At 59.4% G+C, this 56,090-nt stretch carries 59 protein-coding genes and 1 tRNA gene (1 of these 60 running past the window's edge); 53 read left to right on the forward strand and 7 right to left on the reverse strand.

Features of this window, described 5'->3' with window-relative positions:
• A partial coding sequence (locus EKM85_RS03950) for a transposase (RefSeq protein ID WP_164510651.1) occupies positions 1-1,100 on the forward strand: 1,100 nt, incomplete at its 5' end.
• A 57-nt stretch (positions 1,101-1,157) separates the two neighbouring features.
• Here the strand turns inward: EKM85_RS03950 and EKM85_RS03955 are convergent.
• Complete coding sequence (locus tag EKM85_RS03955) at positions 1,158-1,493, reverse strand: hypothetical protein (protein WP_164510652.1); 336 nt, start codon at positions 1,491-1,493, stop codon at positions 1,158-1,160.
• Between the two features lie 220 nt (positions 1,494-1,713).
• On the opposite strand from EKM85_RS03955, the gene rpsP reads away from it, so the two are divergent.
• From rpsP to EKM85_RS04025, 15 genes are all read left to right on the forward strand, one after another.
• On the forward strand, positions 1,714-1,989 hold the full coding sequence (rpsP, locus tag EKM85_RS03960; RefSeq protein ID WP_125584972.1) for a 30S ribosomal protein S16: 276 nt from the start codon (positions 1,714-1,716) through the stop codon (positions 1,987-1,989).
• Between the two features lie 10 nt (positions 1,990-1,999).
• Complete coding sequence (locus tag EKM85_RS03965) at positions 2,000-2,254, forward strand: KH domain-containing protein (protein ID WP_125584973.1); 255 nt, start codon at positions 2,000-2,002, stop codon at positions 2,252-2,254.
• Positions 2,255-2,424: 170 nt separating this feature from the next.
• Positions 2,425-2,943 carry a ribosome maturation factor RimM gene (gene rimM, locus EKM85_RS03970; RefSeq protein WP_125584974.1) on the forward strand — a complete coding sequence of 173 codons (519 nt, stop codon included), beginning with the start codon at positions 2,425-2,427 and terminating at the stop codon, positions 2,941-2,943.
• Entirely contained in the window at positions 2,933-3,688 is a 756-nt protein-coding gene (gene trmD / locus EKM85_RS03975) for a tRNA (guanosine(37)-N1)-methyltransferase TrmD (protein WP_125584975.1), read from the forward strand. Before rimM ends, trmD begins: the two co-directional genes overlap by 11 nt.
• A 425-nt stretch (positions 3,689-4,113) precedes the next feature.
• Entirely contained in the window at positions 4,114-4,641 is a 528-nt protein-coding gene (locus EKM85_RS03980; protein WP_164510653.1) for a sigma-70 family RNA polymerase sigma factor, read from the forward strand.
• On the forward strand, positions 4,634-5,635 hold the full coding sequence (locus EKM85_RS03985) for a DUF4179 domain-containing protein (RefSeq protein WP_125584977.1): 1,002 nt from the start codon (positions 4,634-4,636) through the stop codon (positions 5,633-5,635). The genes EKM85_RS03980 and EKM85_RS03985 overlap by 8 nt, the downstream gene beginning before the upstream one ends.
• Before the next feature lie 465 nt (positions 5,636-6,100).
• Complete coding sequence (gene rplS / locus EKM85_RS03990; RefSeq protein ID WP_125584978.1) at positions 6,101-6,448, forward strand: 50S ribosomal protein L19; 348 nt, start codon at positions 6,101-6,103, stop codon at positions 6,446-6,448.
• Positions 6,449-6,501: 53 nt separating this feature from the next.
• On the forward strand, positions 6,502-6,672 hold the full coding sequence (locus EKM85_RS11430; RefSeq protein WP_164510654.1) for a hypothetical protein: 171 nt from the start codon (positions 6,502-6,504) through the stop codon (positions 6,670-6,672).
• Between the two features lie 11 nt (positions 6,673-6,683).
• Entirely contained in the window at positions 6,684-6,929 is a 246-nt protein-coding gene (locus EKM85_RS03995; protein WP_125584979.1) for a DUF896 domain-containing protein, read from the forward strand.
• Between the two features lie 68 nt (positions 6,930-6,997).
• A complete protein-coding gene (locus tag EKM85_RS04000) occupies positions 6,998-7,219 on the forward strand; it encodes a YneF family protein (protein ID WP_164510655.1) in 222 nt (73 codons plus the stop codon).
• A gap of 157 nt (positions 7,220-7,376) precedes the next feature.
• On the forward strand, positions 7,377-9,143 hold the full coding sequence (locus EKM85_RS04005; protein WP_125584981.1) for an ABC transporter ATP-binding protein: 1,767 nt from the start codon (positions 7,377-7,379) through the stop codon (positions 9,141-9,143).
• Positions 9,136-10,923: an ABC transporter ATP-binding protein gene (locus EKM85_RS04010; RefSeq protein ID WP_225418930.1), complete on the forward strand. Its 1,788-nt coding sequence runs from the start codon at positions 9,136-9,138 to the stop codon at positions 10,921-10,923. Before EKM85_RS04005 ends, EKM85_RS04010 begins: the two co-directional genes overlap by 8 nt.
• A gap of 500 nt (positions 10,924-11,423) precedes the next feature.
• On the forward strand, positions 11,424-13,088 hold the full coding sequence (gene alsS / locus EKM85_RS04015; RefSeq protein ID WP_125584982.1) for an acetolactate synthase AlsS: 1,665 nt from the start codon (positions 11,424-11,426) through the stop codon (positions 13,086-13,088).
• Positions 13,089-13,101: 13 nt separating this feature from the next.
• Positions 13,102-13,806: an acetolactate decarboxylase gene (gene budA, locus EKM85_RS04020; protein ID WP_125584983.1), complete on the forward strand. Its 705-nt coding sequence runs from the start codon at positions 13,102-13,104 to the stop codon at positions 13,804-13,806.
• A gap of 105 nt (positions 13,807-13,911) precedes the next feature.
• Positions 13,912-14,361, forward strand: a complete 450-nt coding sequence (locus EKM85_RS04025; protein WP_125584984.1) for a GNAT family N-acetyltransferase — start codon at positions 13,912-13,914, stop codon at positions 14,359-14,361.
• A 114-nt stretch (positions 14,362-14,475) separates the two neighbouring features.
• Here EKM85_RS04025 and EKM85_RS04030 read toward each other — a convergent pair whose 3' ends face one another.
• Complete coding sequence (locus EKM85_RS04030) at positions 14,476-15,858, reverse strand: amino acid permease (RefSeq protein WP_125584985.1); 1,383 nt, start codon at positions 15,856-15,858, stop codon at positions 14,476-14,478.
• Complete coding sequence (locus tag EKM85_RS04035) at positions 15,855-16,508, reverse strand: lysophospholipid acyltransferase family protein (RefSeq protein WP_125584986.1); 654 nt, start codon at positions 16,506-16,508, stop codon at positions 15,855-15,857. The genes EKM85_RS04030 and EKM85_RS04035 overlap by 4 nt, the downstream gene beginning before the upstream one ends.
• A gap of 95 nt (positions 16,509-16,603) precedes the next feature.
• On the opposite strand from EKM85_RS04035, the gene EKM85_RS04040 reads away from it, so the two are divergent.
• The 28 genes from EKM85_RS04040 (at position 16,604) to lepA (ending at position 48,028) form a co-directional block, all read left to right on the forward strand.
• Positions 16,604-17,344, forward strand: coding sequence for a tRNA1(Val) (adenine(37)-N6)-methyltransferase (locus EKM85_RS04040; RefSeq protein WP_125584987.1), 741 nt, complete (start codon positions 16,604-16,606; stop codon positions 17,342-17,344).
• Positions 17,337-17,621, forward strand: a complete 285-nt coding sequence (locus EKM85_RS04045; protein WP_125584988.1) for a GIY-YIG nuclease family protein — start codon at positions 17,337-17,339, stop codon at positions 17,619-17,621. Before EKM85_RS04040 ends, EKM85_RS04045 begins: the two co-directional genes overlap by 8 nt.
• Positions 17,608-17,760 carry a hypothetical protein gene (locus EKM85_RS11435; protein WP_164510656.1) on the forward strand — a complete coding sequence of 51 codons (153 nt, stop codon included), beginning with the start codon at positions 17,608-17,610 and terminating at the stop codon, positions 17,758-17,760. Before EKM85_RS04045 ends, EKM85_RS11435 begins: the two co-directional genes overlap by 14 nt.
• Before the next feature lie 3 nt (positions 17,761-17,763).
• A complete protein-coding gene (locus tag EKM85_RS04050) occupies positions 17,764-18,087 on the forward strand; it encodes a GNAT family N-acetyltransferase (RefSeq protein ID WP_125584989.1) in 324 nt (107 codons plus the stop codon).
• Positions 18,088-18,275: 188 nt separating this feature from the next.
• Positions 18,276-19,076, forward strand: coding sequence for a 30S ribosomal protein S2 (rpsB, locus tag EKM85_RS04055; protein WP_125584990.1), 801 nt, complete (start codon positions 18,276-18,278; stop codon positions 19,074-19,076).
• A 91-nt stretch (positions 19,077-19,167) separates the two neighbouring features.
• Positions 19,168-20,043: a translation elongation factor Ts gene (gene tsf, locus EKM85_RS04060; RefSeq protein ID WP_125584991.1), complete on the forward strand. Its 876-nt coding sequence runs from the start codon at positions 19,168-19,170 to the stop codon at positions 20,041-20,043.
• A gap of 442 nt (positions 20,044-20,485) precedes the next feature.
• Complete coding sequence (gene pyrH / locus EKM85_RS04065) at positions 20,486-21,205, forward strand: UMP kinase (RefSeq protein WP_125584992.1); 720 nt, start codon at positions 20,486-20,488, stop codon at positions 21,203-21,205.
• A 2-nt stretch (positions 21,206-21,207) separates the two neighbouring features.
• Positions 21,208-21,765 carry a ribosome recycling factor gene (gene frr / locus EKM85_RS04070; RefSeq protein WP_125584993.1) on the forward strand — a complete coding sequence of 186 codons (558 nt, stop codon included), beginning with the start codon at positions 21,208-21,210 and terminating at the stop codon, positions 21,763-21,765.
• A 151-nt stretch (positions 21,766-21,916) separates the two neighbouring features.
• A complete protein-coding gene (locus EKM85_RS04075; protein ID WP_125584994.1) occupies positions 21,917-22,669 on the forward strand; it encodes an isoprenyl transferase in 753 nt (250 codons plus the stop codon).
• Positions 22,670-22,681: 12 nt separating this feature from the next.
• Positions 22,682-23,476, forward strand: a complete 795-nt coding sequence (locus EKM85_RS04080; RefSeq protein ID WP_125584995.1) for a phosphatidate cytidylyltransferase — start codon at positions 22,682-22,684, stop codon at positions 23,474-23,476.
• Positions 23,477-23,499: 23 nt separating this feature from the next.
• Positions 23,500-24,741, forward strand: a complete 1,242-nt coding sequence (gene rseP, locus EKM85_RS04085) for an RIP metalloprotease RseP (RefSeq protein ID WP_125584996.1) — start codon at positions 23,500-23,502, stop codon at positions 24,739-24,741.
• A 14-nt stretch (positions 24,742-24,755) separates the two neighbouring features.
• Positions 24,756-26,465 (forward strand): proline--tRNA ligase, encoded by a 1,710-nt coding sequence (locus EKM85_RS04090; RefSeq protein ID WP_125584997.1) that lies wholly within the window; start codon positions 24,756-24,758, stop codon positions 26,463-26,465.
• 152 nt (positions 26,466-26,617) lie between these two features.
• On the forward strand, positions 26,618-30,925 hold the full coding sequence (locus tag EKM85_RS04095; RefSeq protein ID WP_125585077.1) for a PolC-type DNA polymerase III: 4,308 nt from the start codon (positions 26,618-26,620) through the stop codon (positions 30,923-30,925).
• Between the two features lie 175 nt (positions 30,926-31,100).
• Complete coding sequence (gene rimP, locus EKM85_RS04100) at positions 31,101-31,574, forward strand: ribosome maturation factor RimP (protein WP_125584998.1); 474 nt, start codon at positions 31,101-31,103, stop codon at positions 31,572-31,574.
• A 31-nt stretch (positions 31,575-31,605) separates the two neighbouring features.
• Positions 31,606-32,796, forward strand: coding sequence for a transcription termination factor NusA (gene nusA, locus EKM85_RS04105; RefSeq protein WP_125584999.1), 1,191 nt, complete (start codon positions 31,606-31,608; stop codon positions 32,794-32,796).
• A gap of 9 nt (positions 32,797-32,805) precedes the next feature.
• A complete protein-coding gene (gene rnpM, locus EKM85_RS04110) occupies positions 32,806-33,105 on the forward strand; it encodes an RNase P modulator RnpM (RefSeq protein WP_125585000.1) in 300 nt (99 codons plus the stop codon).
• Positions 33,102-33,401, forward strand: coding sequence for a L7Ae/L30e/S12e/Gadd45 family ribosomal protein (locus EKM85_RS04115; protein WP_125585001.1), 300 nt, complete (start codon positions 33,102-33,104; stop codon positions 33,399-33,401). The genes rnpM and EKM85_RS04115 overlap by 4 nt, the downstream gene beginning before the upstream one ends.
• A gap of 22 nt (positions 33,402-33,423) precedes the next feature.
• Positions 33,424-36,243: a translation initiation factor IF-2 gene (gene infB / locus EKM85_RS04120; protein WP_125585002.1), complete on the forward strand. Its 2,820-nt coding sequence runs from the start codon at positions 33,424-33,426 to the stop codon at positions 36,241-36,243.
• Positions 36,244-36,268: 25 nt separating this feature from the next.
• Positions 36,269-36,622 carry a 30S ribosome-binding factor RbfA gene (rbfA, locus tag EKM85_RS04125; protein WP_125585003.1) on the forward strand — a complete coding sequence of 118 codons (354 nt, stop codon included), beginning with the start codon at positions 36,269-36,271 and terminating at the stop codon, positions 36,620-36,622.
• A gap of 616 nt (positions 36,623-37,238) precedes the next feature.
• Positions 37,239-37,991 carry a TerC family protein gene (locus EKM85_RS04130; RefSeq protein ID WP_225418932.1) on the forward strand — a complete coding sequence of 251 codons (753 nt, stop codon included), beginning with the start codon at positions 37,239-37,241 and terminating at the stop codon, positions 37,989-37,991.
• Positions 37,992-37,993: 2 nt separating this feature from the next.
• Positions 37,994-38,899 (forward strand): tRNA pseudouridine(55) synthase TruB, encoded by a 906-nt coding sequence (truB, locus tag EKM85_RS04135; RefSeq protein WP_125585004.1) that lies wholly within the window; start codon positions 37,994-37,996, stop codon positions 38,897-38,899.
• Between the two features lie 16 nt (positions 38,900-38,915).
• Entirely contained in the window at positions 38,916-39,863 is a 948-nt protein-coding gene (gene ribF / locus EKM85_RS04140) for a riboflavin biosynthesis protein RibF (protein WP_125585005.1), read from the forward strand.
• On the forward strand, positions 39,863-41,008 hold the full coding sequence (gene hemW, locus EKM85_RS04145) for a radical SAM family heme chaperone HemW (protein ID WP_125585006.1): 1,146 nt from the start codon (positions 39,863-39,865) through the stop codon (positions 41,006-41,008). The genes ribF and hemW overlap by 1 nt, the downstream gene beginning before the upstream one ends.
• 158 nt (positions 41,009-41,166) lie before the next feature.
• On the forward strand, positions 41,167-42,222 hold the full coding sequence (gene hrcA / locus EKM85_RS04150) for a heat-inducible transcriptional repressor HrcA (RefSeq protein ID WP_125585007.1): 1,056 nt from the start codon (positions 41,167-41,169) through the stop codon (positions 42,220-42,222).
• Between the two features lie 8 nt (positions 42,223-42,230).
• Positions 42,231-42,839, forward strand: coding sequence for a nucleotide exchange factor GrpE (grpE, locus tag EKM85_RS04155; RefSeq protein ID WP_125585008.1), 609 nt, complete (start codon positions 42,231-42,233; stop codon positions 42,837-42,839).
• A 32-nt stretch (positions 42,840-42,871) separates the two neighbouring features.
• Complete coding sequence (dnaK, locus tag EKM85_RS04160) at positions 42,872-44,734, forward strand: molecular chaperone DnaK (RefSeq protein ID WP_125585009.1); 1,863 nt, start codon at positions 42,872-42,874, stop codon at positions 44,732-44,734.
• A 136-nt stretch (positions 44,735-44,870) separates the two neighbouring features.
• On the forward strand, positions 44,871-46,031 hold the full coding sequence (gene dnaJ / locus EKM85_RS04165; RefSeq protein ID WP_125585010.1) for a molecular chaperone DnaJ: 1,161 nt from the start codon (positions 44,871-44,873) through the stop codon (positions 46,029-46,031).
• A 149-nt stretch (positions 46,032-46,180) separates the two neighbouring features.
• Positions 46,181-48,028: a translation elongation factor 4 gene (gene lepA, locus EKM85_RS04170; RefSeq protein ID WP_164510658.1), complete on the forward strand. Its 1,848-nt coding sequence runs from the start codon at positions 46,181-46,183 to the stop codon at positions 48,026-48,028.
• 120 nt (positions 48,029-48,148) lie between these two features.
• Here the strand turns inward: lepA and EKM85_RS04175 are convergent, their stop codons facing one another.
• Both EKM85_RS04175 and EKM85_RS04180 read right to left on the reverse strand, forming a co-directional pair.
• Complete coding sequence (locus tag EKM85_RS04175; protein ID WP_125585011.1) at positions 48,149-48,619, reverse strand: ASCH domain-containing protein; 471 nt, start codon at positions 48,617-48,619, stop codon at positions 48,149-48,151.
• 400 nt (positions 48,620-49,019) lie between these two features.
• Entirely contained in the window at positions 49,020-49,385 is a 366-nt protein-coding gene (locus tag EKM85_RS04180; protein WP_125585012.1) for a hypothetical protein, read from the reverse strand.
• A 159-nt stretch (positions 49,386-49,544) separates the two neighbouring features.
• On the opposite strand from EKM85_RS04180, the gene recJ reads away from it, so the two are divergent.
• The 4 genes from recJ (at position 49,545) to EKM85_RS04200 (ending at position 53,283) form a co-directional block, all read left to right on the forward strand.
• The gene (gene recJ, locus EKM85_RS04185) at positions 49,545-51,821 is read left to right on the forward strand and encodes a single-stranded-DNA-specific exonuclease RecJ (RefSeq protein WP_125585013.1); all 2,277 of its coding nucleotides are present in this window, start codon (positions 49,545-49,547) and stop codon (positions 51,819-51,821) included.
• 12 nt (positions 51,822-51,833) lie between these two features.
• Positions 51,834-52,361, forward strand: a complete 528-nt coding sequence (locus tag EKM85_RS04190) for an adenine phosphoribosyltransferase (protein ID WP_125585014.1) — start codon at positions 51,834-51,836, stop codon at positions 52,359-52,361.
• A gap of 92 nt (positions 52,362-52,453) precedes the next feature.
• A complete protein-coding gene (ybaK, locus tag EKM85_RS04195) occupies positions 52,454-52,966 on the forward strand; it encodes a Cys-tRNA(Pro) deacylase (RefSeq protein ID WP_125585015.1) in 513 nt (170 codons plus the stop codon).
• Positions 52,967-52,968: 2 nt separating this feature from the next.
• On the forward strand, positions 52,969-53,283 hold the full coding sequence (locus EKM85_RS04200) for a DUF960 domain-containing protein (RefSeq protein ID WP_125585016.1): 315 nt from the start codon (positions 52,969-52,971) through the stop codon (positions 53,281-53,283).
• Between the two features lie 60 nt (positions 53,284-53,343).
• Here EKM85_RS04200 and EKM85_RS04205 read toward each other — a convergent pair whose 3' ends face one another.
• Positions 53,344-53,754 carry a hypothetical protein gene (locus EKM85_RS04205; protein WP_125585017.1) on the reverse strand — a complete coding sequence of 137 codons (411 nt, stop codon included), beginning with the start codon at positions 53,752-53,754 and terminating at the stop codon, positions 53,344-53,346.
• A gap of 192 nt (positions 53,755-53,946) precedes the next feature.
• On the opposite strand from EKM85_RS04205, the gene EKM85_RS04210 reads away from it, so the two are divergent.
• Positions 53,947-54,174 (forward strand): hypothetical protein, encoded by a 228-nt coding sequence (locus EKM85_RS04210; RefSeq protein ID WP_125585018.1) that lies wholly within the window; start codon positions 53,947-53,949, stop codon positions 54,172-54,174.
• 198 nt (positions 54,175-54,372) lie between these two features.
• On the opposite strand, the gene EKM85_RS04215 is transcribed toward EKM85_RS04210, so the two are convergent.
• Positions 54,373-54,460: transfer RNA gene (locus EKM85_RS04215), tRNA-Ser, on the reverse strand.
• Positions 54,461-54,594: 134 nt separating this feature from the next.
• Here EKM85_RS04215 and EKM85_RS04220 point away from each other — a divergent pair.
• The 4 genes from EKM85_RS04220 to EKM85_RS04235 all read left to right on the forward strand — a co-directional run.
• Positions 54,595-54,969, forward strand: coding sequence for a hypothetical protein (locus EKM85_RS04220; RefSeq protein WP_125585019.1), 375 nt, complete (start codon positions 54,595-54,597; stop codon positions 54,967-54,969).
• 9 nt (positions 54,970-54,978) lie between these two features.
• The gene (locus EKM85_RS04225; protein ID WP_125585020.1) at positions 54,979-55,158 is read left to right on the forward strand and encodes a hypothetical protein; all 180 of its coding nucleotides are present in this window, start codon (positions 54,979-54,981) and stop codon (positions 55,156-55,158) included.
• Positions 55,158-55,544, forward strand: coding sequence for a DUF1093 domain-containing protein (locus EKM85_RS04230; RefSeq protein WP_125585021.1), 387 nt, complete (start codon positions 55,158-55,160; stop codon positions 55,542-55,544). The genes EKM85_RS04225 and EKM85_RS04230 overlap by 1 nt, the downstream gene beginning before the upstream one ends.
• Positions 55,545-55,639: 95 nt before the next feature.
• On the forward strand, positions 55,640-56,090 hold the 5' portion of the coding sequence (locus tag EKM85_RS04235; RefSeq protein ID WP_125585022.1) for a DNA-3-methyladenine glycosylase. The gene runs 158 nt beyond the window's last position; 451 of the gene's 609 nt are visible here — the first part of the coding sequence; it begins with the start codon at positions 55,640-55,642; its stop codon lies off the right edge, out of view.

Consider the following 56,090-nt stretch of genomic DNA (forward strand, 5'->3'; position numbering starts at 1 on the left):
TCGCTGAACAATTAGATGCCAAGATTGCTCGTTTGGATCAGATTATCGAGACTGAAAAGGTCACCGTAGGCGGATCGCAGAACAAGCAGCTACGTCGTAAACTTAAGAAGTATACTCATCTCTTACATAATGATCTGATCGCACGTAAAGCTCGCTATCAAGACTCGCGCGCACTCTTTGGTGATCGTAATAGCTTTTCGAAGACAGACCATGATGCGACCTTCATGATGATGAAGGAAGATCCCATGAATAATGGTCAGACCAAGCCGGGATATAACTTGCAGATTGCCACTCAGAACCAGTTTGTTCTGTACTATGACGTCAATCAGAGACCAATGGATCAACGCACCTTAATACCCTTTTTGAAACAACTTGACCGCCATTTTCGCTTCGTGGTTGCGGACGCCGGATATGGTAGCGAGCCAAACTACGACTATATTACAAGCCAATATCACGCTGTCCCTTTGATCCCGTACACGATGTATCTAAAAGAACTGTCCAGGCGATACCGTAAGGACCCTACAAAGAGACAAAATTGGCAATATGATAAAACGCTTGATTGCTATATTGATGCCGACGGTGTCCAGTTCCGACGGAACAAAGAATACGACAGAACCAACAAACAAACCGGTACAATCCGTCACTTCATCAGCTATGAAGCCGTAGCGGATGAAGATCCTGAATTGGCCAAATTAGCACTGACCGAGAAGGGAAACCTAAGGCAGATTGCTGTTAACCCACACTGGGAAGCGCAGAAAGAAAGCATTCGTGCTCATCTGACAGATGAAGATCAGGCCATTCTCTACGCAACCCGTAAGATTGAAGTGGAACCAGTCTTTGGGAATATGAAGCACAATCTGACCTTCACTCGTTCTTCAGTACGTGGACTTGAGCCCGTTCGCCAAGAGCTCGGATTAACTTTAATGGCAGGAAATCTTCAAAAGCTGGCAATTCTGATAGAGGTCCATCCAGATCTGTTAAAGGGCCTGCTGACGTGGGGGTCTATTTGTCGTACCCTAAAAGTGAAAATAGCTACAAAAGTCGAAAAAAGCTCACTAGAAACAAAAAAACGACCGAACTATCCAGAAATATTCTGGTAGAACGGTCGGCCTTTTTTTGCAGCTTCGATTTATGTCTCAGCCACTTGCGGGGGTGGCCTACTGCATTAGGTAAAGGGCGAGCACGATGGCGTTGGCCACGCCGGTGAGCGTCGGGCCCACCGTTTTAAACGTGCTGATCCGCCGCCCGATCACGCCGTCGAACAGCTGCACGAAGGTCATGGCAACGGCGAGTGCGGTGAGGTACTCGGGACTGTGAAAGACCAGCAGGCCCAGCGCCGCGATGGCTAAGGCGGCGCTGCGGGAAAGCGCGTAACGGGCGTTGGTGGCTGCGGCGGTTTGACTACTGCGGGTTTGCCAGTAGGCTTGGGCGGCAAAGCCCAAGCTGACGGCGGTACTGATGGCGGTGATGATGGCGCAGAGTTGATACAACATGGTAAGACTCCCATCCGGTGCGATTTTGAACCAGCTTAACACATGCGCCGTGCAGGCAAAAGCGGGCGGCACGTTCATTCGCTGGTGTCGAAACCGGGGGCACGGTGACCCGGCGGCCTTTTCTCACCGCTATTTTGAGGATGTAAAGAAAAAACTCTTTACACGTCTAACATTCTTTGCTATGATTTTGAAGTTGAGAAATTTACAGGAGGTGTACTTAATGGCAGTAAAAATTCGTTTGAAGCGGATGGGTTCAAAGCGTAAGCCGTTCTACCGCGTTGTCGTTGCGGACTCTCGGTCCCCTCGCGACGGTCGGTTTATCGAATCCGTTGGCTACTACAACCCACTTTCCGACCCAGTTGATCTGAAGCTGGACGACGATGAGATTCTGGCATGGTTGCAGAAGGGCGCTCAGCCTTCCGACACAGTGCGCACACTGCTTGCCAACCACGGCATCATGCAGAAGTATCACGAAGCACGTTTCACCAAAAAGTAGGCGTTAATCAGTGGACATTACAGCCCTGATCAAAGCTATCGTGACGCCATTAGTCACACATCCAGACGCTATTGAAATCACGTCGCACGAAACGGCGGAGTACATGGCGTTCGACTTGCGCGTGGCCCCGGACGATGTCGGCCGGGTCATCGGCAAGGGCGGCCGGGTCGCGCAGGCGATCCGCACCATTGTCTATGCGGTCAAGTCACCGTACACCAAACGGGTGCGGCTGAACATTCTGGATGCCTCGCATTCAGAAGCGTAAAAAAGACCGGCAGATGCCGGTCTTTTTTGATAAGGTGCGGCGGGGCGACGTTCTTAGCCCGACAGTCAGCCTAGGCCTTGGTTTTGGCGCCGTACTGTGACGGCGAAGCCAAGGGCGTAGCTGGATGCTCGGGCGTTGGCGACCCAAAGCCCGATTAGACAGGAGGAAATATGGCAGAGTTATACACGGTGGGTAAGATCGTCAACACCCACGGCATTCGCGGCGAACTGAAGGTGCTACCGGTCACCGACTTTCCCGAGCAGCGCTTCGCTGCCGGCAGTCAGCTTGTGATCGAAGGCAAGCAGCATACGCCGGTGACGGTGCAGGCGGCGCGCAAGCAGAAGAACCTGTACCTGCTGAAGCTCAAGGAATACGACAACATCAATGACGTCGAACGCTTCAAGGGCTTAGACCTGGGCGTGGCCGAGGCGGATGTGCAGGCGCTTGAGGCCGGGGAGTACTACTACCACGACATTATCGGCCTGACCGTGATCGACCAAACCGGGGCGACGCTGGGTCAGGTGAGCGAGATCCTCAGCCCTGGCGCCAACGACGTCTGGGTGATCCCGCGGCCGGGCAAGCCGGACGTGCTCTTGCCGTTTTTAAAAAGTGTGGTGCAAAGCATCGACTTGGCCGCGAAGGTGGCCCACGTCGAGGTGCCGGAGGGGTTGATCGACGATGCGGATTGATGTGCTGAGCATTTTCCCTGACATGTTTGCGCCGCTGACCCAAAGCATGATCGGCAAGGCGCTGGATAAGGACCTGCTGGACTTTTCCGTCACCGATTTTCGCCAGTACTCCCACGACAAGCACCACCACGTCGATGACACCCCTTACGGCGGCGGGGCGGGGATGCTGCTGAAGCCGGAGCCGATTTTTGAGGCGATGGACGCCATCGATGCCGCTCACCGCGGCCCCAAGCGGGTGATCCTGCTGGACCCCGCGGGCAAGACCTTCAACCAGACCGAGGCCAAAAAGCTGGCGCAGGAAGACCACCTGGTGTTCATTTGCGGCCACTACGAAGGCTATGATGAGCGCATCCGCAGTCTGGTGACCGACGAGTACAGCCTGGGCGACTTCATCCTGACCGGCGGCGAGCTGCCGGCCATGGTGATGATCGACGCGGTGGCCCGCCTGCTGCCAGGGGTGCTCGGCAACGCCGAAAGCGCGCCGACGGACAGCTTCGAGAACAATCTGCTGGAGTACCCGGAGTACACCCGCCCGGCGAGCTACCGCGGCATGGACGTTCCGTTTGTGCTGCAAAACGGGGACCACGGCAAAATTGCCGACTGGCGGCTGAAGGAGTCCCTCCGCCGCACCCTGCAGCGCCGGCCCGACCTGCTGGAGCAGGCGGTGCTGGACAAAAAGGGAACCAAGCTGCTGCGCGAGGTCAAACGCGAGGTGCAGACCCAGCAAACTGACGAGCCGGATTAGGCGGCTTTGCGTTGGGCGGCTTAGTGCGCTCGGCGCGCCAAGCGTATCAACCGGTAACTTAGATGATAAACTGAGCGGTGAGTCGAAGACTTACCGCGTTTTTTTGTGTCAAGGTGCGCCGGCGGATGCTTTTAGCGGGACAGCTAGCCAAGCTCCAGGCATTGTCGGCGCACTGTGCCGGCGAGGCCTGGAGCGTAGCTAGATGCTCCCGCGTTGGCCGCCGGCGCCCGATTAGTCAAGGTGCGCTGGCGGACGCTTTTGGCGGGACAGCTAGCCGCCACGCATGTCACCCTGTACGCCATAAATGGCTGCAGGCTGATCATATCCCGGGGCGTTACGAACTCGGCACCCAGTTAGCCGCCAGATAATCGGTGAAACTTTTTGCGTGCGAGACGCCACTAATGGGCGGAAAGGGGGCAGGTGAGATGGCATTAACAGAAACGGAACTGGCGCTTGCGCAAGCGGCCATCGCCGGTGACCGTCAGGCGCTGAGCCAGCTCTTGCAGCGCCGCGGCGACTACCTTTACCGCACCGCCTACTTGTACGTCGGCACGCAGGCGGACGCCTTGGACGTGATCCAAGAAGCGACCACCAAGGCAGTGTCCGCCGTACGGCACCTGCGCGAGCCGGGCTATTTTTACACCTGGTTCACCCGCATTCTGATTCGCCAGGCGCAGGCGGTGTACGCGCGCCGGCAGCGCGAGACCAGTGTGGCCGCGGTGCCGGAGCGGGTGGCGCCGGCGACCGACCCGGTGGTCGCGCTGGACCTGGGGCAGGCACTCGCCAAGCTGGGCGCGAATTACCGGCAGGTCCTGGACCTGTTTTATTACCAGGACCTGTCGATCACGGACATCAGTGGGGTATTGGGCATTCCGGAGGCGACGGTGAAGACTCGGCTGCGGCGCGGCCGGGCGGCACTGCGCGACGTGTTAGGAGGGGATTACAATGGATGAACGACAAACGCGGGCCAAGGTCCACGAGATGATCGACGAGATCCCAGTGCCGACGGCGGCCGTGAACGCGGCCATTGGGCGAGGCGTTGCGGCGGCCGGCAAAAAGCGCCACTGGGGCAAGCGGCTGGTGCTGGCCGCGGCGGTCTTGGTGATCGGGACGGCCGGGGCAGCGGCCGTCAATCCGGCAGTCGGCCAGGCCGTCAGCAATGCCGCCTGGCTGGGCGAGTTCTACCTGCTGCACGGCGGGCAGAACCCGGCGCGGGCGTTTCACGTCAACGGCACCGCCACGGCCCTGGCCGAGCAGGTGACCTCGCACGGGCTGACGGTCCGGTTGGTTGAGGCCTATTACTCCGGGAAAGAAATTGGCATCACCGGTGAGGTCACCGGGATGACGCATGCGCAAATCTATAAAAACGGCGAAGACGAGCTGGGCCTAGACAATCAAATTACGCCACTGCCAGGCGTGGAGGCCGACTCACTTGATTTTGCGCCGACCAAAACCGGTTACCGCTTCACTGAAACGTATCGCATCACCCGGGCGAAAGCGCCGACAAGCGTTCGCCTGCCCATAACGATCACTCATATTAATGGGGTCCGGGGTGATTGGCGCTTTAAGCTCAATTTTCGGCAGAAGCCGGCGGTCACTCACGAGTTAAGTGGCAACTATACGCTCAGGCCTGGTGTGACCTTGGCGCCGCTGCAAGCTGTGAAATATAGTCAAGGGGCGGAGTTGCGCTTCAGCTTGAAGTTCGATCAGGAACAGTATCTTGATGCCGCCATCACCGACATCAGAGGGGCCGATGGCCACTCCTTGCTTGACCTCAGCAATGGCTTCGACACGAAGAACGGCGTTAATTCTTTGCCGCTGAAGCAATTACCCAATGCGGGTCAATCGTATCGAGTCCGCCTTGATTATCAGCTGAAGACTCAGAAACGGGGACACACAGTGGTGCGCGAGATTGTGCTTGTGCCCAAGGCAACTGGGGGCAAATAAGGATAAGGCAGCGAAACCGGCCGCTTGCTGATAGCTGAGGGCGGGATGGTATGATACGCTGTCAGGGTCGGTTTCCAGTCGCCTTAAGTTGCCAAATTAGGATTGTTCTCTAGTCGCATCAAGTCTGTCATGCCCCCGCCGAGGAGGAAAGAACTGTAGTGGCCGGGTGAGCAGGGTGAGGGGCGGAGGCGGAAGTGGCTCAGCAGTGAAAAAATTGTTGGCGGTTTACCGCCTACAATTTGCTCCGACTGAGAGACCGCGGTCTTTGCGGGCTCGAAGCGGTAGCCACTGCGTTCCAGCCACTTCCGCCGGAGCCCCTCACCCCCCGCATATCCCCCCCGGTGTCAACTTTTCTTCTTTACAGCCGCGGGCAGCTATGCTAGAATTACAACTTGTGATAACTCACATAACAACGATGTTCCGCTGGGCGGGATGCTTAAGAATGTCGACAAAGGAGCAGTTCTGATGAACCCATTAATTGCAGAAATTACCAAGTCCCAGCTGCGCACCGATATCCCAGACTTCCGGCCTGGGGACACGGTCCGCGTTCACGCGAAGATCGTCGAAGGCGACCGCGAACGTGTTCAGCTGTTTGAAGGCGTTGTGATCAAGCGCCGCGGCGTTGGCGTCAGCGCAACGTACACCGTTCGTAAGGTTTCCAACGGGGTCGGCGTTGAGCGGACGTTCCCGCTTCACACCCCACGTGTCGAGAAGATCGACGTTGTCCGCCACGGCCAAGTCCGTCGGGCAAAGCTTTACTACCTGCGGGCACTCCGTGGGAAGGCTGCGCGTATCAAAGAGAAGCGCCGTTAATCCGAGAAGGCCGCAGGTGCGGCCTTTTTTTATGCGCTGTGGAGAGAGAGAGAATGGATAAACTGATCACAGTCGTTTATTACCAACATGGCGAGACGGTGAGACTGATCAAGGCGTTCTCATCGGCAAAGCGGGCGGGCGAGTACCTGCGCATGATGCAGGAGGCACCCTTCCCCGGTGAGGAATCAGCCGGCTACCAGCAGACCGTCTTGCACTTGAACTAAGGGGTGAGCACATGGGACAACAGCCAAAAGCGCGGCTTGACCGCATTAACGAACTGGCCCACAAGGCCAAATCAGTGGGCCTGACGGACGCCGAAAAGGCAGAGCGCAAGGCCCTGCGGGAAGCCTACATCAAAGATTTCCGGGCCGGCTTTGCCGCTCAACTGGAAACCACCCAGTTCTTTGACAAGCAGGGCCACGAAATCACGCCGCAGAAACTGCGGGAGATCCAAAGAAAACGCGGCCTGCGTCAAGATTAGGCTTTCAATCAATGCAAGCGTTTTGTACAATGAGAGAGTTGAATCTCACATGAAGGGGGGAATCAGTGATGATGTTTGCAATCGGACTTATCGTCGGCTTGCTGGCCGGCGGTGCCGCCGGGTTCTTTGGGGCCCGTGCGTATATGAAGAAGTACTTCCAAGATAATCCTCCTGTTAATGAGGAAATGCTGCAGACCATGATGATGTCGATGGGGCAAAAGCCGTCGCAAAAGAAGCTCAACCAAATGATGGCGCAGATGAAACAGGCACAGAAGCGGTCGGCGAAATAGCTGCCGGCAAGGTTAACTTGGAAACGGTCCAGTCAACTGACTGGGGCGTTTTCTTTTTGCGCGCAGGCCCGTTTTTCTCACGAATTCACTTGCAAACTCTTATTGATTAATCATATAATCTTCAGACAGTGCGTTTTTTGAGGAGGGGCTGCTTGTAATGGGTATTTTTAGAAAATTGGGTTGGTACTTTAAGGCGGAACGCCGCCGTTACCTATTCGGGGTGTTGTTCCTACTGCTGGTGGCGCTGGTCAACCTGATCCCGCCAAAGGTGATCGGGAGCCTGATCGACCTGATGGATGGTCATCAGCTGACCGCCGAGCGCTTGGCCATCATGCTGGGGCTGCTGCTGTTCGCCGGGGTCGGTCAGTACGTCTTCCGCTACGGCTGGCGCACCGCCATTTGGGGCGGCGCGGCCAAGCTGGAAAAGACGCTGCGTTCGCGGCTGTTTTGGCACTTCATGAAGATGGATGCCACGTTCTACCAGCGTCACCGCACCGGGGACCTGATGGCCCACGCGACCAACGACCTCAACGCGATCCAAAACGTCGCGGGGGCCGGGATCTTGACCCTGTTTGATTCGCTGATCACCGGCTCCACGACCATCGTGGCCATGATCTTGTTTGTGGACTGGCGCCTCACGCTGCTGGCGATTCTGCCGATGCCGCTGCTGGCGGTCATGGCGCGCAAGCTCGGCATGCGGCTGCACCGGGAGTTCTCCCAGTCGCAGGCGGCCTTTTCGCGGCTGAACGACAAGACCCAGGAATCGATTTCCGGGATCAAGGTCATCAAGACGTTCGGCCAGGAAAAAGAGGACACGGCGGACTTCAACCGCATCGTTGACCGCACGATCCGGATCAACAAGCGAGTCAACTTCATTGATTCGCTGTTTGACCCGACCACCAGCCTGATCATGGGGATCACCTACATCATCACGATCATTTACGGCGGCCACCTCGTCATGACGTCAGCCATCACCATTGGCCAGCTGGTTTCGTTTGTGTCGTACGTCTCGGCACTGGTCTGGCCGATGTTCGCCATCGGCCGCCTGTTCAACGTCCTGGAGCGCGGGAACGCATCCTACGACCGCGTGGCCAGCCTGCTGAACGAAAAAAGTGCCATTATTGAGGCGCCAGACGCCATCACGACGCCGGCCCACGGTGAGCTGCGCTTTAAGATCAACAAGTTTAGCTACCCGGATGACGATCATGCCACGTTGATCAACGTCCACTTCACGCTGCCGGAAGGGGAGACCCTGGGCATCGTCGGCCGCGTTGGCGCCGGCAAGAGCACGATCTTCAAGCTGCTGCTGCGGGAATTCGACAACTACGACGGCGAGATCGACTTCGGCGGGCGCAACATTAAGGACTACACGCTGGACGCGCTGCTGGATTCGATCGGCTACGTGCCGCAGGATAACTTCCTGTTTTCGACCACCGTTGCCGACAACATTCGCTTCTCCTCGTTTGAAAAGCAGCAGGGGGAAGTCGAAGAGGCGGCGCGGGAAAGTGCTGTTCACAACGATATTCTCGACTTCACTGAGGGCTACGGCACGCTGGTGGGCGAGCGCGGGGTCAGTCTGTCAGGCGGGCAAAAGCAGCGCCTGGCGATCGCGCGGGCGGTCATCACGACCCCGGAGCTGCTGATCCTTGACGATTCGCTGTCCGCGGTCGACGCCAAAACCGAGGCGGAGATCCTTCACAACCTGCGCGACGTGCGGGCTAACAAGACGACGATCATCGCCGCCCAGCGGTTGAGCTCCGTCATGCACGCCAACCAGATCATTGTGCTGGCAGACGGCCACGTGATCGAGCGCGGCACGCACGCCGAGCTGCTTAAAGCCGGCGGGTGGTACGCCGAAATGTGGGCGAAGCAGGAGCTGCAAGGCGAGATTGAGACCAAGATTGAAGGTGAGACCCTTGGCTAACTATCAAAGTGCATGGTCTAAAAGCATTCCGGTTCGCGAGCAGGCGCATATTTTTGCTCGCCTGATGGGCTACACCAAGAAGTACTGGAAACAATTCTCAGGGGCGCTGCTCGGGGCCGCGCTTTTGGCGGGGATGAACATTGCCCTGCCGTACGTGCTGCAAGTCTTCATGGACCGCTACCTCAGCACTAAAAGTGCCACGACCCAGATCATTTTGATCTTCGCGGTGGTTTACGCCTTTGGGACGATCATGAAGGGCTTGTTCCAGTTCATGCAGAACTTTGCCTTTCAAATGGGCGCCGAGCGCGGCCTGGAAGACGTGCGGCGCGCGCTGTTCAAGAAGCTGCACACGCTGGGCATGCGCTACTTCGATCAGGTGCCGGCGGGCTCCATCGTCAGCCGGGTCACCAATGACACCATGACGCTGGCGGATTTTTGGAACGTCATTTTGTCCGTGATCGTCGGCATGTTCTCCGTCGTTTCCAGCTTCATTGCGATGTGGACGCTCAGCCCTCGCATCGCGCTGTACGTGCTGGCCTTCATGCCGCTGCTGCTGTTTGCCATCTGGTATTACAGTCAGTACAGCTCCAAGGTCTACCGCCACATGCGCGAGAAGCTGTCCGAGCTGAACACGAAGCTGAACGAGTCGATCGAAGGGATCGGGATCATCCAGCAGTTCCGCCAAGAGCAACGGATCACCAAGGAGTTCGAACGCACCAACGACGACTACCTAGAGACGCGCAACGCGATGATCAAAACCAATTCGCTGCTGCTGTCGCCGATCATCAACCTGCTGTATTCCCTCGGGCTGATCGTCGTGCTCTGGGCATTCGGCGTCATGTCAATGAAGACAGTTGTGGCGGCCGGGGTCGTGTACGCGTTCACCCAGTACGTCGGCAATTTCTTCAACCCGATGACCAACATGATGGATTCCCTGTCTTCCCTGCAGGATGGGATTGTTGCCGGGAGCCGGATCTTCCGGATCCTGGACGAAACCGAGTACGCGCCGGCGCAGAACCCGAACGCCAGCGCCACCATTACCAATGGGAAAATTGAGTTCCGCCACGTGTCGTTCGCCTACGATGGCAAGCACGACATTTTGCACGACATCAGTTTCGTCGCCAATCCTGGGGAAACGGTCGCCTTAGTTGGGCACACCGGCTCTGGGAAGAGCTCGATCATCAACGTGATGATGCGGTTCTACGAGTTCGGGCGCGGGGAGATCCTGATCGACGACAAGGACATTCGCGAGTACCCAATGCCTGAGCTGCGGCAAAAGCTGGGCTTGGTGCTGCAGGATTCCTTCATGTTCTACGGCGATATTTCTTCGAACATTCGCCTGTTCAATGAGAACATTTCTGACGAGCAGGTCGAAGCGGCCGCGAAGTTCGTGCAGGCTGACTCGTTCATCGAGAAGCTGCCCAAGAAGTATCACGCCCGGGTGATTGAAGGCGGGGCCCAGTTCTCCAGCGGGGAGCGGCAGCTGTTGTCGTTTGCCCGCACGATCGTCACCGACCCGAAGATCTTGGTGCTCGATGAGGCCACGGCCAACATTGACACCGAAACCGAGGCACTGATTCAAGAAGGGCTCAGGCGCTTGCGCAAAGGGCGCACGTCCATCGCGATCGCGCACCGGCTGTCGACCATTCAGGACGCCAATTTGATCCTGGTGCTGGATGCCGGCCGCATCATCGAGCGCGGCACGCACGAGGAGCTGCTGGCCAAGAAGGGCCGGTATTATGATATGTACGAGCTACAAAACGGCACGGTCGTGGAGTAGCAATGATGCCTTGCGGACGTGTCTGCGGGGCATTTTTTGCAAGGTGCGCAGGGTCGCCGGTCTTAGCCCGACAGTCAGCCTAGCCCTTGGTTTTGCCGCCGTACTTTGGCAGCGAAGCCAAGGGCGTAGCTGGATGCTCGGGCGTTGGCGACCCGGAGCCCAGTTAAGGTGCCCAGAGTTCGCGGTTTTAGCGGGGCAGCTAGCCGCTACGCATGTCAGCCCGTACGCCATAAATGGCTACGGGCGGATCATATCTCAAGCCATTGCCGCCGTACTTTGCCGGCGAGGCCTGGAGCGTCGCTAGCTGCTCAGGCGTTGGCGACCCGGAGCCCGATTAAAAATGGCCTTTTACGATACAGTAGCTAGTACGATACAGTAGCTAGTTTGGTATGGTACAGTGCCAAGCCGTAAACAAAACATTAACGAACATATTTCTTTTCAAACCGATACAGATATGATATTGTTTGAAACAGTCATTGAACGGAAAGGAAGTCTTCGCTATGTCTAAACGTTATGGGGCCGACCTCGTTGTGGAAAGCCTGATCAACCATCATGTTCCTTTTGTCTTCGGGATCCCGGGGGCCAAGATCGACCGGGTCTTTGACCGCCTGGCCCACCCGGTGGCGGCAGGCACGCCGGCCTTGATCGTCACCCGCCACGAGCAAAACGCGGCCTTCATGGCGGCAGCGGTGGGCCGGATGACCGGCGAGCCCGGCGTGGTGCTGACGACCTCTGGGCCCGGCGCGGCGAACCTCGCCACGGGTCTGGTCACCGCCACTGCGGAAGGTGATCCCGTGCTGGCTTTGTCCGGGCAGGTCCAGCGCAAAGACCTCCTGCGCTCGGCGCACCAAAGCATGCGCAACGCCGAGATGTTCGCGCCGATCACCAAGTACTCGGCCGAGGTGCAGGACGTTGATAACATCTCTGAGCTGATGGCTAACGCCTGGCGAACCGCGGCCAGCGGCAAGCAGGGCGCCAGCTTTGTCTCCATTCCCCAGGACGTCACGGATGCCGAAACGACTAAGCCCGCGGTGGCGCCGGCACGCAAGCCCAAGCTGGGACCGGCCGCCCCGATGGACATGGTCGACCTGGCCCGCCGGATCAAAGCCGCGGAGCTGCCCGTACTGCTTTTGGGGATGCGGGCTTCGGCCCAGGACGTCACCGATGCGGTGCGCGACCTCCTCAAGACGGCCGCACTGCCGGTCGTCGAGACTTTCCAGGGCGCCGGGATCGTCTCCCGCGACCAAGAGGACCGCTTCTTCGGCCGGGTCGGCCTGTTTCGCAATCAGCCCGGCGACCAGCTGCTGCAGCGCAGCGACCTGGTGATCGCGATCGGCTACGATCCGGTCGAGTACGAACCGCGCAACTGGAACGCGGACGGAAAGGCCCAGATCGTGGTCATTGATTCCCAGGAAAGTGAGCTTGATCAGCACTTCCAGCCGGTGGAGGAGCTGATCGGCGACATTTCGCAGACGCTGGAGCTGCTGATCCCGCAGGTGCGCGGGTACCGCGTTTTGCCGACGGCCGCCAAGTATCTGGCGACCCTCCAGGCGCAGCTGAAGCAAAATGACGTCCCGCCTGCTGCCAAAGGTCAGCGGGTGCACCCGCTGAGCATCGTGGCGGCCCTGCAGGCACGCGTCACCGACCAGATGACGGTCGCCGTCGACGTGGGCTCGCATTACATCTGGATGGCGCGCCACTTCCGCAGCTACCAGCCGCGGCGGTTGCTGTTTTCCAACGGCATGCAGACGCTGGGCGTGGCGCTGCCGTGGGCGATCGCGGCGACACTGGTGCGGCCGGGTGAAAAAGCCGTGTCGGTGTCCGGCGACGGCGGCTTCCTGTTTTCTGCCATGGAGCTGGAAACGGCGGTGCGGCTGCAGGCCAATCTGGTCCACATCATCTGGAACGACGGCTACTACGACATGGTCAAGTTCCAGGAAGAAATGAAGTACGGCCAGGCCGCGGGCGTCTCGTTTGGCCCCGTGGATTTCGTCAAGTACGCCGAAAGCTTTGGCGCCAAGGGGCTGCGCGTTGAGCGGCCCGAGCAGCTGGGGGCCGTCTTGGACGAGGCGTTTAACACTGAAGGACCGGTGATCGTCGATATTCCGGTCGACTACAGCGATAACCCGAAGCTCGGCGAAGCGATGCTTGCCGATCAGTTCTAAGGAGGCGGCAGTCATGAATCCGAATCTCTTGTATCAACACGGCACGCTGGGGGCGCTGGTGCCCGGCCTGCTTAACGGCACGCAGCCGCTCGGCGAACTCTTGGCGCACGGCAATTTTGGCATCGGTACGCTGACGGGCCTGGATGGCGAGCTGATCATCCTGGCCGGGGTGGTGTATCAGGTCCAGGCCAGCGGCCAGGTGCGGGTCATTGAGACCGGCGCCGTGCCGTTTGCCAATGTTCATTGGGCGGCGTTTCAGGCTGCTCGCCCGGTTGCAGCGCCGGATGCGCCAGCGGCGGAGGCGGCCATACTGAAGCAAGTCGGCTCGCGGAATTTGTTCGCGGCGATCAGGTGGCACGGCCGCTTTGCGCAAGTGGTGACCCGCGCAGTCAAGAAGCAGACGCGGCCGTATCCCGGGCTTGCCCAAACGGCTGCAGATCAAGCGGTGTTCACGCGGGACGGCGCGGTCGGCACCCTAATGGGCTACTGGTCGCCCCAGCTTTACGCAGGGATGGCCTCGCCGGGGTTTCACCTGCATTTTCTCAGCGATGACCACAACTTCGGCGGCCACGTGCTGAGCTTTGCCGGGGTCGCCGGTGAGCTGGCCGTGCAGCGGTTCAGCGACGTGCAGTTGCACTTGCCGGCTAGCGATTCGGAGTTTTTGGCCGCCGACCTCGATGGCGACTTGTTGGGGGATATCACCAAAGCTGAGCACTAAAATCACTCCCGCTGGAACAAAGCGGGAGTTTTTAAGTCGCCAGGCTGGCATCTGCGGGCGGTTTTGGGTATAAGTGAGGTAATCAAAGTTCAGGAGGCGAAGCGGATGATTCGAAGTGCAACGCTGGCTGACCTGCCAGCAGTCGTGACGCTATTTCATGCCTACTACAAGACGAGCACGGTGCCGCACGAGTTTGACGACGCGGAGATGACGGCCTTTTTGAAGGGGCGCCTGACCACTGGGCAAGCCGGGCTGCTGCTTGCGGAAAATGCTGGGCAGCCAGTGGGGTTTGCGCTGCTTTACCTGACGCACAACACACGCGACTTGGCGCCGCAGCTGATCGTGGGCGACTTGTTCGTGCGGGCGGATTGCCGGCGCCACGGGCTGGCCCGCCAGCTGATGGCGGAGAGCTTCGCGTGGGGGCGGCAGCACGGGGCCAAGCACGTGAGCTGGCAGACGCGCGAGACCAACACCGCGGCCCAGCCGCTGTATGACCAAATCGGGGCCCGCGAAACCGGGTGGGTGCATTACGAGCATGACTTAGGCGCACAATAATCGGGCGGCGGACTCACGCCACCCGGGCGGCTCAAAGACCGTCGCCACTTAAAAAGCGCTCACCCGCCATGGGTGAGCGTTTTTAGCGGTGCCGGCAGTGTGACTGGCTACGGCTTATTTGCCGTGGCGAAAGCCGTAGCTGAAGTAGATGATCAGGCCGATGCCAAACCAGACCAGGCTCATCAGCCAGGTCTCTTGCGGCAGCTGACTCATCAGCAGCAGGCAGAACAGAAACGAGAGCAGCGGCACGACCGGGTAGCCGGGCACCTTGAACCCGGGGTTATTGATTTGCTCGTGCCGGCGAAGCGGCAGAATCCCTAGACTGACGATGGCAAAAGCGATCAGCGTGCCGATGTTGACCAAATTGACTAGCTGTGTCAACGGCACCAGCCCGCCCATGACGGCGATGATCGTCGTCACGGCAACCAAGGCGTGGCGCGGCAGCTGGCGTTGCACTTGGCCGAACCAGCCGGGCAGCAGGCCGTCGCGGCCGATCGCGTAAACGAGCCGGGAGCTGGAGTAGATCATGGTGACCATCATCGTGAACATCCCGGCCAAAGCACCAATGGCGATGATGCCGGCCAGCTGCGGCTGGTGGATGAAGATCAGGGCGAACGACACCGGATCAGCCACGTCCAGGTGGGTGAACTTCACCATCCCGGTTAGCACGATCGCCACCAGGACGTACAACACCGTGGCGATGATCAGCGTGCCGATGATCCCGCGCGGCAGCGTTTTTTGCGGGTGCTTGACCTCCGGCGCGCTGGCGGAAACGGCGTCAAAGCCGAGGTAGGCGAAGAAGACGAGCGACGCCCCGGCCAGCACGCCCTTGACGCCAAACGGCAGGAAGGGGTGCCAGTTGATCGGCTTGATGTAAAACGCGCCGACCACCACGAAGATCCCGATGATGAGCAGCTTGACGAGGACCATCGCCCGGTTGACCGCCATCGAGGTGGTCATGCCGCGCGTCAGCATGAAGCCGACCAGCAGCACAACCAGGACGGCGATCAGGTTGACGTAGGTGCCGTGAGCGGGGTCAAAGGCGCCGCTGAGCGCGCGGGGAATCCGCAGGCCAAAACCGCTGAGCAGGCTGGCAAAGTACGCAGAGAAGCTGGTCGACACGGCGGCGACGGCGAGCATGTACTCCAGAATCAGGGCCCAGCCGATGATCCAGCCGACCAGCTGGCCAAAGACGATGCTGCCATAAGCGTAGGCCGAGCCCGCCACGGGCAGGGCGGAGGCAAACTCGGCGTAGCACATCGCGGCCAGCGAGCAGACCACTGCCGCCAAAATAAAAGCCAGCGTGATGGCTGGCCCACTGGTGGTAGCGGCAACCGTGCCCGGCAGGATGAAGATGCCGGTGCCGATGACGGCGCCGATGCCCAAGGCGATGAGGTCGCGCGTGGTCAGGGTCCGCGCCAGCTGGTGATCCGCATTCAGCGTGGTTTGCACGTCAGGTTTGCGGGTGAGGCGCTGCCAAACTGTTGGCTGCTTCATTTGACCTTGCCTGCCTCCTTTTCCTTCAGGTACTTCTTTTGGTCGGGCACGTACTTGAACGTGGGGTCGATCGCCTTGTCGATGGCATCAAACGACCGCTGCATCTGCTCGCCGATCTGTGCGGTCAGCGCGTCGGTCACGCGCCCGGCCGGTACGGTGATCGGGTCGCCGAAGCGCACGGTGATGCGCTTGCGCAGAAAAATGTGGGAGAACTTGACCGGGCCTTGATAAACGGCCGGCACGATCGGCACCTTTGCCAGCTTGGCGATCAAAACGGCGCCGCCCTTAAGCTGCTCGGTGTAGCGGGAGCCGGACGGGAAAATCATGACGGCCAGCTTGCCTTCCTTGAGTGTCCGCACCGGGATCTTGATGGCGCTGGGGCCGGGATTGGCCCGATTGACCCCAAAGGCGTTGGCATGATCGAGGATCCAGCGTAAAATGGGATTCTTGAAGAGCTCTTCTTTCGCCATGAACGAGAACTTGCGGGGGCTGCCCGCCAGTGCGAAAAAGATGGGGTCCCACCAAGTGCGGTGCGGGCCGACCAGCACGTACGGGCCGTCAGGCAGCGCCTCTTTGTTCTCGTAGTGCGTGTTGCCGTTGATCAGCAGGACGAGCAGGCGCACGACCCAGCGGATGAATGAATAAAACATTGATTGTTTTCCTTTCATCAAATAGCCGCTCTCGGCTTGAAATATTGTTCGATAAATTATACCACAAACGCATACGGCGTTAAGCAGGAGGCCCCATGGCAGAAGTCGCATTACAACCAGATGAACGCATCGACGTCCTGCAGGGCGCAGGCATTCGGATCATCCAAAGCGCCAGCGTGTTCGCCTTCTCGCTGGACGCGGTGCTGCTGGCCGCGTTTGCCCAAGTCAAAAGGACCAGCCGGGTGGTGGACCTGGCGGCGGGCAACGGGGCCGTGGGGCTGTTTGTCGCGCGGCGGACGCAAAAGCCGGTGACCCTGATCGAGCTGCAGCCGCGGCTGGCCGACATGGCGGCGCGCAGTGTGCGCCTGAACGACTTGACCAACGTCGACGTCCACACCGCGGACTTGAAAAATGCCGCCGCGATCGTGCCGAAGGATTCAGTTGACGTGGTGACCTGCAACCCGCCGTACTTCAAGGTGACGCCAGCGTCTAAAACTAATCCCAACGACCACCTGGCGCTGGCCCGCCACGAGCTGACCACCAATTTTCAGACCGTGTGCGAGACGACGGCCGGCCTGCTCAAGTACCAGGGCAAGGCCTTCTTCGTTCACCGGCCGGACCGGCTGGCAGAGCTGCTCGCCACGATGGCGGAAGCCGACCTGGCGCCCAAACGCGTGCGCTTCATTCACCCCAAGGCGGACCGCGAGGCCAACATGGTGCTGCTGGAGGGCATCCGCTCGGGCAAGCCGGCGGGGATGCGGATCCTGCCGCCGCTGGTGGTGTACGGCGCAGACGGGCAGTACGGGGAAGAGGTGCAACACTTAATGTATGGCTAATTATTTCTTTTACGTGCTGCTGTGCGCCGACGGGACGTTTTACGGCGGCTACTCGACGGACGTGGCCGCCCGGGTCGCGACGCACAATGCCGGCAAGGGCGCCAAGTACACGAAAACGCGGCGGCCCGTGCGCCTGCTTTATGCCGAGGGGTTTGAAGAAGAGCACGATGCGCTTTCGGCCGAGTGGCACTTCAAGCACCAAAGCCGCGCGGCCAAGGAGGCGTTTTTAGCCGCACACGACGTTCAGTGGGAGGACGCAGACCATGGCCACACTTGAAATTGTGCCGGTGACTGCAGAAAATGCATCCGATGCGATCGCGCTGACGGTCGGGCCGGACCAGCGGCAGATGATCGAGCCCAATGCCCAATCGCTTGCGGAAGCGAAACACGACCGGCGCTTTGATTGGCATCCCTAGCTCTTGGTCGCCGATCAACTTCCGGTCGGGTTTGCGATGATCGGCGCCTACAATCAGGCAGAGCGCTACATCTGGCTGGACCGGTTGATGATCGCCACGCCGTATCAGCGCCAGGGCCTGGGCGGCCGGTTTCTGGAGCTGCTCAAGGCCTTCATTATTCGCAAGTGGGGCGTCCAGGACATCGTGCTCAGCTACGATCAGGCCAATGTCGGCGCAGCGCGCTTATACCAGGCGCATGGGTTCGTCCCCGTGGAAATGACGGACAACGGGGACCCGATGGCGGTCTACCACGTTGCACAGGGGAAAAGGCCGCATCGGCAGGTGTGACGGCGGGCGCGGTGGTAGCAGACTTTTACCGAATTAAGTTGCACACCGGCGGCTTTCTCTGTATAATCTTTTAAGTGTGAAAAACACACAACCCACATCAGGGGAAGATCGTTGGGCCGGTGCTTCGGGAGAAGTGGCCTGGCGAGTGGAGGCCCCTGAGAGGAATAAAACCATATGGAGGACTACTCATGACTGTATTAAGCATGAAGCAACTGCTTGAAGCTGGTGTCCACTTCGGTCACCAGACCCGGCGCTGGAACCCGAAGATGAAGCCATTCATCTTCACGGAACGTAACGGGATCTACATCATCGACCTGCAAAAGACGGTCAAGATGATCGACGACGCCTACAACTTCGTCAAGGAAGAAGCCGCAGATAACGGCATTTTCCTGTTCGTCGGCACCAAGAAGCAGGCCCAAGACGCCATCGCTGAAGAAGCGACCCGCGCCGGCCAGTTCTACGTCAACCACCGCTGGCTTGGCGGCACGCTGACCAACTGGAACACCATCCAGACCCGGATCAAGCGCCTCAAGGACATCAAGAAGATGGCCACCGATGGCACCTTCGACAAGCTGCCGAAGAAGGAAGTTTCCCTGCTCAAGAAGCAGCAGGCCAAGCTTAAGAAGTTCCTCGGCGGGATCGAAGACATGCCTCGCATCCCAGACGTGATCTTCATCGTTGACCCACGCAAGGAAAAGATCGCCGTTCAGGAAGCACAAAAGCTGAACATCCCGATCGTTGCGATGGTCGACACCAACTCCGACCCTGACGACATTGACGTCATCATTCCTTCGAACGATGACGCGATCCGTGCCGTTCGTTTGATCACCGCCACCATGGCTGATGCGATCATCGAAGGCAAGCAGGGCGAGGACCAGGCCGAAGACGTGCCTGCTGACCAGCAGCCAGCAGATGACGCCCCGAAGGCCGACTCGATCGAAGACATTGTGAACGCCGTTGAAGGCGACAACAAGTCCGACGCCGAATAATTAAATCGTCAGTTAGACTCAGCCGTCTGTGCTTTGCAGCAAATGCAGGCGCAGGCGGCTTTTTTAAGAAAAAATCCTAGGAGGACTACACATGGCTATTACCGCAAAGCAAGTCAAGGAACTGCGCGACCGCACTCAGGTCGGGATGATGGACGCCAAGAAGGCGCTGGTTGCTGCCGATGGCGACATGGACAAGGCAATCGACGTTCTGCGTGAAAAGGGTCTGGCCAAGGCGGCCAAGAAGGCGGGCAACATCGCTGCCGAAGGACTGACCGCCATCACGATCGACGGCAACGCCGCGGCGATCATCGAGGTCAACTCCGAAACGGACTTCGTGGCGTCTAACGACAAGTTCCAGAACTTTGTGAACGGCGCGGCCAAGGCGATCGCGGCCGGTCAGCCAACCGACATGGAGGCGGCTCTGAAGCTTGACGTTGATGGCCAGACCATCGACGAAGCAGCCAAGGCGTTGACAGCGGTGATCGGCGAAAAGATCGACCTGCGCCGGTTCGAAGTCGTGGCCAAGACGGACAGTGAGCACTTCGGCGCTTACCTGCACAACGGCGGCCAGGTCGCAGCGCTCGTGACCATTGACGGCGGCGACGACGAGACGGCCCACGACATTGCGATGCACGTCGCAGCGATCAACCCGCAGTACCTGGACCGCACGCAGGTCCCGGCCGACGAGCTGAAGAAGCAAACCGACCTGTTCACCAAGGAAACGCTGGATGAAGGCAAGCCGGAAAAGATCGTGCCGCGCATCGTGGAGGGCCGCGTCAACAAGTGGCTGTCTGAGATCTCACTGGTCGACCAGGAATTCGTCAAGGACTCCGACAAGACTGTTGCCGAGTACGCCAAGAGCAAGGGCGCTACGGTCAAAGGCTTCGTGCGTTACGAAGTCGGCGAAGGCATTGAGAAGAAGCAAGATAACTTCGTTGATGAAGTAATGGGCCAGATCAAAGACTAATGGTGCCAAAAGGGTCACGCGGGGCGTGGCTCTTTTTTTGCAAGGTGCGGCGGCTGGCGTACTTAGCGGGACAGGTAGCCTAGCCCTAGCCATTGCCGGTGTTCTTTGCCGGCGAGGGCTAGGGCGTAGCTAGCTGCTCCCGCGTTGCCAGCCCGCCGCCCGATTAAGACCTCGAAGCCCAGTTAGAGCAAGGTGTGCATCAGTCGCGCATTTGGAAGACAGCCCGCCGCTGCACCTGTTACCCGCTCCGCCGCAAGCGGCGCCAGGCTGATCATCGCTGTCAGCCCGGCCGCCGTTTTTCCAAATGGCGGGCACCTGCCTCGACCCGGCCCATTGCCCTGCCCACCGGGCCGGTCAAGATTTTCTTAATCGCGCCGGGCTTCAGGCATGGCGTCAGGGAATATGGTAAACTAGTACCAGCAATTAAGAAGGGACAACACTCATGATCAAATACAAACGCATTGTACTGAAAGTTTCCGGCGAGGCGCTTGGCGGGAAGAACGGCTTCGGCATTCAGCCGCCGGTGATCAAGCTGATCGCCGACCAGATCAAGCAGGTCCACGAAATGGGCGTGCAGATCGCGATCGTCTGCGGCGGCGGGAACATCTGGCGCGGCGAAACCGGCGCGGCCATGGGCATGGAGCGGGCGCAAGCGGACTACATGGGAATGCTGGCCACCGTGATGAACGGGTTGGCCCTGCAGGACAGCCTGGAGAATCTCGGGGTGCCGACGCGGGTGCAGACCAGTATCGAAATGCGGCAGATCGCTGAACCTTACATTCGGCGCAAGGCGGTGCGCCACCTTGAAAAGGGCCGCGTCGTGATTTTTGCTGGCGGCACGGGGAACCCGTACTTCAGCACGGACACCACGGCGGCGCTGCGCGCGGCAGAAATCGGGGCCGATGCGATCCTGATGGCCAAAAATGGCGTTGATGGTGTTTACTCGGCTGATCCGAACAAGGATGCAAGCGCGACGAAGTTCGATCACCTCAGCCACATGGACATTATCACCAAGGGCCTGAACGTGATGGATTCGACGGCCAGCACGCTGTCGATGGACAATGACATTCCGCTGGTCGTGTTTAACTTGAACGACCCGGACAACATCAAGAAGGTCGTTGAAGGCGAGCACATTGGCACAACGATCCAAGGAAAGGAATAATTATGGCCAACGCAATTATTGATGACGCCAAGGCGTCAATGAAGAAGTCCGAGGACGCACTCCGCCGCCAGCTCGGGACGATCCGGGCCGGCCGCGCCAACGCCAGCCTGCTCAATCGCATTGAGGTCGAGTACTACGGGACGCAGACGCCGCTTAACCAAATCGCGGCGATCACCGTGCCGGAAGCGCGGGTCCTGCTGGTGACGCCGTACGACAAGTCGAGCCTGAAGGACATTGAAGCGGCGCTGAACGCCTCAGATTTGGGCATCAACCCGGCCAACGACGGCAACGCGATCCGGCTGGTCGTGCCGCAGTTGACCGGTGAGCGGCGGGCTGAGATCGCCAAGGAAGTCGGCAAGTATCAGGAAGAAGCCAAGATCGCGATCCGCAACATTCGCCGCGACGCCCTCGACAAGCTGAAGAAGCAGGAGAAGGCCGGCGACATCACCGAGGATGATTTACACCGCGGTGAAAAGGACGTCCAAAAGGTGACGGATGACTCCTCGAAGCACATTGATGCCATCGCAGCGGAGAAGGAAGAAGAAATCAAGGAAGGCTAACTTCCTGGGCCCGCGTCACTGGCGCGGGCTTTTTACCGGTTGTGGGGCAAGCGCTTGGCGTTAGGCCCAGCAGTGGGTCTGGTGGGCGCAGCCTTGCTGTTGCCCGCTGCGTTTTTCTGCTACAATACGATGAGATGTGACTTGCTTCACGATGGAGGATGAACTGTTGCCAAATCAAGCACTTGATCCCGCGCGGATCCCGGCCCACGTTGCCATCATTATGGATGGCAACGGCCGCTGGGCCAAGGCGCGGCATTTACCGCGCGTGGCGGGGCATAAACAAGGCATGGAAGTGGTCAAGACCATCACTAAGGCGGCGAGCCGCCTGGGGGTGAAGGCCTTGACTTTGTATGCCTTTTCGACCGAGAACTGGAAACGGCCCACCAGTGAGGTGTCCTACCTCATGCGCCTGCCGGTCGACTTTTTCGGCACGTTCATGCCTGAGCTGATCGAAGAAAACGTCCGCGTGCAGGTCATGGGGGAGCTGGCCGCGCTGCCGGCCAAAACGCGCAAGGCCGCGGAAGACGCGATGGCCGATACCGCCCAGAACACTGGCATGATCCTGAACTTCGCGCTGAATTACGGCGCGCGCGACGAGCTGATTCAGGCGGCGCGGGCGATGGCGCAAGAGGCTAAAGCCGGGGCCCTTGAGCCGGCAGCGATCGACGACCAAGTCTTCGCTGACCACCTGATGACCCACCGGCTGGGGGCCCTGGCCGATCCGGACCTGCTGATCCGCAGCAGCGGCGAGGAGCGGCTGTCCAACTTCTTGCTGTGGCAGCTGGCATACTCGGAGCTGGTGTTCACGAAGACCTACTGGCCCGATTTCACGCCGCAGGTCTTAGAAGATTGCATTGCCCAGTACCAGGCGCGTGATCGGCGCTTCGGCGGACTGGCTAAATAGTGGAGGGATAGTATGAAACAACGAATCATCACCGCAGTCGTCGCCCTGGCGATCTTCATTCCCATCCTGATCCTTGGGGGCTTTTGGATCGACCTCGCAGCTTGCGTGCTGGCGGTCGTTGCGATGTCTGAGATCTTCATCATGCGCAAGAAGATCATCGTGTCGCTTGATTTCCTGCTTGCGGCGCTGGGCGTGTTGGCGGTCACCGTACCGGACAGCTGGCTGCGCTGGCTGCCGGCGTACCTGTCGCGCCTAGACGTTATCTACGCGGTGGTGGTCCTGCTGCTGCTGAGCACCGTCGCCAGCAAGAATCGCACGACCTATGACGACGTGGCGGTCACGGCACTGTCGCTGTTTTACATCGGCACCGGCTTCCACTACTTCGTCATGCTGCGCAACGACCCCAACGGCGGGCTCGACACCTTGCTGTTCGCCATGCTGATCGTCTGGCTGACCGATTCAGGTGCCTACTTCTGCGGCCGCGCGTTCGGTAAGCACAAGCTGTGGCCAGCCATCAGCCCTAACAAAACTTGGGAGGGCAGCCTCGGCGGGAACGCCACGGCGCTGATTTTTGCCGCGATTTACCTGCACTTCTTCCCGCAGGCCTACCCGTTTTGGCCGATGATGGGCATCGCCTTGGTCCTGTCGATCGTGGGGTCGCTCGGCGATCTGATCGAATCGGCCCTCAAGCGCTATTACGGCGTGAAGGACTCGGGCCGCATTCTGCCGGGGCACGGCGGCATTCTCGACCGGTTTGACAGTATGCTGCTGGTGATGCCGATGATCCACTTCTTTGGCATTCTGTAGGCCAGGCGCGGTAAGGAGCGGTTATGACAACAATAATTGAATTTCTGATCGTTTTCGTCATCCTGGTCTTGGTGCACGAGTTCGGCCATTTTATCTTTGCTAAGTGGTCCGGGATCCTGGTGCGTGAGTTCTCTATCGGCATGGGCCCCAAGCTGGTGGCCTGGCACCGCAACCACACGACCTACACGCTGCGGCTATTGCCGCTGGGCGGCTACGTGCGCATGGCGGGCTGGCAGGACGAAGACGACGAGATCAAGCCGGGCACCATGCTGGCCATCGAAGTGAACGATCAAGGGGTCGTTAAGCGGGTCAATTTGTCGAGCAAAACGACGCTGCAAGGCGGCATCCCGGTGCAGGTCGACCGCGTCGATCTGCAGCATGACCTCGTGGTGGTCGGGTATGAAAACGGCGATGAATCTGAGCTGAAGACGTGGCCCGTGGACCACGACGCGACGATCATCGAGGAGGACGGCACAGAGGTGATCATTGCCCCGGATGACGTACAGTTCCAAAACGCCAAGCTCTGGAAGCGGATGCTGGTGAACTTCGCCGGCCCGATGAACAATTTTCTGCTGGCCATTGTGGTCTTCATCGGCCTGGGCCTGTTCAACGGGGTCGCCGTCACCAACACCAACCAGATCGGGCAGGTGCAGCCGAATTCGCCGGCCGCCGTTGCGGGGCTCAAGGCTGACTCGCACATTCAAACCATTGGCGGCGCCAAAATCAGCTCGTTTACCGACATTCAAAAGGCCGTGGCCCAGTACAAGGGTCGCGAGGCGACCGTGGTGGCCACCCGCAATGGCACCACGCAGCACCTGACCATGCGGCCGACCAGTGACGGGACCATTGGGGTGTATGCCAAGACCACCAAGAATCCGGTGGCTGCGGTCGGTTTTGGCCTGACCACAACCTGGACTTACGCGACGATGATTTTTCACGCCCTGGGCCAGATGATCTCCGGCCACTTCTCGCTGAACCAGCTGGCCGGGCCGGTCGGGATCTACACCATGACCGCCAGTGCCGCTAAGGCCGGAATGTTGAGCCTGATTTCATTTCTGGGCGGGCTGTCCGTCAACTTGGGGATCATGAACCTGATCCCGATCCCGATCTTGGACGGCGGCAAGCTCTTACTCAACCTGCTGGAAGCCATTCGGCGCAAGCCGCTTAAGCAGGAGCACGAAGGCATGATCACGCTAATCGGCGCAGGGGTGATGTTCGCCCTGATCATCGCCGTGACCATCAACGATATTATGCGCAGTTTTTAACTTGGAGGACACTAATGAAACAATCTCGCATGTTTATTCCCACCGTCAAAGAAGTACCCAGCACTGCCGAGGCCAAGTCGCACCAGATGATGTTGCGCTCCGGCTTCATTCGCCAGGTCGCAGCTGGCGCCTATGCCTACCTGCCGCTGGCGAGCCGCGTTTTGGCCAAGATCGAAACCATCATCGATGAGGAAATGAGCAAGATCTCGGCCGTGAAAATGCAGATGCCGAGCCTCTTGCCGGCGGAGCTTTGGCAAGAATCTGGCCGCTACGAGACCTATGGCCCGAACCTGTTCAAGCTCAAGGATCGCCACGACCGGGACTTCATCCTCGGCCCCACGCACGAAGAGACCTTTACGGACCTCGTGCGCAACGACCTGAACTCCTACAAGAAGATGCCGCTGGTGCTTTACCAAATCCAAACCAAGTACCGCGATGAGGACCGGCCGCGCTACGGGCTGCTGCGCTCCCGTGAGTTCATCATGGAAGACGTGTACTCCTTCACCGCGAACACCGCTGACCTGGACACGATCTACAACCAGATGGAGAAGGCCTACACCAACATCTTCAACCGCCTGGGCCTGAACTTCCGGGCGATTGTCGGTGACGGCGGGGCGATGGGGGGCAAGGACTCCAAGGAATTCTCTGCCATCGCCGACATCGGTGAGGACACGATCGTCTACTCGGACGCCTCCGACTATGCCGCCAACCTCGAAATGGCGACCAGCATGAACGTGCCGGTGGCGGACCACGAGGAGCTTGGCGCGTTGACCGAAGTTGACACGCAGGACGCCAAGACCATCGCCGAAGTGGCGGCGTTCTTGGCCGTGCCGGCCACCAAGCTGATCAAGGCGGTGCTGTTTATCGCCGACGAAAAGCCGGTCCTGGCACTGGTCCGCGGCGACTACGAGGTCAACGACGTGAAGCTGAAGAACCTGCTCGGCGCTGATTTTCTTGATATGGCGACGCCGGAGCAGGTCCAGCAGTACATGCATGCAGAAATTGGCAACATTGGGCCGGTGGGCGCGCCGGACGACGTTGAGATCATCGCCGACAAGAGCCTGACGGGCCTGGTCAACCTGGTCGCAGGAGCCAACAAGGCGCACACCCACGTGACCAACGTGAACCCCGGCCGCGACTTTACCCCCAGCCAGACCGCAGATATTCGCTTCGTTAAGGCCGGCGAAGTCTCACCTGACGGGCAAGGCGTCCTGAAGTTCACCAAGGGCATCGAGATCGGTCACATCTTCAAGCTGGGCACCCGCTACACGAAGGCCATGGGCGCCAACTTCCTGGATGAAAACGGCCGCGCCAAGCCGATCATCATGGGCTCTTACGGCATCGGCGTCTCCCGGCTGCTGTCGGCCATCGCCGAGCAGACCCTGGACGAGCACGGCCTGGACTGGCCGCGCGCCGTTGCCCCGTTTGACGTGCACGTGGTGCCGGTCAACCTGAAGAAGCAGGCCCAGGCCGATTTGACGGCCAAAATCACCGCTCAGCTTGAGCAGGAGGGCTTTGACGTTCTGGTCGACGACCGCAACGAGCGCCCGGGCGTGAAGTTTGCGGATGCGGATCTCATCGGGATCCCGGTGCGGGTCACCGTCGGCAAAAAGGCCGAAGACGGGATCGTCGAACTCAAGCTCCGCAAGTCCGGCGAGACCCTTGAAGTCAAGGCGGAAGAGCTGATCTCCTCGCTGAAGATCTTGCTCGACCACGCGGAATAAAAGCAGATTGAGAAAAGCGACCCAGCACTGCTTGGGCCGCTTTTTCATGGTTTGGCCCCGCTTGGCCCCGGCTTGTTTGGCCCGCAAATTCGGGGTAACATGGTTGCATCATCAAAAAGGGAGTGGCTTTTTTGGCACTATCAAAAGCAGAAATGTTCCAAAAATTGATCGAGCAGGCGCAGTTGCCTGCGGCGGTCAAGCAAGATCCGGCCCTGACCGCCGCCACGGTCGAGGCGGTGACCGTTCACAGCCGCTCCAAACGTTACGAGTTTCTGATCGGGACGGCGGGAGTGCTGCCGTACGCCGTCTACATCCAGCTGGAGCAGCACATCAAGGCGGCCTTCAAGGACATCGCTCAGGCCAGCCTGACGATTAAGCCGGCCCAGGTGGACCTGCAGGCCAAATTCCTTTCGGCCTATTGGTCGTACGTGGTCGCAAACGCCGGCATCGAATCCGCCATCGTGGCGGAGACGTGCATGAACCAGACGCCCGCCTTTGAGGACGGGAAAGTGACCCTGACGGCCGAAAACGAGCCGGTGCGCCAGTTTTTGATCCAGCAGGGGCTCGGTAAGCTGGCCGAAACCTACGCGCAGGTGGGCCTCACCGGCGTTAATGTGGTCGCGACGGTCGATGCCAGCGAATCCGAGGCCAACCTGGCTGCGTTCAAGGCCCAAAAAGCCGAGGAGGCGGCGGCCATGGCCAAGCGCGCGCAGGCCGTCGTGGCCCAGCGCGAGCAGAACCCGGCGCCCAGTGGCCCCGTTCAGCTGGGCCGCGGCCTGAAGAGCGGCGAGACGCCGACGCAAATGGTCGCGATCACCCAGGAGGAAAACTCGGTCCTGATCGAGGGTTACGTCTTTGACGTCGAGGTGCGCCAGCTGCGCTCCAAGCGCTCCTTGCTCATCGCCAAGGTCACCGACTACACCTCCAGTTTTATCGTGAAGAAATTCAGCAACGGGGCGGACGACGAAGCCGCGTTTGCGCAGATCACGGTCGGCATGTGGCTGAAGATCCGCGGCAGCGTGCAGGAGGATACCTACTCCCGCGAGCTGACGGTGATGGCCCGGGACATGGAAGAAGTGCACCACGCCCAGCGCCAGGACACCGCCGCGGGGGAAAAGCGGATCGAGCTTCACCTGCACACCAACATGAGCCAAATGGATGCTTTGCCGAGCATCAGTGATTACGTCAGCCGCGCCAAGGCGTGGGGGCAGCCGGCCATCGCGGTCACGGACCACGCCGGGCTTCAGGCCTACCCGGAGGCGCACACCGCCGCAGGCAAGGCCGGCATCAAGATGCTGTACGGCGTCGAGATCAACTTGGTCGATGACGGCGCGCCGGTGGCCTACCAGGCGGAAGCGCCGCGGCAGCTGGCCGATGAGACCTACGTGGTGTTTGACATCGAAACCACGGGGCTGTCCGCGGTGTACGACAAGATCATCGAAGTCGCAGCGGTCAAGATGAAGGCCGGCAAGGTGATCGATTCCTTCGAGGAGCTGATCGATCCCGGGTTTGCGCTGTCCGAGTTTACGATCAACTTGACGCACATCACCGACGAGATGGTCCGCGGCTCAAAGACCGAGGCGCAGGTGCTGGATAATTTCCGCACGTTCTGCGAAGGCACCATCATGAGCGGCCATAACGTCACGTTTGACGTGGGCTTTTTGAACAAGGGTTACGAGCGTCTGGGCGAGCCGCACATTCAAAACCCGGTGATCGACACCCTGGAGCTATCGCGCATGCTGCACCCGGAGCGCAAGAACCACAAGCTCGACACGCTGACCAAGGTCTACAAGATCCCGCTCAACCACCACCACCGCGCCAACGCCGACGCCGAGGCGACCGGTTACCTGCTGTACGCGCTGGAAAAAGAGGCGCAAAAGAAGTACGCCATTACCCTTTTGAACCAGCTGAATTCGCGGATCGGCGAAGACGAGGCCTACAAGCAAAGCCGGCCGACGCACGCGATCGTGTTTGCCAAGACCCAGGCCGGGCTGAAGAACCTGTTTAAGCTGGTCAGCCAGTCCAACATCGACTACTTCTACCGCCTGCCGCGGGTGCCGCGGTCGGTGCTGCAAAAGTATCGCGAAGGCCTGCTGGTCGGCTCCGCCTGCGACTCGGGCGAGGTCTTCATCGCGGCGATGCAAAAAGGCGCCGCGGAAGCCGCCGAAAAGGCCAAGTTTTACGACTACCTGGAGGTGCAGCCACTGGCCAACTACCAGCCGCTGATCGATGGCGGCCTGGTGCAGGGTCAGGCACACTTGCAGGAGATCTTGAAAACCATCATCAAGATCGGCCAGGACCAAGGCAAGCTCGTGGTGGCGACCGGCGACGCGCATTACTTGGATGAAAACGACGCCATTTACCGCAAGATCCTGATCCACAGTCAGGGCGGCGCCAACCCGCTGAACCGCCACGACCTGCCGGACGTGCATTTTCGTACGACGCAGGAGATGCTGGACGCGTTTGCCTGGCTGAAGGACGACCAGCTCGCCCATCAGCTGGTCGTGGAGAACACGCACAAGGTGGCGGCCCTGATCGCCGGTGACATCACGCCGGTGAAGACCAAGCTGTACACGCCCAACATTCCAGGCGTTGAGGAACACTTGCGCACCGACGTCATGACCACGGCCCACAAGCTTTACGGCGATCCCTTGCCGGAGATCGTGCAGGCCCGGCTTGATAAGGAACTTAAAAGCATCATCGGCAACGGGTTCTCGGTGATCTACAACATTGCCCAGCAGCTGGTGCTCAAGTCCAACAAGGACGGGTACTTGGTTGGCTCGCGAGGGTCGGTCGGCTCCAGTTTAGCCGCGACCATGTCCGGGATCACGGAGATCAACCCCCTCCCGCCGCACTACCGCTGCCCGAAGTGCCAGTACTCCCAGTTCTTCACGAAGGGGGAGTACGGATCGGGCTTTGACCTGCCCGACAAGGCGTGCCCTAACTGCGGCACGGACATGGTCAAGGACGGCCAGGACATTCCGTTTGAAACCTTCCTGGGCTTCAAAGGGGACAAGGTGCCCGATATCGACCTGAACTTCTCCGGGGACTACCAGCCGGTGGCCCATAACTACATCAAGGTGCGGTTCGGGGAGGACCACGCGTTTCGCGCCGGGACGATTGGCACCGTGGCGGACAAGACCGCGTACGGCTACGTCAAGGCGTACGAGCGCGACACCGGCCAAATGCTGCGGGGGGCGGAAATTGACCGGCTGGCCAAGGGCGCGACCGGCGTCAAGCGAACCACCGGCCAGCACCCGGCGGGGATCCTGATCGTGCCGGCGGACATGGACATCTACGACTTTTCGCCGATCCAGTACCCGGCCGATGACCAAGGGGCGGCCTGGAAGACGACCCACTTTGATTTCCACTCGATCCACGACAACATTTTGAAAATGGATGTGCTGGGCCACGATGACCCGACCATGATCCGCATGTTGCAGGACCTTTCCGGCGTCGACCCCAAGAGCATTCCGATGGACGACCCGGGCGTCATGTCGCTGTTTTCCAGTCCTGACATCCTGGGGGTCACGCCGGAGCAAATCAATTCCAAAACCGGGACGCTGGGCGTGCCGGAATTTGGGACGCGCTTCGTGCGGGGGATGCTGGAGGAGACGCACCCGAAGAAGTTCTCCGAGCTGCTCCAGATCTCCGGGCTGTCGCACGGCACGGACGTGTGGCTGGGCAACGCCGAGGAGCTGATCCAAAACGGCACCGTCACCATCAAAGAGGTGATCGGCTGTCGTGACAACATCATGATGGACCTGATCCACTGGGGGATGGACGATTCCATGGCGTTTCAGATCATGGAGCACGTCAGAAAGGGCCGCGGGATCCCGGATGACTGGCAAAAGGCGATGCGCGACAATCCCAACGTGCCGGATTGGTACATCGACTCCTGCCTGAAGATCAAGTACATGTTCCCGAAGGCCCACGCGGCCGCCTACGATCTGATGGGGCTGCGCATTGCCTGGTTCAAGGTCTACTTCCCGCTGGTGTACTACGCCGCGTACTTCTCGGTGCGGGCGGAGGACTTCGACCTAGTGGCGATGAGCCACGGCAAGGAGTCGCTGAAGGCCGCCATTAAGGCCATCACCGACCAGGGTAATGATGCTTCCGCCAAGGACAAGACGCTGCTCACGGTGCTGGAGCTCGCCAATGAGTGCCTGGAGCGCGGCTTCACCATCAAGATGGTGGACATCAATCACTCCGACGCGCATGATTTCGAGATTCTCGACGACCACACGCTGCTGGCCCCGTTTCGGGCGGTGCCCGGGCTGGGCGATAACGTTGCCAAGCAGATCGTGGCCGCGCGCGAGGAGAAGCCCTTCCTGTCCAAGGAGGACTTGGCCAACCGCGGCAAGGTCTCCAAGACCCTGATCGACTACATGACTGAAAACCACGTCCTCGACGCGCTGCCGGATGAAAATCAGCTGTCGCTGTTTGATTCGATGTTCTAGCGGCCGTGCGGGTTGCCGGCGAATTAGGCTTGCACTGGAAGGCCTTTTATGCTAGATTATTCATAGTAGTTAAATCCTTTGAGGAGGAGTGAGCAGAGATGCTCACTCCTTTTCTTAGGGGAGGTCACGGCTGCCCCAGTGGCGGCCTGTACAACAACCTAAAGGGGGGAAAGACTTGAGCACGGTTGTCGAGAAAGTCACAGAAATTGTTGATCCGATCCTTGAGGCCAATCATTTTGATTTGAGCGATATCGAGTTTGTCAAGGAAGGCGGAAGCTGGTACTTGCGAGTCTACATCGATAAACCTGGTGGCATCACGCTCGATGAGTGTGTGATGGTCTCCGAGGCCTTGTCGGAGAAACTGGACGGCATGGACCCGGACCCGATCCCGCAGGCCTACTTCTTGGAGGTCTCCTCGCCAGGTGCCGAACGGCCGCTGAAAACCGACCAAGATTTCAAAAACGCGGTTGGTGAGTATATTCACATTTCCTTGTTCAAAAAGCAGGACGGCAAGAAGGTCTTCGAAGGCACGCTTAAAGCGCTGGACGATGACACCCTGACGCTGGTGCTGAAGGACAAGGCGCGCCATTTCGAGCAGGCGTTTGATCGCAGCGCGATCGCAAGTGCCCGCTTGGCCATCGAATTTTAGCGGCAAGGCCGCTGGCAAAGGAAGGAACAACATGTCAAAGGAAATGATTGAAGCGCTCGACGCCCTTGAAACCGAAAAAGGCGTCAAGAAAGAAGTCGTGATCGAAGCGCTCGAAGATGCCCTCGCATCTGCCTACAAGCGCAATTACGACCAAGCGCAAAACGTCGATGTTGAATTCGATAAGACGCAAGGTGACATTCATGTCTACGCCGTCAAGGAAGTCACCGAAGAGGTCTTCGACTCCCGGCTGGAAGTCAGCCTGAAGGACGCGCTGGCGATCAACAAGGCCTACGAGGTCGGCGACAAGATCAAGTTCGAGGTCACCCCGAAGGACTTTGGCCGCATTGCGGCGCAGACCGCCAAGCAGGTCATCATGCAGCGCGTGCGGGAAGCCGAACGCGGCATTATCTACGATGAGTACTCCCAGTACGAAAACGAGATCATGACCGGTGAAGTTGAGCGGCGCGACAACAAGTTCATCTACGTCAACCTGGGCAAGATCGAAGCGGTCTTGGGCCGCGGCGACCAGATGCCAAACGAGCAGTACGAGCCGCATGACCGCATCAAGGTCTTCGTCTCCAAGGTCGAAAACGCCAGCAAGGGGCCACAGGTCTTCGTGTCCCGCACCAACCCCGGGCTGGTCAAGCGCCTGTTCGAACAGGAAGTGCCAGAAATTTTTGACGGCACCGTTGAAATTGCCGGGATCGCCCGCGAAGCCGGCGACCGCACCAAGATCGCCGTCCGCTCGACGAACCCGTCTGTCGACCCGGTCGGCACGACCGTTGGCCCCCGGGGGGCCCGCGTTCAGGCCGTCGTCAACGAGCTGTCCGGCGAGAACATGGACGTCGTGCAGTACGAAGAAGACCCGGTGGACTACATCGCCAACGCCTTGAATCCGGCCCAGGTCATCGCCGTTCAGTTCAACGACGAAGACAACGACCGCTCATGCACGGTCATCGTGCCGGACTACCAGTTGTCCTTGGCCATCGGCAAGAAGGGCCAAAACGCCCGGCTTGCGGCCAAGCTCACGGGTTACAAGATCGATATCAAGGCAGAATCCGACGTTGAGTTTGTCGACGACGATCAGCTTGAAGAAAACGACGAGCAGATCGAAGAGCAGCAAAGCGAAGCGACCCCAGCAAGCGCCGCTGCGACCCCGGATGACGGGGCGGAGGCAACACAGGATGCGGATCCGGTCGACGATTCGGCCGACGCCGAGTAGGAGGTCGTGATGAAGAAGCGCAAGATCCCGATGCGCAGAGACCTGCTATCGGGAGAGATGTTTCCGAAGAAGACGTTAGTGCGGATCGTGCGGCAAGCGGATCAAACCGTGGCCATCGATCCCACCGGCAAGGCGCAGGGGCGCGGCGCGTACGTTGCGCTTGACCCCGCCGCCGTGAAACAGGCTCAGGGAAAGCACGTGATCGAAAAGGCGTTTGACGTCAAGGTCGATCCCAGCTTTTACGACGAGCTATTCGCCTATGTCGACCACCAGAAGGCTCGCCAAGAGCTGTTCGGCGACAAGGCATGACTAAGCAGCAAGCGCTAAACTTGCTGGGGCTGGCGCAGCGCGCGAGCCGGCTGACGGCCGGTGAGGGCTTCGTGCTTGCCGCCATCCGCGACCACAGCGCCAAGCTGGTGCTGGTCGCAAGCGACGCCTCAGCGAATACCAGAAAAAAGTTTTCCGATAAAGGCAGCTTCTACCAGGTGCCGGTCAATTTCTCCTTGACCAGCCTGGAGCTGAGTTCTGCGATCGGCCGCCAGCGGTCCGTCATCGCGGTGCAAGATCGCGGCTTTGCAGAGAAGCTGGTCAAGCTGCTCACCTAAAAAAGACAGGGAGCGTGAAGAAATGGGCAAACAACGAGTTTATGAATTTGCCAAGATCCTTGGTGTCCCGAGCAAAACCGTGATCGATGCGGCTAAAGCTCAGGGCATCGAGCTCAAGAACCATATGTCAACGCTGGACGAGCACCAAGAAGCCACGTTGAAATCCGCACTGAAGACCCAGCCGGCAAAGGCTGCGGCTAAACCTTCAGCCGCGAAGCCGGAAGCAAAACCGGCGCCAAAAGCTGAGGTCAAGGCTGAGGCTAAGGCCCCGGCAGAGGCACCAAAGGCAGAAGCCAAGCCGGCGGCCGCCAAGCCTGAAACCAAGGCCACTGAGGCCAAGCCAGCGGAGGCCAAGAAGGTCCCAGGCACGCACCACATGCCGCAAAAGACGGCCGATGGCAAGACGCTGATCTCAAAGTCTGCGATTCGCCGGCCGCACAACACGCAGGCCAACGCCCGCGGCAACCGGTTTAACCGCAATGACAACCGCGGCGGCCAGCAGGCGGGCCCGCAGCAGTCGGCCCAAGGCGGCCGGAGTACCAGTCAGAGTAATAGCCGCGGCGGCTACAACAACCGCAGCACCGACAATCGCAACGGCAACCGCCAGGGCGGCGGCCGGCAAAACGATAACCGGCGCGGCGGGGATCGGTACTTGAACCAGACCAGTGCCAGCCCAATGCCACGCGCCGGGCGCCGGACTCAGGCCAACGGGAATCCGCGGCCAGTCGCCGGCAACGACGAGAAGTTTATCAAGCAGTTGCAAGAAAAGCGTCAGCAGGAGAAGGCGAAGGCGGAAGCCAAGCGCCAAACCGAAAAGGCACTAGAAAAAGTCGTGGAGGAAACCCCTATCGCCCCAGCTTATGTCGCACCAGTCCCACCAGTAGCAGCCAAGCCTGCTAAGCCTAATGAAAACCGGCGTTCTGCGGATCACGAAAGCAGCAACAACCGTGGCCGCAACACCCGCGGCGGTTACAACAACAATAACCGCGGTGGCTACAACAACAATCGGCGCAACAAGAAGAACAAGCGCAGACAGCAGACGCAGCCGAAGAAAGAAATGCCGCAGCGCAAGGATCGGCCATTGCCAGAAACCCTGGTTTACACCGTGGGCATGAACGCCCAGGATCTGGGCAAGATCCTTCACCGCGAACCAGCGGAGATCATCAAGAAGCTCTTCATGCTTGGCGTCATGGTCAACCAGAACCAGAGTCTCGACAAAGACACGATCGAGCTGGTTGCCACCGATTACGGCATCGATGCGGAAGAAAAGGTCGAGGAAGACATCACCGACCTGGACAAGATGTACGACGCTGAGGTCGAAAACAAGGACCTGCAAACCCCGCGGCCACCAGTGGTCACTATCATGGGCCACGTTGACCATGGTAAGACGACCCTGCTGGACAAGTTGCGTCACACTCACGTCACCGCGGGTGAAGCCGGCGGGATCACGCAGCACATTGGGGCCTACCAAGTGCGCCTCAACGATCGCCTGATCACCTTCCTGGACACCCCAGGACACGCGGCCTTCACGAACATGCGGGCGCGCGGCGCGGACATTACTGACATCATCGTGCTGGTGGTCGCCGCTGACGACGGGGTCATGCCTCAGACGATTGAAGCCATCAACCATGCCAAGGCCGCGAACGCACCAATGATCGTCGCCATCAACAAGATCGACAAGCCGGGTGCAAATCCCCAGCGTGTCACCGAAGAGTTGATGAAGTACGATCTGGTCCCTGAAGATTACGGTGGCGACACCATCTTCGTTAACATTTCGGCTAAGTTCGGCAAGAACATCGACGAACTGCTCGAAATGATCCTGCTGGAAGCGGACGTCTTGGAACTCAAGGCGAACCCCGACCAGAAGGCCATTGGGACCGTTATCGAAGCCCGGCTTGATAAGGGCCGCGGCCCCGTTGCCACCGTGCTGGTTCAAGAAGGCACGCTGCACGTCGGCGACCCGATCGTTGTCGGCAATACCTTCGGCCGCGTGCGGACCATGACCAACGATCATGGCCGCCACGTCAAGGAAGCCGTTCCGGCGATGCCAGTGGAGATCACTGGGCTCAGCGACGTGCCGCAATCCGCCGATAAGTTCGTCGTCTTCGATGACGAGAAGACGGCCCGGGCGGCCGGTGAAAAGCGCGCCCAGCAGGCGCAGGACAAGGAGCGTCAGCAGACGCACCACGTCACGCTGGATAACCTGTTTGAAACCATGAAGGAAGGTCAACTCAAGGAAGTTGACGTCATCATCAAGGCGGATGTGCAGGGGTCGGTTGAAGCGTTGGCCGGCAGTTTGCAGAAGATCGAAGTCAAGGGCGTACGCGTGAACATCATTCACCAGGCCGTTGGCGCGATCAACGAAAGTGACGTCACCCTGGCTTCGGCCTCGAACGCCATCATCATCGGCTTCAACGTGCGGCCAACGCCGCTGGCTAAGACCCAGGCGGACAGCGACAATGTCGACATTCGCCTGCACCGGGTCATTTACAAGGCCATTGAAGAAGTCGAAGACGCGATGAAGGGGATGCTGGAGCCGACCTACGAAGAGAAGGTCACCGGCACCATCACCGTTCGCGAGACCATTCCGGTTTCCAAGATCGGGACCGTCGTCGGCGGCTACGTCGACAGCGGCTTCATTCGCCGCGATTCCAAGGTCCGCCTGATCCGCGATGGGATCGTGAAGTACGAAGGCGAACTGGGCTCTTTGCGCCGGTTCAAGGACGACGTCAAGGAAGTCCGCCAGGGCTTTGAACTCGGGCTGACCATCGATGGTTACAACGACATCAAGGTCGATGATCAGATCGAGGCGTACACGATGGAAGAGGTTCCGGTCAAGTAACCTCAGGCCATCCGAAGAGGCTCACATGAAGCATCGCATTGGCCGCGTCGAGACCCAGATCCAGCGCGAGATCGATGACATCTTGCTCAAAGACGTCAACGATCCCCGCGTGCGGGCGGTCACGATCACCGGCGTGAAGTTGACTGGCGACCTCCAAGAGGCCACCGTCTACTTCAGCATTTTAAATGATGATCCCGCAGCGCTGGCGGATGCCCAGACTGGTCTGGATAAGGCCAAAGGGCTGATCCGCAGCGAAGTCGGACAGCGCATCAAGCTGTTCAAGGTGCCAAGCTTGACGTTCAAGCAGGACACCTCAGTGCAGTACGGGGCGCACATCGATCAGTTGCTGAACGAAGTCAAAAAAGAGGGGCTTGAATAAAGCCGCCTGAATTAAATTAATGAGAGAGCACCTGGGCCGAATGGTCTGGGTGCTTTTTTTAAGGTGCGCAGAGGTCGCGTACTTAGGGGGACAGCCAGCCTAGCTCCAGGCCTTGTCGGCGTACTTTGCCGACGAGGCCTGGAGCGTAGCAGGATGCTCCCCCGTTGCGCCCTCGGAGCCCAATTACAGCAAGGTGCGGAAGGTTCGCGCACTTAGGCAGACGCGCAGCCTAGCTTGGCCCTTTGCTCGCAAAGCGAGCGAAGGACCAGGCGTAGCTGAGCGCTCTGCCGTTGCGAACCTGCAGCCCGATTAGGAAAGGTGCGGAGGGACCGCGAATTTAGGGGAATGGCTAACCTAGCCCAAGGCATTGCCGCCGCTTTTTGGCGGCGAGGCCGTGGGCGTAGTTAGCCACTTCCCCGTTGCGCCCTCGGAGCCCAGTTACAGCAAGGTGCGCAGAGGTCGCGCACTTGGTGCGTGCCGCCGTCGCTCGGCGGCACGGCCGGCTTTGCAGTGCCTGATGGTCCGCAAAGCCCGCCCAAAACCCTGCGCGCTGCCTAGGGGCGGATGCATCTAGCCGCGAGTAAATGTATAATAATAAAAACGAGGCGGTGGCGAGTTGAGTCTGATCGAGAAATTATACTTACCCTTTTTTGAAGCAAGTGACTGGCACCAGGCGGTGATGACGACCCAGGGCTGGGTCACCATCCTGACGCTGGCGCTGCTTGAATGTCTACTGTCGGTGGATAATGCGGTCGTGCTGGCCGCGCAGACCAAGTCCCTGCCGAACAAACGGGATCAGCATCACGCCCTCATCTACGGGATGTGGGGCGCTTATTTATTTCGCTTCATTGCCATCGGGCTGGGCACGTACCTGATGAACTTCTGGGGCATTAAGGCCCTGGGTGCGGCCTACCTGGTCTGGATGTCGCTGCATTTCTTCTACGAGCAGCGCCACCCCAAGGACGGCCCAAAGCCAACCCAGCAAAAGACGCCGCGCCGCACCCGCTTCTGGCGCACGGTCGCATCGATCGAAGCGCTGGACATTGTGTTTTCCGTCGACTCGATCCTGGCGGCACTGGCGATCGACAACAACCCCGTGATCGTTCTGATCGGGGGCTGCCTAGGCATCCTGGCCATGCGGTTTGTGGCGCAGGTGATCACTGACTTTATCACCAAGGTGCCGGAGCTTGAGGTCATGGCCTACGCGCTGATCTTCATCATTGCCGTCAAGCTGGCCCTGAGCCTGCCGCAGATCGGCATCGAGGTCCCCAACTGGGGCTTTTCGCTCGTGGTGCTGCTGGCGTTCGTGATCACCTGGCTCGTGCATCAACGGCGCACTGCGCGCAATCATCAGAAACGGGGGCAATGAGCATGGACGGCATTTTACCAGTCTACAAACCGGCGGGGATGACGTCTGCCGATGTTGTCAGCAAGCTTCGCTACCTGCTGCGCATGAAAAAAGTGGGCCACTCCGGCACGCTGGACCCCAGTGTTGACGGGGTGCTGCCCATTGCCTTGGGGGCGGCCACCAAGGCGGTGCCGGCCCTGATGACGCTGGGCAAGACCTACACCGGTGAGGCCATTTTGGGCTTTGCCACCGAAACCGAGGATCTGGATGGCGCCGAGGTGGCGCGCACCAAGCTCTCAGCACCGTTCACCGACGCGCAGATCGACGCGGTGCTCGCGCAGTTGACCGGGGAGATCACCCAAACGCCGCCGATGTACTCGGCCGTTAAAGTGAACGGCCGGCGCCTTTACGATTACGCCCGCAAAGGCGAGACGGTGGCCCGGCCGAGCCGGCAGGTGCACGTCTTTGCGTTCACGCGGACTGCCCCTAGCACCTTTGACCCGGCCACGGGGACCCAGCGCTTCAAGTTCCAGGCGCAGGTCTCAAAAGGGACCTACATTCGCACGCTGGCCGTTGACGCGGGCCGGCTGCTGGGGGTCCCGGCGGTGATGGAGCAGCTGACCCGGACCCAAAGCGGCGGGTTTACCTTGGCAGACACCCTTGATCTGCGGCCGCTGACCCGCGAGACTGCCCCGGCGGCGGCTTCGGCCCACCTGCGGCCAATCACGTTCGCTTACCCAAGGCTTGCGCTCGTGGCCCTCAGCGACGGGCAGTGGGAGGCGGTGAAAAACGGCCGCAGCCTGCTCCTGGACGCGGCCGCAGCGCAGGTCGGGTTGACCTATTGCGGCGTGTTCAAGGCGGTTTATCAGCGCGAAGGGGCGGCGTTTCGCCCGGCAGTGATGTTTTTGGCCAACGAAGGGGTTGGCTGATGGTGAGGAGATTAGGATGCAAGTGATCGATGTTCACCCGCCGTTAACGGCGGCGTTGGTACCCAGCCAGCCGATCGTGCTGGCACTGGGGTTTTTTGATGGGGTGCACTGCGGCCACCAGGCGGTGATCGCCCGCGCCAAGCGCGAGGCCGATCAGCGCGGGCTGAAGCTGGCCGTGATGACGTTTGACGTTCATCCCGCGGTGATCTACCGCGGCGTTGCCGCCGATCAGGTCAAGTACCTGTCCCCGCGGCCCCGCAAAATCGAGCTGATGGCGGACTGCGGGGTGGACCTGCTGTATTTTGTCCACTTTACTGACGCGTTTGCGGCGCTTAAGCCCCAGGCCTTTGTCGACCAGTACCTCGTGGGGCTGAACGCCGCCGTGGTGGTCGCCGGCTTTGACTACACTTACGGCAAGCACGACATCGCCAACATGCAGACGCTGCCGCGTTACGCCCGGGAGCGGTTTGCCATCATCACCGTACCCAAGGCCGTGGCCGGCGGGCAAAAGGTCTCCTCGACGCGCGTGCGCAAGGCGCTGGACGAAGGGGACGTGGACCTGGCCAACCACCTGCTCGGCTACCGCTACCAAACCAGCGGCACAGTCGTTCACGGTGAAGCGCGGGGGAGCACGATCGGCTACCCCACGGCCAACGTGCAGGCACCAGCCAATGAGCGGATCCCGGGTATTGCTGTTTACGTGGTCCGCCTTAAGGTGTTGGGCCACTGGTATCCGGGCATGGCCTCGGTCGGCCGGAACATTACCTTTGGCCCGGGCCGCCCGGTCACCGTTGAGGTCAACTTGTTTGCTTTTCATCAGGATATTTATGGCGAGCCCGTGCGCGTGGAGTGGGTGCACCGGCTGCGCGGGGACATGATGTTTGATTCCGCGGCGGGACTAGTGAAGCAGCTCGGCCAGGACGAACAGGATGCCGTGGCATACTTGAAGGAGCTGACGGACTAATGGCTGGCGCGTACGTGCACATTCCGTTTTGTTCACATATTTGCTATTATTGCGATTTCAATAAAGTGTTCATCGAGGGCCAGCCGGTGGACGATTACGTCGCCATGCTGATCCGCGAGATGAAGCTGGTCATGGCCAGCCATCCAGACGAGACCATCCAGACCGTGTACGTCGGGGGTGGCACGCCCACGGCTTTGACGCCGGCGCAGCTTGAACGGCTGATCACGGGTATTCGCGCTGCGCTGCACTTTGACCACGGAGAATTCACGTTTGAGGCCAATCCTAATGACCTGCTGACCAAGGACAAGCTGCAAGTGCTGCATGATAACGGGGTCAACCGGCTGTCGATCGGCGTGCAGTCCTTCAACGACGAGATCCTGAAGCGCATCGGCCGCACCCACCGGGCCAAGGATGTCTACCAAGCGATTGCCAATGCCCGCGCGGTTGGGTTTGACAACCTGTCGATCGACTTGATCTTTCGGCTGCCGCAGCAGAGCCGCGAGGACTTCTTAAGCAGTCTGCACAAGGCGCTGGCGCTTGATCTGCCGCATTACTCCACTTATTCGTTGATCCTCGAGCGCAAAACCATCTTTTACAACCTGATGCGGTCCGGGCGCCTGCAGCTGCCGAGTCAGGACGTCGAAGCGGACATGTACCAGGACGCCATCGACCTGATGGAAGCCGCCGGCCGGCACCAGTACGAGATCTCAAACTTTGCCAAGCTCGGGTACCAGTGCCAGCACAACCTGCTTTACTGGCAAAATGAGCACTACTTCGGCTTTGGGGCGGGGGCGTTCGGCTACATCGGCCGCGATCGCTACCACAATTTTGGTCCGATCAAGCAGTACCTGGCCCCGCTGCACGCGCACAAGGTCCCGGTCATCGAGCACCACCTGGTCCCCTTGGAAGAGCAGATCGAAGAGGAGATGTTCCTCGGCCTGCGCACCCGCGCAGGCGTTTCCCAACAGCGCTTCGCAAGCCGCTACCACATGACCATTCAAGACGTCTACGGCGACCTGCTTCAAAGGCTGGCGGACCAGCAGCTGATCGAAGTTGCCGGGGACGCCGTCCGGCTGACCAACCAAGGGCAGTTTTTGGGTAATGAAGTCTTCCAGCAGTTCCTCATCGATGGTCAGCTGATTTAAGGTGGTGCGCGATGATGATCGGTCTCGGTCCCGGGACCGATTTTTTTGTGAAAACGGCGGGAATTAGCAGACTGACGTTGACTTTGCTAATCGCCATTGGTATATTAAGTAGTGTACTTAGCACTCAAGAGCTTTCAGTGCTAAAAGAAGGTGGGATTATGTTGACAAAACGCCAACTGCTCGTCCTAACTCAGATCATTCGCTCTTACACCGAAACCGGCCAGCCAGTCGGGTCCAAGGCGCTGATGGCGCAGCTGCCGGTTCACGTCAGTTCAGCAACGATCAGAAATGACATGGCCGCGCTTGAAGACGAAGGTCTGATCAAGAAGACGCATAGCAGCTCCGGCCGCGTCCCATCGACTAAAGGTTACCGTTACTACTTGGACAACCTCGTCGAGCCGGCCGCGGTCATGCCTAGCGAGATTGCTGCGATCCAGCAGGGGTTCGGCGGGCATTTTTACAAGATCGATGAGATCGTGGCGCAAAGCGCGCGCATCCTGTCGAATCTGACGAGTTACACGGCCATCACCCTGGGCCCGGAGGTCACCAACCTCAAGCTTACCGGCTTCCGGCTGGTGCCGCTGGGCAACCACCAGGTGATGGCGATCCTGGTCACCAGCAACGGCAACGTGGAGAGTCAGCTCTTCACGCTGCCCCCTGAGATCGACTCCGAGGCGGTTGAAAAAGCCATCCGGATCATCAACGATCAGCTGGTGGGCTTGTCTTTGGGTGAGGTGGCCCAGAAGCTTCAAACCGAGGTGCCGACCGTCCTGTTCAAGTACATGACCAGCCCGGACGGGTTCCTTGATTTGTTTGGCAATGTCCTCCGGAAGGCCGCGGCCGAGCGCTTTTACGTCGGCGGGCGCCTGAACCTGATGGATTACCTGGGCGACAGCGACGTCGATCAGCTGAAACGGCTGTTGACCATGATGGACGAGGATCAGGGACCGGGGCGCCAGGGGTTCAACACACTGCTCGGCCCGCTCCATGATTCTCACATCAAGGTCAAGCTCGGCTCTGAGCTGACCCCAGACGTCCTGGAGAACCTGAGCCTGCTGACCGCGAATTATTCGGTCGGCGAGCACGGCACCGGCATGATCGCTTTGATCGGGCCGACGCAGATGCCATACTCCAAAATGATCGGTTTGCTTGATGCCTTCCGGGAAGAGCTCGCCAAGCGGCTGACCGATTACTACAATCATTACGATCAGTGATAGGAGGCATGAAATTGACAGAAAAGCAAACCAAAAAGACTGAAGCCAAGCAAGCACCAAAGCCGGCAGCCAAGGCGGAGGCGAAGGCCCAAAAGAAGGAGCCAAGCCTGCGCGACGAGATCGAGGCCGAAATGAAGGATGACCTCAAAGAGCAGGTCGCAGAGTCCGACGTTGACGTTGCGGCGCTGCAAAAAGAGCGCGACGAGCTTGAGGACAAGTACCTGCGCGCGGCCGCCGAAATGAACAACATGAACAAGCGCTTCAACAAGGAGCGCGCGGACATGGCGAAATACGACGGCCAGAAGCTGGCAGCCGCGGTGTTGCCAGTGCTGGATAACCTTGAGCGGGCCTTAGCGACCGAGGTCAAAGACGACGGCGCCGCTTCGCTGAAGAAGGGCGTCGAGATGGTCTACAACCACCTGGACAACGCCTTGAAGGCAAATGGCGTCACCGAAATTGAGGCCAAAGGCAAGTTTGACCCGACGCTTGAGCAGGCCGTGCAAACCGTGGCGGCCGATCAAGACCACGCGAAAGACACCGTGGTCCAGGTCCTGCAAAAGGGCTACAAGCTCAAGGACCGGGTGCTGCGGCCAGCCATGGTCGTTGTTGCAAATTAGTCAATTAAACTGTTAAAAGAAGGGAATTTACCATGAGTAAAGTAATTGGGATCGACTTAGGAACGACTAACTCTGCGGTCGCGGTACTTGAAGGCGGCCAGCCGAAGATCATCACCAACCCAGAAGGCAACCGCACCACGCCATCCGTTGTGGCGTTCAAAGACGGCGAAATTCAAGTTGGTGAAGTGGCCAAGCGGCAAGCCATCACCAACCCGGACACCATCACTTCGATCAAGCGTCACATGGGCGAAGCTGGATACAAGGTCAAGGTCGGCGACAAGGAATACACCCCGCAGGAAATTTCTGCGATGATCCTGCAATACATCAAGAAGTTTGCTGAAGATTACCTGGGTGAGGAAGTCACCGATGCGGTCATCACCGTGCCGGCTTACTTCAACGACTCACAGCGTCAGGCGACTAAGGATGCCGGCAAGATCGCCGGGCTGAACGTCTCTCGGATCGTTAACGAACCAACCGCTTCGGCCTTGGCCTATGGCCTGGACAAGGGCGACAAGGACGAAAAGGTCCTGGTTTACGACCTTGGCGGGGGCACGTTTGATGTGTCCATCCTGCAACTGGGCGACGGCGTCTTTGAAGTCCTGTCCACCAACGGCGACACGCACCTGGGCGGCGATGATTTTGACAACAAGATCATCGACTGGCTGGTCAGCGAGTTCAAGAAGGACAACAACATCGACCTGTCCAAGGATAAGATGGCGATGCAGCGCCTGAAGGACGCCGCCGAAAAGGCGAAGAAGGACCTGTCCGGGGTTTCTCAGACCCAGATCTCACTGCCATTCATTTCTGCTGGCGCCAACGGCCCGCTGCACTTGGAACGCACGCTGACTAAGGCACAATTCGATCAGATGACTGAGGACTTGGTCGACAAGACCAAGATCCCGGTTGAAAACGCCATGAAGGATGCCGGGCTCACCAACGCCGACATCGACAAGGTCATCTTAAATGGTGGGTCCACCCGGATCCCAGCCGTTCAGGAAGCCGTCAAGAGCTGGACCGGCAAGGAGCCTGATCACAGCATCAACCCTGACGAGGCCGTTGCGCTGGGCGCTGCCATTCAGGGCGGAGTCATTTCCGGTGACGTCAAGGATGTCGTACTGCTGGATGTCACCCCGTTGTCGCTTGGCATCGAAACCATGGGCGGCGTGTTCACCAAGCTGATCGACCGCAACACGACGATCCCGACTTCCAAGAGCCAAGTCTTCTCCACTGCTGCGGACAACCAGCCAGCCGTTGACATTCACGTGCTGCAGGGCGAACGCCCAATGGCCGCGGATAACAAGACGCTCGGCCGCTTCCAGCTGACCGACATTCCGGCGGCACCGCGGGGCGTTCCTCAGATCGAAGTCAAGTTTGACATCGACAAGAACGGCATCGTGCAGGTTTCCGCCAAGGACCTAGGCACCGGCAAGTCCCAGAACATCACGATCAAGAGTTCGTCAGGCCTGTCCGACGAAGAGATCGATCGCATGATGAAGGAAGCCAAGGAAAACGAGGAAGCCGACAAGAAGCGCAAGGAAGAAGTCGACCTCAAGAACGACGTTGACCAGCTGATCTTCCAGACCGACAAGACGCTGAAGGACCTCAAGGGCAAAGTGTCCGACGAAGAGATCAAGAAGGCGCAAGACGCCGAGGATGCACTGAAGAAGGCGCAACAAGAAAACAACATCGAGGACATGAAGACCAAGCGCGACGACCTGAATAAGATCGTGCAAGATCTGACCGTCAAGCTTTACGAACAGGCGCAAAAAGAGCAGCAGGCTAAGGGCGATGCCCAAGGCAGCAGTGCGGCTGGCAGCACCGGTTCCGCGGCAAGCGGCGACGATGGCAAGACCTTCGACGGCGAGTACAAGGATGTCAACGACGACAAGAAGTAATCGTCTGTCCTAGAATGAAGCCAAGGCCAACTGGCTTTGGCTTTTTGTTTGGTGAGGCGTTTTGCGCGCCTTGGCCAGAATGTGGTATCCTGAGTAAGCTTTTTTGGGCGTACGCACCCATTTCAAGGAGGCAACAATGGCAGACAAGGATTATTACGAAACACTCGGTGTCGCCCGGGATGCCAGCGACGACGAGATCAAAAAGGCCTTTCGGCAGCTCTCGAAAAAGTACCATCCGGACATTAACCACGCGCCGGGCGCCGAGGCGAAATTCAAAGAGATCAACGAGGCCTATCAGGTCCTGTCCGACCCGCAAAAGCGGGCGGCCTATGACCAGTACGGCTCTGCCGACGGGGCCCAGGGCTTCGGCGGTCAGGGCTTTGGCGGGAGTCAGGGCTTCTCCAGCTTTGGCGGCAGTCAAGGGTTCGGCGGCTTTGACGACATCTTCAGCCAGTTCTTCGGCGGCGGTCAGGGCGGCGGCCAAAGCGCCACTGCGCCGCGCCAAGGGGCCGATTTGCAGTACCGCATGGACCTGACCTTTGAAGAGGCGGTATTTGGCAAGGACACCAAGATCTCCTACGATCGAGAAGCGGTCTGCCACACCTGCAACGGCTCAGGCGCCAAGCCTGGCACCAGTCCTGTGACCTGTTCCAAGTGCCACGGTTCTGGGTACATTCAGGTGCAGCGCAACACGCCGCTGGGCGCAATGATGACCCGTGAGGTCTGCGATGTGTGCCACGGCACCGGTAAAGAGATCAAGGAGAAGTGCCCGACCTGCGGCGGCAGCGGCCACGAGAAGCAGCGGCACACGATCGACGTGAAGGTGCCAGGCGGCGTCGAGGACGGCCAGCAGATCCGGTTGCACGGTGCCGGCGAGGCCGGCACCAACAACGGCCCGTATGGGGACCTGTTCATCGTGTTCCGCGTGGCCAAGAGTGATAAGTTCGACCGCGACGGCACGACGATCTACTACAAGCTGCCGATCAGTTTTGCCCAGGCGGCCTTGGGTGACACGATCAAGGTCGACACGGTGCACGGCCCAGTGGAGCTGAAGATCCCCGCCGGGACCCAGACGGACAGCAAGTTCCGCCTGCGCGGTAAAGGCGCTCCGAACCCGAACCGGCCCAACGCGGGCTTTGGCGATCAGATGGTCACCGTCACCGTGGCAACGCCGAAGGGCTTGAACCAGAAGCAAAAGGACGCCTTGATGGCCTTTGCCGCGGCCAGCGGTGAGGACGTCACCCCGCACGAAGGATCGCTTTTCGACCGGGTCAAGGAAGCGTTCAAGAATAAGTAACCAAAAAGAAACTGCTCACCCGAGCAGTTTCTTTTTGAGTCCGCGCGCCTGACGAGTTCGTCCAAGCCGTTGTGTGGCCGTGCGGTTTGAGTCCATCCGGTCGGCTTGTTATAATAGACTGATTAGAACAACACAGAAAGTGGGCACTCATGGCTGATATCGATAAAGCGGCGCTAAAACGGCGCCAGCAGCATATTCGTAATTTTTCTATCGTGGCGCACATCGACCACGGCAAGTCGACGTTGGCCGACCGGATCCTGGAGCTCACGGACACGATCGCCAAGCGCGACATGCAGGCCCAGGTCCTTGACGACATGCCGCTGGAGCGCGAGCGCGGCATCACCATCAAGCTGAACGCCGTCGAACTGCACTACCAGGCCAAGGACGGGGAGACCTACATCTTTCACCTGATCGATACCCCAGGGCACGTCGACTTTTCTTACGAGGTCAGCCGCAGCCTCGCCGCATGTGAAGGGGCGCTGCTTTTGGTCGACGCCGCGCAGGGGGTCGAGGCGCAGACGCTGGCCAACGTGTACCTGGCGCTGGACGATGACCTGGAAATCGTGCCGATCATCAACAAGGTCGATCTGCCCAGCGCCCAGCCGGACGTGGTGAAGGAAGAAATCGAGGAAATGATCGGCCTTGACGCCTCGGATGCCATTTTGACTTCGGCCAAAACGGGGCTCGGGGTCCCTGAGGTCCTTGAGCGCATTGTCTCGGACATTCCCGCACCTAAGGGGGACCTGGATAAGCCGCTAAAGGCCCTGATTTTTGACTCAGTCTACGATTCGTACCGCGGCGTCGTGCTGGCCGTGCGGGTCGAGGACGGGATCGTTCAGGTGGGCGACACCATCGAGCTGATGAGCAATCACAAGCGCTACGAGGTCACCGAGGTTGGGGTGATGTCCCCGAAGGCGGTGCAGAAGGATTACCTCATGGTCGGCGACGTGGGCTACATCACCGCGGCGATCAAGACCATCCAGGACACCCGCGTCGGCGACACCGTGACCTTGGTCGATAATCCGGCGGACAAGCCGCTGGCCGGGTTCCGCCAGATCACGCCCATGGTGTATTCCGGGCTGTTTCCCGTCGATAACGCCAAGTTTAACGACCTGCGCGAGGCGCTTGAGAAGCTGCAGCTGAACGACGCGGCCCTAGAGTTTGAGCCCGAGACCTCGCAGGCGCTGGGCTTTGGGTTTCGCGTTGGCTTCCTGGGGCTCTTGCACATGGATGTGGTGCAGGAGCGCCTTGAGCGGGACTTTGACCTAGATCTGATCATGACGGCACCCAGTGTTGATTATCAGGTCGACAAAACCGACGGCACCAGCATCACGATCGATAACCCGGCGGAGCTGCCGGATACTAGTGAGGTCAAGGAGATCCGCGAGCCGTTCGTCAAGGCCAGCATCATGGTGCCCAACGATTACGTCGGCCCGGTGATGGAGATCGCCCAACGTAAGCGCGGCGAGTTTGTCACGATGGACTACCTGGACAAGTACCGCGTCAACGTGATCTACAACCTGCCGCTGTCGGAAATCATCTACGACTTTTTCGATCAGCTGAAGTCGTCGACCAAGGGCTACGCGAGCCTGGACTACGAGGTCACCGGGTACCGGGCGTCTGATTTGGTGAAAATGGACATCCTGCTCAATGGTGATCCGGTCGATGCGCTGTCGACCATCGTGCACAAGGACTTTGCGTACGACCGCGGCCGCGCCATCGTCGCCAAGCTCAAGGAGACCATTCCGCGCCAGCAGTTCGAAGTGCCGATCCAGGCCGCCATCGGGACCAAGATCATCGCCCGCAGCACCGTTAAGGCGTACCGCAAGAACGTGCTGGCGAAGTGCTATGGCGGTGACATCACCCGCAAACGCAAGCTGCTGGAAAAGCAGAAGGCCGGTAAGAAGCGCATGAAGGCGGTCGGCTCCGTCGAGGTGCCACAAGAGGCGTTCATGAGCATTTTGAAGATGAACGAGGACGATACCAAGGGGAAATAAGGATTCTTCGCGCAGGCGGCCCGGTTAATTGGCCCTTTTGCCTACGCTTTGCCTACGCCAAAAACACCCAGACCGACGCGTCTGGGTGTTTTTGCGCCTTGCCGCTGGGCAATGGTTTGATTAGTGTGCCGCAGGTGGGTACAGCACGTGGAAGGACTCCAGCACCACCAGCGAGGCGGCGGGGTCGAAAGTGAGGCCGGCCGCCTGGTATTCCTGGGTAAAGAAGGCCTGGTGCACCTTGCGCCAGTGGGCCAGCGTCCGGTCGCCTTCGCCCTCTTTGAACGCGTGCGCTGCGGGCACCGCGGCAAACGAGCGGACCTCGACGCGGTCGGTGTACACCAGGGCGACCGGGGCGCCGCTGCCGTCAAGAATGATGTCAAACGCGCCGGCCACCGGCAGGGGGGCGTTGTCCTTCGCGTACAGGGCGAAGCCACTGCTGGTGGCGGTTTTGACGCCGGTGCGCACGAGGTCAGCAAGGTGGTCTTGGTCGGCCTTGGTGGCGCCCAGTGCGTAGGCTTCGCCCAGCGGCGTGCCGGCGGGAATGACACCGACCGCAATCGCTGCCTGAAAGAATTTCTGGATTTGGTCCATGGAGTCTCCTTGTCTAATTGGGTTGCGGGTCGGGCTAAGACCGGCGACCCTTCGCACCTTGTCGTAATCGGGCGCCGGCTTGGCAACGCCCGAGCATCTAGCTACGCTCCCACCCTCGTCGGCAAAATACGCCGACAATGGTGGAAGCTAGGCTAGCTGTCGGGCTAAATACGCCAAGCCTCTGCACCTTCATAATTGGGCTTTGGGTTCGCAACGGCAGAGCGCATTGCTACGCCCGGCGCTTCACTCGCTTTGCGAGCAAAGCACCAGGCTATGATCAGCTTGTAGCGCATAGCGCGTACAAGCTGACATGCGTAGCGGCAATGCGTCTGCCTAAGTGCGCGAACCCGCCGCACCTTCAAAAAAACGCCTGCCGGGCTGGCAGGCGTGGGTCATCAAGTTAGAAGGTTTCTTTGTCCGCCTTGGATAAGGTTTCAGTCGGCATGGTCAAGCCCATGTGGTCGGCAAGCGTCCGCTTGGCGGCGTCACGGTTTTTGATCTGGTCCATATTCCAGATGATGTTCTCGATCTCACCGCCAGCGAAATCGAATTCCTCGCTGTAGATGTAGCCTTCTTCAGACTTGCCTTCGCGGGCCTTGGTCAAGACGGCGGCCAGGGAGCGGGAGTAATCGATGTCAGTCAGCCGAGGCAGTTCCTTGGGGGTCACAAACCCCTGATCGTTCATTGCCTTTTCGGCGATCTTGGCGTCCTCATCGGGGATGTCGACAACGATTTTCGTTGCCTTTTTTACTTTGTCTTCTGCCATAATGTTTCTCTCCATTTCGTTTCAGTCACTGATCGAAGTTGGGCTGAGATTCTTATAACAAGTTGATTATACCACGCTTTCATTACTGGTTTCCAAAAACTGTCCCGGCGGCCGCCGAGAAAGTCTGATATACTATTGCGGTTAGAAAGGAAGACGACGATGGCACATTACCAGTGGCAAGAAGCCGCCCAACCAGCCGCCGAGCAGATCGCGCAGGTGGCCCAGGACCTCGGCGTAAAGCCGTTTTTGGCCCGCCTGCTGATCCAGCGCGGGATTTTAGATAAGGACGCTTTGACCGCATTTTGCACGCCCGACCTCAGCCGGTTGAACGATCCCTTTGCGCTGCACGACATGCACAAGGCAGTCGCGCGGATCACCCAAGCGATCGCGCAGCAGGAGAAGATCACCATCTACGGGGACTACGACGTGGATGGCCTGACCGCAACTGCGATCATGAAGGACACCCTGGAAAACGCGCTGGGGGCCGACAACGTCGAGACGTTCATCCCGGACCGCTTCACGGACGGCTACGGCCCGAATCCTGAGGTCTACGATTACCTGCGCAAAAACGGCACCCAGCTGGTCATCACCGTGGACAATGGCGTGGGCGGCGCGGCCGTGATTGATCAGGCGATGGCTGCGGGGATGGACGTGGTGGTCACCGATCACCACGAGCTGCCGGCGAACCTGCCGCACGCCGTCGCCGTGGTTCACCCGCGGCATCCGGAAGGGCACTACCCGTTTCCGGACCTCTCCGGCGCCGGCGTTGCCTTTAAGCTTGCCAGCGCGCTGCTTGGCGAACCGGCCACCGATTGCCTTGATTTGGCCGCCATGGGGACCGTCGCGGACATCGTGAGTCTGACGGGCGAAAATCGCCTGATCGTCCAAATGGGCCTGCAGCTGATCCGCCAGCAGCAGCGGCCCGGGATCAACGCTTTGATCAAGGTGGCCGACCTGGATCCCGCCAAAGTCGACGAAACCGCGATCGGCTTTGGCCTGGGGCCGCGCCTGAACGCGCTGGGCCGGCTGGGTGACGCCAATCCCGGCGTGACCTTGCTGACCACGTTTGATGAAGACGAGGCCGCCAAGCTGGCCGCCACAGTCAACGAATTGAACCAAAAGCGGCAGGCGCTCGTGGCTAAGATCTCGCAGGAGGCCCTGGCCATTGCGCAAAGCCCAGAGAATCAGGCCACCAAGACGCTCATCATCGCCAGGCAGGGGTGGCACGAAGGGGTCCTTGGTATCGTGGCGTCCCACCTGGTCGAAGCCACGGGCAAGCCGACCTTGGTGCTGAACATCGCCAAGGACGGGCAAACTGCCAAGGGGTCCGGCCGCTCGGTGCCGGCTTACAACCTTTTTAAGGCGCTGGACGCGGCCCGCGCGCAGATGACGCACTTTGGCGGGCACGCCATGGCGGCCGGGCTGACGGTCCCGGTGGCCAACCTCAAGGCGGTGCACGCGGCGATGGAACAGGCCGCGGCCGTTTCGCTCAAGGCCGCGGCCAAACCGGTTTTGGCGATCAGCGGGCGGCTGGACGCGGCTGATTTGACCCTGGAGAACTACCAGCTGATGCGCCAGCTGGCGCCGTTTGGTCCGGGCAACGAGGAGCCGACGTTCGCCTACGTGCCCAGTCGCTTGACGGACGTGCAGCAAATGGGCAAAACCAACGCCCACCTGCGCTTTCGCGTGGACGGGCAAAAGGTCGTGGCGTTCAACCGGGGCGCCGACGCCGCGGCGCTTGCGGCGGCCAGCCAGGCCAAACTGGCGCTGCACCTTGACGAGAACACCTGGCAGGGCCGCACTAGCTTGCAGCTGCGCCTGGTGGACTGGGAACTGAAGGCGCCCAGCCTGATCGACATGCGGCTGCCGCAGGCCAGTGCCGAGCAGTTTCGCGGCGCGTACAACTATGTCTTCTTTGATGCCAAGCAGAAGCAGGCGCTGACTGCAGCCTTCATGTTCGGCGGCCCGACGATGATGGCGACGGCGCTGGCCGCGCCCGTAGCCAACGCCGTCCTGGTCGACCTGCCCCCGGATGAGGCGGCGCTGCAGCAAACCATGACGCACCTGACTTTGCCGGTGCGCGTGGTCTTCACGGCGCCGGCCGCCGCGCTGGTGGCGGTGCCGAACCGGCAGGAATGCGGCAGCGTGCTCCACTTTTTGGCGGCTAATCCCGGCTTTGACAAGCACCATCTGCCGGCCTTGGCGAAGCAGGTCCATTTGACGGTGCGGCAGGCGATTTTAGCCGTACAGGTGTTTTTTGAGTTGGGATTTGTTAGAATAGATGGGTCCCAAATCACCGTCACCGCCCATCCCGCCAAACGGGCCTTGCAAGAAAGCGTGGCCTATCAGCATCAAGCGGCGTTTTTGACGCTCGCGCACCGACTGCAAACAGCGCCGCGGGCAGAACTTGAGCGTTGGTTGACGGCAGAGAAATGAGGAATTGAATTCATGACGATCAATTATAAAGACTACATCGCAAGCGTCCCGGATTTCCCGGAACCGGGCATTGTCTACCGTGATATTTCGCCGCTGATGGCCAATGGTGAAGCATACGCCGCCGCGACGAACGAACTGGTCGCCTACGCCAAAGACAAAGGCGTTGAGATGGTCGTGGGCCCGGAAGCCCGCGGCTTTATTGTGGGGTGCCCGGTCGCCTACAAGCTGGGCGTCGGCTTTGCGCCGGCCCGCAAGAAGGGTAAGTTGCCGCGGCCAACGGTCAGCGCCTCCTACGACCTGGAGTACGGCAGTGAGACGCTTTACCTTCACAAAGACGCCGTTAAGCCCGGCCAACGGGTCCTGGTGGTGGATGACCTCCTGGCCACCGGCGGCACCATTTTCGCGACGATCGCGCTGGTGGAAAAGCTCGGCGGCATCGTTGTTGGCACGGCCTTCATCGTTGAGCTGGAGGACCTGCACGGCCGCGATAAGCTGAAGGGTTACGACATGATGACCCTGACCACTTACCGGGGGGCATAAGCTGACGAGTGCGGGCAACCGCACTTTTTTTAGCGGGGCGGCGAACTGTCAAACCCCGGCTGAAATCGGTACAATGGAACCGGAGGCGCAGCATGAGCAAGAAGAAAAAGGACGACAAGACCTTGGTCGAGAAGATGCTCGACAAGCAGAACGTGGCGTACACCCCGTACGAGTTTCCGACCCACGAGGCCGGAGACGTGGCGCAGCTATCCGTCGATCATCTGGCAGTGCCCGAGCACCGCATTTACAAGACGCTGGCTTTGACCGGCAATAAGTCCGGCCCGCTGATCGGCGTGGTGCCGCTGGACATGCACATCGATTACAAGAAGCTGGCTAAGGCCTCGGGCAACAAGAAGGTCGGGATGATCCCGCTCAAGGAACTGGAGAAAACCACCGGCTACGAGCACGGCGCCAACACGCCGATCGGGATCCATGCGCGGCACCACTATCCCATCTTTATCGGGGAAGAGGCGCTGAAGGAGCCGGAGATCATCGTCAGCGCCGGCAAGATCGGCCGCTCGGTCGGCATCGCGCCCAAAGCCCTCGCCAAGGTCGTTGACGCCAAGTTTGCGGCGATCACAAGCCCGGAGGAACAGGAGGAATAGACATGTTCTCAGCTAACCACAGTCGCTTTGCCACTTACGGCGTCATCGCCAAGCTCCCCGGCGAGATCATCGACTCGCTTTGGATGATCATCGACCAGGACCTGACGGGCGTCGTGGCGCTTGGCAACCTGCTTCGCTTTGATCTGCTCAACACGAAGGGCAAGCTCACCGTTGCGTTCTCGGAGAAAAACAGCGATACCCAGATTGCCTTTGACCTGCCGTTCGATTATGACCCCAGCTTTCCAGACACCGTGATGGCGTATGACGACGGTGAAAACCAGACGATCCTCCTGCCGGAAGAGGGCCACGAGCAGTAGGCCTTGCGGCAGGCAAAAGGCGTCCAGCATGGCTGGACGCCTTTTCCGTCTTGCGCCGCGCTAGAAGGCGGGCACGTTGATCTCTTCAAACGCGTTATTGATCTGCTCGCGGGCGGCTTGCTGCTGCCGCAGGGCCCCGGAAAACTGCGAGTGGTCGACGTGATCGGGCTGGATCGCGTTGAGCATGTCGATCAGCGATGCCCTGATCCCGCGCAGGCCGTGCACCAGCAGCTGGTTGAAGCGCTCATAGCCGGACGGCGCGGAGACGGCCGCACACTGATCGACGAAGCGATCGAAGCGGATGACGTTTTTGGTGAAGTAAAGGTGGATGCGCTCAAAACTTTCGCTGGCGAGGCAGTTGCCTTTCTCGATGTTATGGCAGGTATGAGCGTATTCCTTGAATACGGTTTCAAAAACCAGTAACCGTTCGAGTTCCTGATTGACACACTGAACATAGTCTTTTGATTGCATAGGTTTGCCCCCCTGACACGTGAATTAACTTACAACAAAAGGTTAACACGGTAAATTCTAATAATCAACATAATTTTATATCTATAATTAAAAAATGACCGTTATTCATTGAAAATCGGGATCGGCCGTTCTTTAATGGCTTTGGCGGCGCTATCAGATTCGGAATATTTTTCATTTAGTGGAGGAATAATGATGGAAGAAAAACAGTTAAGGGCATTGATTGCCGATGCTGCCGACACCTTGGCGGCGGAGCAGTTCACCGAAACTCAAGTTGAAGCGCGCGCAACGGCCTGGCAGAAGGCGGCACCGGCCGCCTCGCTGGCCGAGCAGACGGTGTTCATGCTGGCGGAGAACCGAGCCTACACCGAAGAATTACTGGCGGCGGTCCTCACCAAGGTGTTGGGCGAGGGGAGACACTAAGACAATTGGAAATTGCCGGCTGGTAGGAAGGGGTTACGGTTATATAGTTTTGCCTGAAGCATCTAGACCGATGTGATTGGCGGTTCAGCCAAATGGTGAGATTGAAATTCTTTTCTGTTTTCTTTCAGCTAAGATGAAGTCAAAAAAACCGCAACCCAGAGATAGGTTGCGGTAGGCTGAAACAACAGCCATCTAGTAAGGAGAGTACGAGATTCGAACTCGTGCGCCGGTATAAGCCGGTTCGACGGATTTCGAGTCCGTTGCATTACCACTCTGCCAACTCTCCATGTGGTAAACTATTTTCAGAACGTAATTCAGTATAGCAAAAGTTTAGTTTTTTGCAAATAGGGAATTCGGCGTTTGCGCCGCGCAGTGAACTTCGTATACTGAAGATATTCTTACTAAGGGATTGGTCACGTCATGAAACCTTCTATCATCAAATTGATCGGCCTTTACAGCCTGCTGTATGCGCTCTTCAGCGTGGCGGTGGTGCTGTGGGCCTGCATGACCGCACTGCACACAGGCTTCAGCCTGCCGGCAGTGGGGCGGCTTTTGATGCTGTGGGAGCCGAAGTGGTGGGGGGTGGGCGTGCTCGGCGCCTTGCTTCACGTACTCGGCTACCTGCGCGCGCTGAAACGGCCGCGGCTGATGCTCGGCAACCTGCTTTGCCTCTGGGCCTTTATCGGCTACGTGCTCGTGCCGAATTACAGCGCTGTGCTGATCGTGTTGCAGCTGGTCGCGGTGGCCATCATCATGTCCTACCGCCGGCCTGATGCCGCGGCGCTTCCGGAATAGGAGGGTGTCATGAGTTTATTCAAGAAATCAAGATCTGATCAGCCGGCGCTTCCTCAGTCTTACGATTTTGCCAAAATGGTGCGCAAAGCCCGCGAGGAAGACCCCGGCCGCTTCGCCAAACTGCAGGCCGCCTTCAGGGGACTGAAGAAGGCCCCAAAGAAGGACACTCACCGCAAGGAGGATCAATAATGAAAAAGATCATCGGTTTGATTGCCGCCGTCGTGGTTGTCGCCATCGGGGTGTGGGGCTACTCGTACTACCGGAGCACCTACCAAACGACGACCGCTTACGCGAAAGTGACCACAGTGGTCAAAAAGAAGGCCGTGGAGAACGGCAAGGATTATAAGGTCAATGGTCAGCAGTACTACTACTACGACTATGACTTCACCTGGGTGACCAAGAGCGGCGACACCCGGCAGCTCGGCTACGAAACCAAGCAGGCTCCGGATGGCCCAATGCCGCTGACCGTGGGCCAGTTCGTGACGGCTGAGATCTCGGCCAAGCGGGTCGTGAAGGGCCCTAGTCCAATCAGCAAAGGCAGCATTCCCAGCAGTGTGCTGGCGCAACTGAACTAACGGGGAGCCGGTCCGGTGGGCCGGCTTTTGCGTGGCGGGCAAAGAGTTTACCGCGGGCCCTTTTCCTCATTGAGGGAGTAGTTTAAGATAAAGTGATGGATGAAGAACTGGAAAAGTGGTTGACCCACGCCGCCACGCCGGCAATCGCGCGGGGGCTGCTCGGGGCGACCCTGCACAAAGGTCCGTGCGCGGGCCTCATTGTTGAAACCGAAGCTTATCTGGGCGAGACCGACCAAGCGGCGCATGCCTTTGGCGGCCGCCGCACCAAGACCAACTTGGCCCTGTGGCGCCCGGCCGGGACCGTCTACGTGTACCGCATGCGCCAGTATTGTTTGCTCAATTTGGTCACCCGGCCTGAGGGCGTGCCGCAGTGCGTGCTGATCCGCGCGGTGGAACCCACCGCCGGCGTGGCCTTGATGACGCAGCGCCGCGGCCGCTTCGGCCAGGCGCTGACGAGCGGCCCCGGCAAGCTGTGCCAGGCGTTTGCCATCACTTTGGCGGATAACGGCCAACTGCTGGGCGAAGGCGCGCTGAGCTTGAGCCCGG

It is taken from the genome of Lacticaseibacillus jixianensis (genome assembly GCF_003946485.1).
GTDB classification, from domain to species: domain Bacteria; phylum Bacillota; class Bacilli; order Lactobacillales; family Lactobacillaceae; genus Lacticaseibacillus; species Lacticaseibacillus jixianensis.

Coding starts and splice junctions, on each gene's coding strand:
- rplS (WP_125584978.1), top strand. CDS start 6,101: ATGAACCCATTAATTGCAGAAATTACCAAGTCCCAGCTGCGCACCGAT.
- EKM85_RS04035 (WP_125584986.1), bottom strand. CDS start 16,508: ATGTTTTATTCATTCATCCGCTGGGTCGTGCGCCTGCTCGTCCTGCTG.
- budA (WP_125584983.1), top strand. CDS start 13,102: ATGAATCCGAATCTCTTGTATCAACACGGCACGCTGGGGGCGCTGGTG.
- EKM85_RS04220 (WP_125585019.1), top strand. CDS start 54,595: ATGAAACCTTCTATCATCAAATTGATCGGCCTTTACAGCCTGCTGTAT.
- EKM85_RS04225 (WP_125585020.1), top strand. CDS start 54,979: ATGAGTTTATTCAAGAAATCAAGATCTGATCAGCCGGCGCTTCCTCAG.
- EKM85_RS04080 (WP_125584995.1), top strand. CDS start 22,682: ATGAAACAACGAATCATCACCGCAGTCGTCGCCCTGGCGATCTTCATT.
- EKM85_RS11435 (WP_164510656.1), top strand. CDS start 17,608: ATGGCCACACTTGAAATTGTGCCGGTGACTGCAGAAAATGCATCCGAT.
- EKM85_RS03955 (WP_164510652.1), bottom strand. CDS start 1,493: ATGTTGTATCAACTCTGCGCCATCATCACCGCCATCAGTACCGCCGTC.
- EKM85_RS04210 (WP_125585018.1), top strand. CDS start 53,947: ATGGAAGAAAAACAGTTAAGGGCATTGATTGCCGATGCTGCCGACACC.
- dnaJ (WP_125585010.1), top strand. CDS start 44,871: ATGGCAGACAAGGATTATTACGAAACACTCGGTGTCGCCCGGGATGCC.
- EKM85_RS03995 (WP_125584979.1), top strand. CDS start 6,684: ATGGGACAACAGCCAAAAGCGCGGCTTGACCGCATTAACGAACTGGCC.
- hrcA (WP_125585007.1), top strand. CDS start 41,167: ATGTTGACAAAACGCCAACTGCTCGTCCTAACTCAGATCATTCGCTCT.
- tsf (WP_125584991.1), top strand. CDS start 19,168: ATGGCTATTACCGCAAAGCAAGTCAAGGAACTGCGCGACCGCACTCAG.
- pyrH (WP_125584992.1), top strand. CDS start 20,486: ATGATCAAATACAAACGCATTGTACTGAAAGTTTCCGGCGAGGCGCTT.
- EKM85_RS04175 (WP_125585011.1), bottom strand. CDS start 48,619: ATGGACCAAATCCAGAAATTCTTTCAGGCAGCGATTGCGGTCGGTGTC.
- infB (WP_125585002.1), top strand. CDS start 33,424: ATGGGCAAACAACGAGTTTATGAATTTGCCAAGATCCTTGGTGTCCCG.
- hemW (WP_125585006.1), top strand. CDS start 39,863: ATGGCTGGCGCGTACGTGCACATTCCGTTTTGTTCACATATTTGCTAT.
- rpsP (WP_125584972.1), top strand. CDS start 1,714: ATGGCAGTAAAAATTCGTTTGAAGCGGATGGGTTCAAAGCGTAAGCCG.
- EKM85_RS04230 (WP_125585021.1), top strand. CDS start 55,158: ATGAAAAAGATCATCGGTTTGATTGCCGCCGTCGTGGTTGTCGCCATC.
- grpE (WP_125585008.1), top strand. CDS start 42,231: ATGAAATTGACAGAAAAGCAAACCAAAAAGACTGAAGCCAAGCAAGCA.
- EKM85_RS04005 (WP_125584981.1), top strand. CDS start 7,377: ATGGGTATTTTTAGAAAATTGGGTTGGTACTTTAAGGCGGAACGCCGC.
- truB (WP_125585004.1), top strand. CDS start 37,994: ATGGACGGCATTTTACCAGTCTACAAACCGGCGGGGATGACGTCTGCC.
- EKM85_RS04025 (WP_125584984.1), top strand. CDS start 13,912: ATGATTCGAAGTGCAACGCTGGCTGACCTGCCAGCAGTCGTGACGCTA.
- dnaK (WP_125585009.1), top strand. CDS start 42,872: ATGAGTAAAGTAATTGGGATCGACTTAGGAACGACTAACTCTGCGGTC.
- rnpM (WP_125585000.1), top strand. CDS start 32,806: ATGAAGAAGCGCAAGATCCCGATGCGCAGAGACCTGCTATCGGGAGAG.
- ribF (WP_125585005.1), top strand. CDS start 38,916: ATGCAAGTGATCGATGTTCACCCGCCGTTAACGGCGGCGTTGGTACCC.
- rseP (WP_125584996.1), top strand. CDS start 23,500: ATGACAACAATAATTGAATTTCTGATCGTTTTCGTCATCCTGGTCTTG.
- ybaK (WP_125585015.1), top strand. CDS start 52,454: ATGAGCAAGAAGAAAAAGGACGACAAGACCTTGGTCGAGAAGATGCTC.
- rbfA (WP_125585003.1), top strand. CDS start 36,269: ATGAAGCATCGCATTGGCCGCGTCGAGACCCAGATCCAGCGCGAGATC.
- EKM85_RS04000 (WP_164510655.1), top strand. CDS start 6,998: ATGATGTTTGCAATCGGACTTATCGTCGGCTTGCTGGCCGGCGGTGCC.
- EKM85_RS04045 (WP_125584988.1), top strand. CDS start 17,337: ATGGCTAATTATTTCTTTTACGTGCTGCTGTGCGCCGACGGGACGTTT.
- EKM85_RS04075 (WP_125584994.1), top strand. CDS start 21,917: ATGGAGGATGAACTGTTGCCAAATCAAGCACTTGATCCCGCGCGGATC.
- frr (WP_125584993.1), top strand. CDS start 21,208: ATGGCCAACGCAATTATTGATGACGCCAAGGCGTCAATGAAGAAGTCC.
- EKM85_RS03985 (WP_125584977.1), top strand. CDS start 4,634: ATGGATGAACGACAAACGCGGGCCAAGGTCCACGAGATGATCGACGAG.
- EKM85_RS04205 (WP_125585017.1), bottom strand. CDS start 53,754: ATGCAATCAAAAGACTATGTTCAGTGTGTCAATCAGGAACTCGAACGG.
- trmD (WP_125584975.1), top strand. CDS start 2,933: ATGCGGATTGATGTGCTGAGCATTTTCCCTGACATGTTTGCGCCGCTG.
- EKM85_RS04090 (WP_125584997.1), top strand. CDS start 24,756: ATGAAACAATCTCGCATGTTTATTCCCACCGTCAAAGAAGTACCCAGC.
- EKM85_RS04115 (WP_125585001.1), top strand. CDS start 33,102: ATGACTAAGCAGCAAGCGCTAAACTTGCTGGGGCTGGCGCAGCGCGCG.
- EKM85_RS04190 (WP_125585014.1), top strand. CDS start 51,834: ATGACGATCAATTATAAAGACTACATCGCAAGCGTCCCGGATTTCCCG.
- EKM85_RS11430 (WP_164510654.1), top strand. CDS start 6,502: ATGGATAAACTGATCACAGTCGTTTATTACCAACATGGCGAGACGGTG.
- EKM85_RS04180 (WP_125585012.1), bottom strand. CDS start 49,385: ATGGCAGAAGACAAAGTAAAAAAGGCAACGAAAATCGTTGTCGACATC.
- EKM85_RS04040 (WP_125584987.1), top strand. CDS start 16,604: ATGGCAGAAGTCGCATTACAACCAGATGAACGCATCGACGTCCTGCAG.
- lepA (WP_164510658.1), top strand. CDS start 46,181: ATGGCTGATATCGATAAAGCGGCGCTAAAACGGCGCCAGCAGCATATT.
- recJ (WP_125585013.1), top strand. CDS start 49,545: ATGGCACATTACCAGTGGCAAGAAGCCGCCCAACCAGCCGCCGAGCAG.
- rimM (WP_125584974.1), top strand. CDS start 2,425: ATGGCAGAGTTATACACGGTGGGTAAGATCGTCAACACCCACGGCATT.
- EKM85_RS03980 (WP_164510653.1), top strand. CDS start 4,114: ATGGCATTAACAGAAACGGAACTGGCGCTTGCGCAAGCGGCCATCGCC.
- nusA (WP_125584999.1), top strand. CDS start 31,606: ATGTCAAAGGAAATGATTGAAGCGCTCGACGCCCTTGAAACCGAAAAA.
- rpsB (WP_125584990.1), top strand. CDS start 18,276: ATGACTGTATTAAGCATGAAGCAACTGCTTGAAGCTGGTGTCCACTTC.
- EKM85_RS04200 (WP_125585016.1), top strand. CDS start 52,969: ATGTTCTCAGCTAACCACAGTCGCTTTGCCACTTACGGCGTCATCGCC.
- alsS (WP_125584982.1), top strand. CDS start 11,424: ATGTCTAAACGTTATGGGGCCGACCTCGTTGTGGAAAGCCTGATCAAC.
- EKM85_RS04095 (WP_125585077.1), top strand. CDS start 26,618: ATGTTCCAAAAATTGATCGAGCAGGCGCAGTTGCCTGCGGCGGTCAAG.
- EKM85_RS04030 (WP_125584985.1), bottom strand. CDS start 15,858: ATGAAGCAGCCAACAGTTTGGCAGCGCCTCACCCGCAAACCTGACGTG.